This window comes from Streptomyces sp. NPDC050732 (genome assembly GCF_040654255.1).
Classification (GTDB): domain Bacteria; phylum Actinomycetota; class Actinomycetes; order Streptomycetales; family Streptomycetaceae; genus Streptomyces.
Genome location: NZ_JBFAHP010000006.1, coordinates 171,075 through 226,958, shown reverse-complemented (window position 1 = coordinate 226,958; position 55,884 = coordinate 171,075). Strand labels below are relative to the sequence as shown.

Genomic DNA, 55,884 nt, shown 5'->3' with positions numbered 1-55,884 from the left:
AGGCGTGGAAGGCGTGGAAGGCGTGGAAGGCGTGGAAGGTGCGGGAGGCGTGGAAGGTGCGGGAGGTGAGGCGCGGTGAAGGCGACCCTCACGCAGTTCCGCTCCTACGACCGGAGCGTCCGGCTGCTCCTGACCAACCAGTTCACCATCAACCTCGGCTTCTACATGCTGATGCCGTACCTCGCCCAGCACCTGTCCGGCACGCTCGGCCTCGCCGGCTGGCTCGTCGGGCTCGTCCTGGGCGTACGCAACTTCAGCCAGCAGGGCATGTTCCTCGTCGGCGGGACCCTCGCCGACCGGTTCGGCTACAAGCCGCTGATCGTCGCCGGATGCGTCCTGCGCACCGTCGGCTTCGCCACGCTCGGCCTCGTCGACTCGGTGCCGGCGCTGCTCGTCGCCTCCGCGGCCACCGGGTTCGCCGGGGCACTGTTCAACCCCGCGGTGCGGGCCTATCTCGCCGCCGACGCGGGAGAGCGCCGCGTCGAGGCCTTCGCGCTGTTCAACGTCTTCTACCAGGCGGGCATCCTGCTGGGCCCGCTCGTCGGAATGCTGCTGACCGGCGTCGACTTCAGGGTCACCTGCCTGGTCTCGGCGGCGGTCTTCGCTCTCCTCAGCGTCGTCCAGATCCGCGCGCTGCCCGCCCGCAGGGGCGACGACGCGGTGGACCGCGGGGCGGCCGCCGGGGGCGGGATCGTCGCGCAGTGGCGCGGTGTCGTGCGCAACCGTGCCTTCCTGCTCTTCTCGACCGCGATGATCGGTTCGTACGTCCTGACCTTCCAGGTCTATCTGGCACTTCCCCTGGAGGTGCGGCGGGTCAGCGGCGACGGCGAGTCCGGCACCGTCGCCGTCGCGCTGCTCTTCGCGGTGTCCGGCCTCACCACCATCCTCGGGCAGACGCGCGTCACGGCCCGGTGCAAGGAGCGGCTGGCGCCCGGACAGGCCCTGGTGGGCGGGCTGTTGTGCATGGGGTGCGCCTTCGTGCCGCTCCTCGCCGCGACGGCGCTGCCGGTGCCCGGCGGGGGAGCCGGCCGCTGGCTGCTCGCCGCCGTACCGCCGATGCTGGCGGCGCTGCTGCTCGCGCTCGGCACGATGATCGCGTACCCCTTCGAGATGGACACCATCGTCCAGTTGTCGGGGGACCGGCTCGTCGCCACCCACTACGGCCTCTACAACACCATCTGCGGTGTCGGCATCACCGTGGGGAATCTGCTGACGGGGGCCGTCCTCGACGCCGCCCGGGAGGCGGGGATGTCGGCCCTTCCCTGGCTGGCGCTGCTCGTCCTCGGCCTAGGCTGCGCGGGCTCCCTCCACGGGCTGCACCGGGCGGGTCGGCTGACCCGCCCGGCCGCCGACGCGCAGCCGGCCGCGACCTGACACCTGACTGACCCGGCCGGGGCCGGGGCCGGGGCCGGGTCAGTCAGGTCACGCGGAGTCGACGCCTCCGGTGCACGCGGCGCCCGGTTCGGGAGTCTGCGGGCCCTGCACGTACTTGCTGAAGAACTCCTTGACCCGCGGGTCCGCGGCGCTGTCGACGGTCAGCTGGTGCCCCCAGGCCGACAGCATGATCGGGCTCCGCTGCTTGGCGACGGGACTCATCAGGCTGTACGGCGTCTTGGACACCTTGTCGCCCAGCTTCTTGACGTCGGCGGCGGGGGCCTTGTCGTTGTACGTGACCCAGACCGCGCCGTGTTCGAGCGAGTGCACGGCGTTCTCGTTCGGTATCGCCTTTTCGTAGACGGTGGCGTCGCAGGTCATCCAGGCCTGGTGGTGGTCGCCGCCGACCGGCGGCGTCATCGGGTAGTCGACCGACTTGGCGACGTGGTCACGGCCCAGCTTCTTCGCGTCCCACGTCTTCTCGCCCCGCACGGGCTTCTTGGCCGCGGCGGAGTTCTGCTCCTCCTTGTCGTTCGCACGGTTGATGGCGTACGCGCCGAAGCCGATGAGCGAGGCCACGATCACCGTGCTCACGGTGACGGTGATGATGCGGTTCCGGCGCTCGCGCGCCTGTTCCGCGCGGCGCATCTCCTCCAGGCGGGCTCTGCGCTCGGCGGCGGCCGCCTTCTTGTTCGGCTTGTGGGCCTTGGCCTTGGCCATGGGTGTTCCTTGTCCCCGCCGGAGCACTGAGGCGCGGCGGTGTGGCGGTGTCGGGGGATGCCTGTGCGGGGCAGGCCGAAGACACGGGCCGCCCTGCCGGGATCCGCCTAGGTCCGCTGCACCTGGAGCATGTGGAGATCGGGAGAGCCGCGGTCCGAGGGCTGCTCGACCGCGGGTCCTGGCACCGAAAGCGCCTGGGGGTAGGGAGCCGGACGGTCGAAGGCCGGCAGCGACGGACCGCCCGGGCTGAGCACCGCCCGTACGTCGTGGGCGGCGGGCGCGCAATGCCGTTCGTCCGGCGGGCAGTCGGCGTCCTTCACACGCGGCACACGGTCGTCGAAGGACGGCACCCCAGCGACGGTTGACGTCTCGGTGACGTCCGTCGCCTCGGTGATGGCTGTCGTGTGTCCGGCTCCCCGGTGGCCGCCACCGTCGGGCGCGACGGGGCCGAGACACATGAACAACGCGGCCACGAGGGAGACGAGCGCAGCGGCCGACGCGACGCGGCACAAGGTGTGCCGGGCGGCTCCGGTCCACAGCGTCAGTCTCATCGCAGCGCATCGTAGCGAGGACCCGCCCCGGGATCGACGGCACCCCGCACCGTGCTGCCTCCCGTAAGTCCCCCCGTAGGGCTGCTCGTTCGGCGTGCCGCACGCGACGGCGCCGGTCTCCCTATCCCCGTACCGCCGTCACCAGCAGCGCTGCGCTGCGGAGGCGCAGAGTGTTGTCCTTCTCGTGGGGGCGCAGGGTCTCGGTCAGGCGGTGGTGGGCGCGGGTGCGGGTCTCGGGTGTGGCCCGGCTTGCCAGATGGCGGCCCGGGCCGGAGTCGAGGAGGAAGGTGGCGGCGTCTGCGGCGTCCCTGCCCCAAGTCCCGTACGTCTCCACGCGTGTTGCTCTCACGTCTTGGAACCCGGCGGCGGAGAGGATCTCGCAGGTTCTGTCGGCGTCAGCCAGGGAGAACATGCCCGGCCCGCCGGGCTTGCCGAAGCCTCCGACGGGGAGGAGGTCGCGCAGTTCGGCGAAGGCCTGGAGCCATTCGTTCTCCTCGGGGTACGCGCCACAGATGAACGCCGCGCGTCCTCCGGGGCGCAGCGCCCGCCCGATGTTGCGGAAGCCCGCCACCGGATCCGCGAAGAACAGCACGCCGTAGCGGCTGATCGCGGCGTCGTACGCGGCGGGTGCCAGTGCGTGGACCTGGGCGTCGCCGTGCTCGAAGGAGATGTTGGTGATGCCCTCCTGCCGGGCGGTGGCGCGGGCCCGCGCCAGCATCGGTGCCGACAGGTCGAGCCCCAGCGCGTGGCCGCCGCTCGCCCGGTGTGCGGCCAGCCTGGTCGTCTGCCCGGCGCCGCAGCCGATGTCCAGGACGCGGTCGTTCCGGCCGAGGGAAGCGGCGTCCAGGAGAGGGGAGTTCAGGCCTTCGTTCACCGCATCCCAGCGGTCCTGGTTGCGGGCCCAGTGGTCCCCCTCGTAACCGTTCCATGCCTGTGCCTGTTCGGTGTTGACGATGTTCCGCACTCGTTGCCTCCTGGTGTGTGTTGGTGTGGCGGTGTGTCGGCGTGTCGCGGTGTGTGGGCACCTGCGAAGTGGGGTGTCCGTCCGCGTTAGTATGGGCGCTCGCCCAAACAGTATGGGCGTTCGCCCATACTGGCAATGGGGGTGGCCGGAGTCAGGAATCCTGAGGAGAAGTCATGTCACCGCGTGGAGTAGCGATCCCCGACCTTCGTGAGCGGCTCTTCGACGCCGCGGAGCGGATCGTCGCCCGTGAGGGGGCGGCGGGGCTCACCAGCCGGGCCGTCACCGCCGAGGCGGGCTGCGCCAAAGGGGTGCTGCACACGCACTTCGGCGGGGTGGACGCGTTCGTCGCCGAGCTGGTGCTCGACCGGTTCGCGCGCACCGCGGCGGCGGTTCAGGGGCTTCCCGGGCGGGCGGGCCGGGACACCGTGGCCGCGAACCTGAACGGAGTGGCGCTCGGGCTCCTGGACTCCCTCGACCCCAGGGTCGTCGGCCTCGCCATGACCAGCAACACCACCTCCCAGCAGATCCGGGAGGCGCTGGCCGAGGGCGCACCGGGCTTCGCCGCGATCCAGGAGTCGCTCGCCGCCTATCTGGACGCCGAACTCCGGCTCGGCCGCCTCCCGGCGGGCACCGACACCGCCACGACGGCGCTCGCCCTCGTCGGAACCGTCCACCACCTCCTCATGACCGGCTGGGCCGGCACCCCGGACCCCCGTGAACAGACCGAGCGGCTGGTCGCCCTGCTCCTCTCGCGGTGAGCACGCTCAGTCGTCGCAGCACGCCGCCACGGACTTCGTGAGCCGGGGGCCCGCGAACCAGGTGCCGCTGACGAAGCGCATCGCCGGCCCGAAGCTCGCGGCCGCCGGCGGCCCGGTGAAGTGCAGGCCCGGCACGCTGGAGGCGAACCCCTTGTCCAGGACGGGGAACCCTCCGGTCCGCCGGAGATCCGCGCGGATCTCGGGGGAGAGGAAGTCCAGCGCCTCGACGTGGACGCGGTAGCCGGTGGCGGCCAGGACGTGGTCGGACGTGACGGTGTGCGTACCGCCGTCCGGCGTCGTGGTGTGGAGGGTGACGCTGCCCCCGTCCGCGTCCGCCGCCGTGATCCGCCGCTCCGTGAGGACGGGCACCTTCCCCTCGAACCGCTCCTTGAGCCACCACGCCCCGCCCGGCCGCAGCCCCCGCTCGGCCAGCCGGAGCCGGGCGCCCGCGGGCAGCCCGCGGAACGCCGCCGGGTGGCGGGTCAGGCCGTACCGCCCCCACGACCGGCCCGCCGAGCTGTCGGGCTGCCACCGCAAGCCGGATGCCGGCGGCGCGTCGAACCGTATGCGCGCGCCGCGGGCGAGGACCTGGACGGCGGCGCCCGCCTCGTGGAGCAGGGCCGCACTCTCCAGAGCGGACTGCCCGGCCCCGACGACGGTCACGCTGCGCCCGGCGAACGTGCGCGGATCGGTCTGCTGGGAGCTGTGCGAGATCCGGCCGAGGGCCGACGGCCCCCCGGACACGGCTGCCGCGAGGGGCGCGGGCAGCCGGGCGAAGCCGGTGAGACCGGTGGCCACCACCACCGCGCAGGCCCGCAGCACCTCACCCGACGACAGCTTGACGCGGAAGCCGTCCGCGCCCCGGTCGACCGCCGCCACCCGCTCGTCCTCGACGCGGGGCACCAGCCGCTCCCTGAACCACGCGCCGTACCGGATGAAGAGGCCCACGGGCACCGGGTCGTGCTCGTCCGGCCTGCGCTCGCCGGCCTCGCGGCAGTAGTCGTGGAGGGTGAAGCCCTCGCGCGGGGTGGCGAGCGCGGAGGCGGCGGGCGGCGTCCTCAGCAGCATGCCCGCGGGCATGCGCCGGGCCCAGTTCGCCCCGGGGGCGCCGAAGGTCCGGACGGTCAGGCCGCGCGCCCGCAGATGTGCGGCGGCGGACAGGCCGTACGGGCCCGAGCCGATGACGACGACGGTCTTGGACATGGAGGTCCCTCCTGGCGCCGCCGCGGCGCGTGTTCTCGCGTGTTCTCGCGTGTTCTACGGGCGGGGCTCGGGCGGCGGCACCGGAATCAGCTGTGGAAGGTACGGAGTCGGGGGGCATGCCGGGGCCGCTCCCGCCCGTCCGCGTGCGCGGCCGGCGCGGGTGACGCGCCTCGGCACCGGTCAGACGGCGGCGAGCGGCGGCCGGGCAGGCGGACCTCGCCGTACGACCGCGTCCGCGAGGAGGAGGGGGAGAGCGGGCACGCGGACCGGCCGCACCGCGCGGGGAGCCGGGACCGGCCGCAGCAGCGCGACGGGCAGCGGCGCGCGGAGGGGGCGCAGCAGCCGTGCGAGGAGGGCCCACAGGAGACGCAGCATCGGCGCCAGGCGGGCGTGGGGCGGGGCGGACCGGAGCCGGGTGCCATGCCCGGCCTCGCGCCGGGCGAAGTGTGCGGCCTCGCGCCCACCGTCGCGCCGAGCGACGCGCAGGATGCCGCCGGACAGGCCGTCCGCGCCGTGCGCCGGTTCGGACCACCGTGAGGCGGCGGAGGCGGCGGCCTGACCGGCGCAGAACAGGACAGTGGCGGCCACCGCCCGAACGTCCCAGGAGGCCGTCGAACCGAAGGCGAAGTGGTATCCGGCCACGGCGAGGAGAGCGCTCGCCACGGAGAAGACCATGGACCGCGTCAATTCCCCCGGACGCGCGCCCTCCGTCAGTCGCGCGGTCGGCCCACGGCCGCCGTGCGACCGAGAGCGAGGCGCCGGTCCCGAGGTCTCCATGACTCACCCATCATGCGGCGTCAGCTCCCCGCTGTCACGTGGCGCGGGCCGTCCGGGGCGACAACTCTGCCTGTACGCAAGGGGGTTGACGCTTCACATTCGCTCTACGGATCCGGTTCGACCCGGGGCCGGGAGGAGAGCGCCAGTGGTCGACTGACCCGCTCGGGTCACCAGAACGCGCCGTCACCCCGTATCTCCGCCTTGAATGGACGGGTGACCGTGCCTCCCGACGACTGCCTCGCGCGCAACGAGTGGATCTGCGGCGAATACCTGAGCACCCGCCGCCAGATCCTGCTCGACGCGGTCGTCCAGCACCTGCAGCTGACCGGCCTCTCCATCCTGATCGCGCTCGTCGTCGCCGTGCCGCTGGCCGTGCTCGCCCGCCGCTGGGGGTGGGCCGCGGGACCGGTCCTCGCGCTCACCACCGTCCTCTACACCATCCCCTCGCTCGCGATGTTCTCCCTGCTGCTCCCGGTGTACGGACTCTCCGCGTCGCTCGTCGTCGCCGGTCTCGTCCTCTACTCCCTCACCCTGCTCGTGCGAAACATCCTCGCCGGCCTGCGTGCCGTCCCCGAGGACACCCGGCAGGCCGCCCGCGGCATGGGATACGGCCCGATCCGCCTCCTGCTCACCGTCGAACTCCCGCTCGCACTGCCCGCCGCCATGGCCGGGCTCCGCATCGCCACGGTCTCCGCGGTCTCCCTCGTCACCATCGGCGCGATCGTCGGCTTCGGCGGGCTCGGCAACCTCATCTACACGGGCATGAACACGTACTTCAAGGCACAGGTCCTCACCGCGTCCGTGCTGTGCGTCGCCATCGCCATCGCCGCCGATGTGCTGCTGCTCGGCGTGCAGCGCGTCCTCACCCCGTGGGAGCGGGCGCGGGCGGTCCGCTCATGAAGACACTCGGCGACGCCTGGGCGTGGCTCGGCGACTCCGCGCACTGGGCCGGTGACGACGGCATCTGGCACCGGCTCGCCCAGCACCTCGCCCTCACCGTCGTCTGTCTGCTGCTCAGCTGCCTCATCGCTCTGCCGATCGCCCTCGTCCTCGGCCACCTCGGCAGGGGCGGCGCGCTCGCCGTCAACATCTCCAACGTCGGACGCGCCGTGCCGACCTTCGCGGTCCTCGTCCTGCTCCTCCTCACCCCGCTGGGCAAGTGGGGCGACGGGCCGACCGTCGTCGCGCTCGTGCTGTTCGCCGTACCGCCGCTGCTCACCAACGCGTACGTCGGCATGCGCGGCGTCGACCGCAGCGTCGTGCAGGCGGCGCGCGGCATGGGGATGACCGGGCGGCAGATGCTGTGGCGCGTCGAACTGCCGCTCGCGCTGCCCCTGGTGCTCAGCGGAGTCCGCATCGCCGCCGTGCAGCTCGTGGCCACCGCCACCATCGCCGCTCTCGCGGGCGGCGGCGGGCTCGGCCGGATCATCACGGCGGGCTTCAACCTGGCGAGCACCCCGCAGGTCGTGGCGGGCGCCGTCCTCGTGGCCGCCTTCGCGCTGCTCGTCGAAGGGCTCTTCGAAGTGGCCGAGCGGCTCGCGCCGGGCTGGACGCGTGGGCGCGGGAGAGCCGGATGAAGCGGGGCGCGTGGGCGGGGGAGCGCCGGATGAAGCGGCGTACAGGGCTCGCCGCGGTCCTCCTCGTTCTCGTGGTCCTCGTGAGCGGCTGCGCGACCGGACCTTCGCTGGAGAACCGGGGTGAGGTCACCGCGCCGCCGGGCGACAGCAAGAACCTCGTCGTCGGCTCGGCGGGCTTCACCGAGTCCGACCTCCTCGCCCAGATGTACGCGCTGCTCCTGAAGAAGGCGGGATACGGCACCCGCATCCTGTCCGTCGCCAACCGCGAGCTCTACGAACCCGCCCTTGAGTCCGGCCAGATCGACGTCGTCCCCGAATACGCGGCGACCTTCGCGGACTGGCTCAACGCCAAGAAGAACGGTGCCGACGCGCCGCCCGTGGGCTCACCCGACCTCGACACGACCATGCGCGCCCTGCGGCGCCTCGCCACCCCGCGCGGCCTGACCGTCCTCGACCCCGGCAAGGCCGTCGACCAGAACGCCTTCGCCGTCGCCTCCTCCTACGCCGAGCGGCACAAGCTCAGGACGCTCAGCGACCTGGGCAGGTCCGGCCTGAAGGTCCGCCTCGCCGCGGGCGACGAATGCGTGCAACGCCCGTACTGCGCACCCGGGTTGAAGAAGGTGTACGGCATCGACATCACCCGGGTCGACCCCAAGGGCGTCGGCACCACCCAGGCCAAGAAGGCCGTGCAGGGCGGCCAGGACCAGATGGTGCTCACCACGTCGACGGACGCGACCCTCGACGACTTCGGCCTGGTGCTCCTCAAGGACGACAAGCACCTCCAGAACGCCGACTACCTCGTGCCCGTGGTCAACCGCTCCCGCGCGGGCAGCGAGGGGGTCGCGGCCGCGCTCGCCCGCCTCAACCCGGTCCTGACGACGGAGGATCTCGCCTCCATGAACGAACAGGTGGACAGCTGGCGACGCCTGCCACAGGACGTGGCAAGGGCGTACTTGGAGGACAAGGGCCTGCTCTGAGCGCCCCTTCAGGGGCGCGGGGAACTGCGCGCCCAGCCACAACTGGCCCGCAGACGAAGAACCGCCCCACCAGCGGAGCGTTCACGCGTCGGCGACCGAGTCGAACTCCACCTCGTCCCGCGCCACCCCTTGCGCGTCCGCGTCCACCGAGCGCCGCAGCGCCTCGTGCAGCTTCGCCGGGGTCAGGACACCGAGGAAGCGGGCGCCGTCCAGAACGGCGACCCAGCCCGCGTCGTGCTGCAGCATCACGCCGAACGCCTGCTTGAGCGGGGCGCCGACCGGCACCCACGAGTTCATCCGGTGCGCCAGGTCACCGACCGTGCCGCCGGTGCCGGCCAGCGCGACCTCGTCGAGGCCGACCCAGCCGTGCAGATCGCCGGCCGCGTCCAGGACGACGGCCCAGCGCGCCTCCTCCGCGCGCAGCCGGGCGGCGGCCTGCGCGGCGGGCTCGTCGAGGCGGGCGACCGGCGGCTCCTCCAGGTCGTCCGTCTGGATCTCGGTGACGGAGAGCCGCTTGAGGCCCCGGTCGGCGCCCACGAACTCGGCGACGTACGGCGTCCCGGGCGCCCCGAGCACCGCCCCCGGCGTGTCGAACTGCTCGATGCGCCCCTGCCCGTACACCGCGATGCGGTCGCCGAGCCGGACGGCCTCCTCGATGTCGTGCGTGACCAGCAGCACCGTCTTGCGGACGGCCGCCTGCATCCGCAGGAACTCGTCCTGCAACTGCTCGCGCACCACCGGGTCGACGGCGCCGAACGGCTCGTCCATCAGGAGCACGGGCGGGTCGGCTGCCAGCGCCCTGGCCACACCGACGCGCTGCCGCTGGCCGCCCGACAGCTGCTCGGGATAGCGGGAGCCGTACGTCTTCGGGTCCAGGCCCACCAGGTCGAGCAGCTCCGCCGCACGGGCCCGCGCCTTCGCCTTCTTCCAGCCGACCAGGGCCGGGACGGTCGCCGTGTTGTCGAGGATCGTGCGGTGCGGGAAGAGGCCGACCTGCTGGATGACATAGCCGATGCGGCGGCGCAGGCGCACCGGGTCGACGTCGGCGATGTTCTCCCCGTTCACGAAGATCCGGCCCGACGTCGGCTCGATGAGCCGGTTCACCATCATCATCGTGGTGGTCTTGCCGCAGCCGGAGGGGCCGACCAGGGTGACCAGTTCGCCCTCGGCGACCTCGAAGGAGAGGTCGTCCACGGCCGTCGTGCCGTCCGGATAGCGCTTGGTCACCTGCTCGAACCGGATCATGTCCTCACGCTAGCCGCGCGCGTCACTCACCGCTCATCAGCATCACCTCCAGGGTGCATCAGCACCACTTCCAGGGTGCGCGGGCCGTGCACTCCCTCGACCCGGTCGAGCTCGATGTCACTGGTCGCTGAGGGCCCGGAGATCCAGGTGAGCGGGCGGGCCGGAGCCAGCCGTTCGAGCGCCTGCGGCACGGAGGCGACGACCTGGTCGGGCACCCGCACGACACAGATGTGATGGTCCGGCACCAGGGTGATGCGGCGGCGGCCCTGGTCCGGGGAGCCGTCGAGCACGATCGTGCCGGTCTCGGCGACGGCCACCGCGCAGCCGGTCACGACGCTGTCGACCCGGTCGAGCTCCTGGGGCGTGCTCGCGGCCCGGTCGTGGACCCGGACCGGGTCCGCTTCGGCCAGCCAGCCGGGCGGCAGCCCCGGCGGCACAAGCACGGCCCGCGCGCCGCGCTCGGCGAGCAGCCGCATGAGCGTCGTCGGGAGCTCCGCGCGGGTGGTGCGGTGCACGACCGCGCGGTAGTCCGCGAGGTTCTCGGCGAGCAGGTCGACGGTCTCCGCGACGCTGCGGCTGCCGTGCTCGCGGAGGTAGCCGCGCCCGACCGCGTCCTCGTACGCGACGGGGGCGTCCTTCGGCACGTCGGCCAGGGCGCGGCGCACCCGGCCCAGGATCCGGTCCCTGCTGCTCATTTCGCCGCTCCTCCGTTCGTCCGCCGCCACCAGTCGCGGAACGGCTCCGCCGGAACCTTCGGCAGGTCCCTGGTCGCGCTCCAGGCCCGCCCCGGCCCCGGAAGCGTGCGCGGATGGAGCCGCCGGGTGCGCGACGCGAGGCGCTGGCCCGCGCGCAGCGCGCCGGGTCGGGCGAACGCCAGGCCCGCCGCGCGCATCGCCGCCCGCTCCGCCGCGTGCCCCTTGGCGGGCTTCAGCGTCACCTTGTTGCCGCGCCGTGTCGCCTCACCGCCCTGCACGACCCGCTCCCTCAGGTGCACGAGGACCTCGGGAATGTCGATGGCGACCGGACACACCTCGTAGCAGGCGCCGCAGAGCGAGGAGGCGTACGGCAAGGAGGCGTCGATCTCGCTTCCGGTGCCCCGGAGCTGAGGGCTGAGGATCGCGCCGATCGGGCCGGGGTAGACCGATCCGTACGCGTGCCCGCCCGCCCGCTCGTACACCGGGCACACGTTGAGACACGCCGAGCAGCGGATGCAGCGCAGGGCCTGGCGGCCCACCTCGTCGGCGAGGGTGTCGGTCCGGCCGTTGTCGAGGAGGACCAGGTGGAAGGTGCTGGGGCCGTCCTGATCGGCGGTGCCGGTCCACATCGAGGTGTACGGGTTCATGCGCTCGGCCGTCGAGGAGCGGGGGAGCGTCTGCAGGAAGACCTCCAGGTCGCGCCAGGCGGGCACGGTCTTCTCGATGCCGACGACGGAGATCAGCGTCTCGGGGAGGGTCAGGCACATCCGGCCGTTGCCCTCGGACTCCACGACGACCATGGTGCCGGTCTCGGCGACCATGAAGTTCGCCCCGGAGATGCCGACCTTGGCGCGCAGGAACTTCTCGCGCAGGTGGAGGCGGGCCGCCTCGGCGAGCTCGGCCGGGGTGTCGGTCAGTCCTTCCGGGGCCGGGCGGCCCCAACGGCCCATCTGCCGGGCGAAGATGTCGCGGATCTCGCCGCGGTTGCGGTGGATGGCGGGGACCAGGATGTGCGAGGGGCGGTCGTCGCCGAGCTGCACGATGAGTTCGGCGAGGTCGGTTTCGTAGGCGTGGATGCCCTCGGCCGCCAGGGCTTCGTTGAGGCCGATCTCCTGCGTGGCCATCGACTTGACCTTGACGACCTCGGACTCGCCCGTCTCCCGGACGAGCCGGGTCACGATGCGGTTGGCCTCTTCGGCGTCGGCCGCCCAGTGGACGGTGCCGCCCGCCGCCGTCACCGACTCCTCCAGCCGGACCAGGTAGTGGTCCAGGTGACGCAGCGTGTGGTCCTTGATCTGCCGGCCCGCCTCGCGCAGCTCGGCCCAGTCGTCCAGCTCGGCGACGGCGCGGGCCCGCTTGTCGCGGATGGTGTGGGTGGCGTGCCGGAGATTGGCGCGCAGGGTCGTGTTCCCCACCGCCTCGCGCGCGGCCGCCGGGAAGGCCGGCATCCCGAGATACGTGCCGGGCGTACCGCTCATGACAGGGGCTCCTCTTCCGTGCTCGCCAGGATCTCCGCGATGTGGACGGGGCGCACGGCGGTGCGCAGCCGGGTCATCGTGCCGCCGATGTGCATCAGGCACGAGTTGTCCGCCGCGCACAGCACCTCGGCTCCGGTCGACTCGGCGTGGCGCACCTTGTCGGCGCCCATCGCCGCCGAGACATCGGAGTTCTTCACGGCGAAGGTGCCGCCGAAGCCGCAGCACTCCTCGGCGCCGGGCAGCTCCACCAGCTCAAGCCCTCTGACCGCCCGCAGGAGCCGCGTGGGTCGGTCGCCGAGACCGAGGGAACGCAGCCCGTGACAGGTCGGGTGGTACGTGACCTTGTGCGGGTAGTACGCGCCGACGTCGGTGACTCCGAGGACGTCCACCAGAAACTCCGTCAGCTCGTACGTCTTGGGGACGACGGGGGCGAGCGTGCGCGCGAGCCCTTCGCCACGGCCCTCGGCGCGGGCCCGCGCGCCCATGCGCGGATACAACTCCCGCACCATCGCCCCGCACGATGCCGACGGCGTCACGACCGCGTCGTACGCATCGGACCCGAATACATCGGAGAAATGCCGGGCGAGCGGCTCTGCCTGATGGCGGTAGCCGGTGTTGTAGTGCGCCTGCCCGCAGCAGGTCTGCGCCATCGGGAAGTCGACGTCGACTCCCAGCCTGGTCAGCAGCTTCACGACGGAGCGACCCGTGTCTGGATACAGCGTGTCGTTGACACAGGTCAGGAACAGGGCGACACGCATCGCGGGTTCCTCCTAGTCGATCATCGGATGGGCGCAGCGTACGCGGACGCGGACCGCGGGGGTATCCGCAGACGCTCCTCGGCGGCCTGCCACTGTGTGGTGCCGCCGCGCGGTTCGTAGCGCGTCGGTGGCCGGCTGCGGGCGACCAGGGCGCGGGCCTCCGCTCGGTCCGCGAGGACGCCGCGGGCGCGGGCCTGTACCAGGATGTTGCCGAGCGCGGAGGCCTCCGCCGGGCCTGCGAGGAGCGGCAGGCCGCAGGCGTCCGCGGTCAGTTGGCACAGGAGCGCGTTCCGCGCGCCGCCGCCGACGAGGTGGATGACGTCGACCGTGCGCCCTGTCAACTGCTGGGCGTCCGCCAGGGCCCGCCGGTGCGCGAGTGCGAGCGAGTCCAGGACGCAGCGGACCGTCTCGGCGGGGGAGGCGGGCATGGGCTGACCCGAGGCGCGACAGGCCTCCCCCAGCCGTTCCGGCATCCGGCCGGGCGCAAGGAACTCGGGGGAGCCCGCGTCCACGACCGAACGCAGCGGCTCGGCCTCGGCCGCCGCGGCGAGCAGCGCGCCGGGGTCGGTCGTGCGCCAGGCGCGCAGGCACTCCTGCAGCAGCCAGAGCCCCATGATGTTGCGCAGATAGCGGATGGTGCCGTCGATGCCCAGCTCGTTGGTGAAGTTGGCCTTCCGGCTCTCCTCCGTGAGGACGGGCGCGTCCAGTTCGAGCCCGGCGAGCGACCAGGTGCCGGTGCAGAGGTACGCGAAGCGGGTGCCGTCGGTCGCGGGCACGGCGGCCACGGCGGACGCGGTGTCGTGCGAGGCGACGGCCGTCACGGGGACGTCGCCCGCCAGACCGGTCTCCGCCAGGACGTGGGGCAGCAGCAGGCCCGCCGGGTCCCCGGGCCGCCGCAGGGGCGGGAACAGGCCGAGGTCGATGCCGAGGCGGCCGGCGACCTCGTACGACCAGTCGCGGGTGCGCGGGTCGACGAGCTGTGTGGTGGAGGCGTTGGTCAGCTCGGTGCCGAGCCGCCCGGTGAGCCAGTACGCGATCAGGTCCGGGATGAGCAACGCATGGCGTGCCGCCGCCAGTTGGGGTGTGCCGTGGGCGGCCGTGAGTTGGTACAGGGTGTTGAACGGTGCGTACTGCAGCCCCGTCGCCCCGTACAGCTCGGCGGCCGGGACGCGCGCCCACACCCGTTCGGCGATGCCCTCCGTGCGGCGGTCGCGGTAGTGCACCGGGTTGCCGAGGAGGGCGCCGTCGGCGTCCAGCAGGCCGTAGTCGACGGCCCAGCTGTCGATGCCGACGGACGCCACTTGTCCGGCGGCGCGCAGTCCGTCGAGCACGCCTGCGTAGAGCGCGAGGATGTCCCAGTGCAGGGTGGGGCCCGTGCGCACGGGGGTGTTCGGGAAGCGGTGCACCTCCTCCACTTCGAGGCTGCCGGGCCCGACCCGGCCGACCATGACGCGCCCGCTGGACGCGCCCAGGTCGACCGCGGCGAAGCGGGGGAACGGGCTGGGGGTCATGACGGCTCACAGGGTCGGTGGGCGGGGACGGGAGGGAGGGGGAGGGGTCGGGCGAACGGTGGGCTCAGCGCAGGAAGGCCGCCGCCACGCCCGCGTCCACCGGTATGTGCAGACCCGTCGTGTGCGAGAGGTCCCCGCCCGTCAGGACGAACACCGCGTTCGCCACGTGTTCCGGCAGGACCTCGCGCTTGAGGAGGGTCCGCTGCGCGTAGAACGCGCCGAGCTCGTCCTCCGGCACGCCGTACACCGCCGCACGCTGTGCTCCCCAGCCGCCGGCGAAGATGCCCGAACCGCGCACCACACCGTCCGGGTTCACGCCGTTGACCCGGATCCCGTCGGCACCCAACTCCGCTGCCAGCAGCCGGACCTGATGGGCCTGGTCCGCCTTGGTCGCGGAATAGGCGACGTTGTCCGGGCCGGCGAACACCGCGTTCTTGGAAGCGATGTACACGACGTCGCCGCCCATGCCCTGCGCCCGCATCACGCGGGCCGCCTCCCGCGAGACCAGGAAGGAGCCGCGCGCCATCACGGAGTGCTGGACGTCCCAGTCGTCGGCCGTGGTCTCCAGGAGCGGCTTGGACAGGGAGATGCCCGCGTTGTTGACGACGAGGTCCACACCGCCGAAGGCGAGGGCCGCCGCTTCGAACGCCGCGGCGATCTGCGCCTCGCTGGTCACGTCCATGGTGACGGCGAGCGCCGTGTCCCGCCCGCCCAGTTCGTCGGCCACGGCGGTCGCGCTCCGCGCGTCCAGGTCGGCGACGACCACGCAGGCACCTTCGGTGGCGAGTCGGTGCGCGATCGCCCTGCCGATGCCGCTGCCCGCACCCGTCACGAGGGCCACCCGGGTCGCCAGGGGCTTCGGTGCCGGCCTGCGGCGCAGCTTCGCCTCCTCCAGCTCCCAGTACTCGATGCGGAACTTCTCGGACTCCTCGATCGGCGTGTATGAGGAAACGGCCTCCGCGCCCCGCATGACGTTGATCGCGTTGACATAGAACTCGCCCGCCACGCGCGCGGTCTGCTTGTCCTTGCCGAAGCTGAACATGCCGACGCCCGGCACCAGGACGATCGCCGGGTCGGCGCCCCGCATCGCGGGCGAGCCGGGCTCCGCGTGCCGGGCGTAGTACGCGGCGTACTCCGTGCGGTATGCGGCGTGGAGCTCCCGGAGACGGTCGGCCGCCTCGTCCAGGGGCGCTGTCGGCGGCAGGTCGAGGAGCAGCGGCCGGACCTTCGTGCGCAGGAAGTGGTCGGGGCAGGAGGTGCCGAGGGCGGCGAGCCGCGGGTGTTCGGCGCGGGAGAGGAAGTCCAGGACCGGTGCCGTGTCGGTGAAGTGGCCCACCTGTCGGTGGTCCTGGGAGGCCAGGCCCCGGATGACGGGGGCCAGCGCGGCCGCGCGCGCGTGGCGCTCGGCGGTGGGCAACGGACCGTACCCCGCGAGCTCCGCGCCGAACGGGTCCGGCCTGCCGCGCTCGGCGAGGAAGCGCTCCGCGGTGCGGATCATGTGCAGCGAGTTGCGCGCGCACTCCTCGGAGGTGTCCCCCCACGCGGTGATGCCGTGCCCGCCCAGGACGCAGCCGATCGCCTCCGGGCGCTCCGCCCGCACGGCCGCGATGTCCAGGCCCAGCTGGAACCCCGGGCGGCGCCACGGCACCCACGCCACCGTGTCACCGAAGCACTCGGCGGTCAGCTTCTCGCCGTCGGCCGCGCAGGCGAGCGCGATACCGGAGTCGGGGTGCAGGTGGTCGACGTGCGCCGCCTCGACCAGGGCGTGCATCGCCGTGTCGATGGACGGCGCGGCACCGCCCTTGCCGTGCAAGCAGTAGTCGAACGCGGCGACCATCTCGTCCTCGTGCTCGACGCCCGCGTACACCTCCGTGAGGGCGCGCAGCCGGTCCAGCCGCAGCACCGCGAGGCCGGACTCCCGCAGCGTGCCGAGATCGCCGCCGGAGCCCTTGACCCACATGAGGTCGACGGTGTCCCCGGTCACCGGGTCGGGCGCGGTGCCCTTCGCCGACGCGTTCCCCCCGGCGTAATTGGTGTTGCGCGGGTCCGCGCCCAACGTGTGGGCGCGGTCCAGCAGTTCCGTGACGCACGTGTGCCGCTCCATGCCGCTCATGCCCCCCAACCGGCCTGCACGCCACCGACGCGCTCCTTGACGATCTGCTCCTGCCAGCCTGACCGCTCGTAGGCCCCCAGCGGATCAGGGGCGAGCCCCGACTCCTCCCTGACTTCCGCCAGTAAGGGGCGCACGTCGGTGTTGTACGCGTCCATCAGCACGCCGTTCGCCGCGAGCACGTCGCCCGCGCGCTGCGCGGCGGCCAGCGCCTCGGCGTCCACGAGCAGCGCCTTCGCCGTGGCCTCCTGCACGTTCATCACCGAGCGGATGATCGCGGGGATCTTCGCCTCGATGTTGTGGCACTGGTCGAGCATGAACGCGACACCCGGCCCGTCGGGGCTGCTTGCCCCGAACGCGCCGCCGCGCACCACCTCGTACATGATGCGGAAGAGCTGGAAGGGATCGGCCGCGCCGACCATCAGGTCGTCGTCGGCGTAGAAGCGGGAGTTGAAGTCGAAGCCGCCGAGCCTGCCCTCGCGCAGCAGCGTCGCCACGATGAACTCGATGTTGGTGCCCGGCGCGTGGTGGCCGGTGTCGACGACGACCTGCGCCTTGGGGCCCAGCTTGAGGCAGTGCGCGTACGCGGTGCCCCAGTCGGGGACGTCGGTGGCGTAGAAGGCCGGCTCGAACAGCTTGTACTCCAGGAGCATCCGCTGGTCGTCGCCGAGCCGGTCGTAGACCGTGCGCAGCGCCTCCGCCAGGCGTTCCTGCCGGTCGCGCAGGTCGTCCTGGCCGGGGTAGTTGGTGCCGTCGGAGAACCAGAGCTTGAGGTCCTTCGAGCCGGTCGCGTCCATGACGTCGACGCACTCCAGGAGGTGGGCGACAGCCTTGCGCCGGACGGCCGGGTCGGGGTTGGTGACCGAGCCGAGCCGGTAGTCGTCGTCCTGGAAGACGTTGGCGTTGATCGCGCCGAGGCGCAGCCCGCGCTCACGGGCGTACTCGGCGAGCGCGCCGTAGTCGTCGACGCGGTCCCACGGGATGTGCAGGGCGACGGCCGGCGCCACACCGGTGTGCGCGTGCACGCGTGCGGCGTCGTCGAGCTTCTCGCGAGTCGTGCGGGGGACGCCTGGCTGCGCGAAGACCTTGAAGCGCGTGCCGGAGTTGCCGTACCCCCAGGACGGTGTCTCCAAGGCCTGGGTGGTGAGTGCCGCTTTCACGGCGTCCTTGCTGGGTCCGGCGGTCATCGCGCAGCCCTTCCGAAAGATGGTTCCAGCGGGTCAGTCAGCGTGAGTGGGCCCGCCCCGGCGGTGGTGCCCGCGACGGCCGTGCTCAGGGCGATGGTGCCGGTGGTGCCGGTGGTGTCGAGCAGACGTCTGCTGCTGATCACAGCGGGCTCCATGACGACTCGGTGATGAATCGTTTCACGGCGGCGAAGCTAGGCACAGGGGTGACGGCTGTCAAGGGGTCGCACAGGAGGGCGGCGCCGACAACCCGACGAAACATGTGCACGCTTGGGCAAAGAGCTGTGCGCTCGCGGGATTCTCAAGGCCGGTTATTGACGGTGCAGTTGGCGCGGGTCTAGCTTCCCTGTCTACTGGTTGAAACCTTTCATGCCACGTCGACAAGTCCAGGTTCTGAGGCCCCGGCCTTCGAGCCGCGGTGTCTCAGTACGCTGGGCCGCACGGCCGGCGACGGTCGAACAGCAGGATGGAGCACCTGGAACGCATGGTCGGCATCAAAGACGTGGCGAAGCACGCCGGAGTGTCGGTGGGCACCGTGTCGAACGTGATCAACCGCCCGGACATGGTCTCCGAAGAGACCCGGCACCGGGTGCTCGCGGTCATCGACCGGCTCGGCTACGTGCGCAGCGAATCGGCACGCCAACTGCGCGCGGGCCGCAGCCGCATCATGGCGCTGCTCGTCCTCGACATGGGCAACCCCTTCTTCGTGGACGTCGCCCGCGGCGCCGAACGGACCGCTCGTGAGGCGGGACTGCGCGTCATGGTGTGCAACAGCGGACAGAGCCCCTCCGAAGAGGCCGAATACCTCGCGCTCTTCGCCGAGCAGCGCGTGCACGGCGTCCTGCTGACGCCCGCGGACGCGACCGGACGGAACATCGAGGCCTTCCGCAGGCACGGCATTCCGTTCGTCCTCGTCGACCGGGTCGCCGAGGGCGCCACCGAGTGCTCCGTCTCCGTGGACGACGTGCTGGGCGGCGCGCTCGCCGTCCGCCACCTCGTGGACGCGGGGCACCGCGGCATCGCGTACGTGAGCGGCCCGCCCGGACTCAACCAGGTCGAGGACCGCCGCGACGGCGCGCTCCAGGCGCTCGCCGAGGCGGGCCTGGACGCGTCGGCGCTGCGGGAGCTGCCCACCGAACGTCTCGACGTGGCCGCGGGACGCGACGCGGGGGCCCGCATCCTCGGTCTCGCCGAGCGGCCCACCGCCGTCTTCTGCGCCAACGACCTGCTGGCGCTCGGGGTCCTCCAGGCGATGTACGCGGCGGGCGTGCGCGTCCCCGAGGACATCGCGATCGTCGGCTACGACGACATCGAGTTCGCGGCGGCCGCGGTGGTGCCTCTCACCTCGGTGCGCCAGCCCGCCGTCACCATGGGCGCGATGGCGGCGGAACTGCTCCTGGAGGAGACCGGTCGGACGGCGGACAAGAGCGATACGAGCGAGAAGGCGGCGGCGGGGGAGGGCGAGGGGCCCGTCGGCGTGCACGAGCACCGGCGCGTGGTGCTCAGGCCCGAGCTGGTCGTGCGCCGCTCCAGCCTGCCGCCTCGCTGACCGGCCGTGGCCGCGGGTGGCGGCCCCGAGGCCCGCCGACCCGGCCCATGTGCTGGACTGGGCACCGAACACGCGTACCCGCCACGTCGTCCAGGAGCAGCCTTGACCGCCACGTACCGCCAGCCCGGAGTCGTCCTCACCGACCGCCGCTTCAGCGTGCCGCTCGACCACGACGACCCGGCGGGGGAGCGGATCGAGGTCTTCGCGCGCGAAGTGGTGTCGGCGTCCCAGGGCGGCGCGGAGCTGCCCTGGCTGGTGTATCTGACGGGCGGCCCCGGCTTCGGGGCGACCCGCTTCAACGGCAGGGAGTCGTGGCTCGGCCGCGCTCTCGACGACTTCCGCGTCCTCCTCCTCGACCAGCGTGGCACCGGCAGCTCCACGCCCGCCAACCGCCAGACGCTCCCCCTGCGCGGCGGCCCGCGCGAACAGGCGGACTACCTCGCCCACTTCCGCGCCGACTCCATCGTCCGCGACTGCGAGGCGATCCGCGCCGAGGTGACCGGCGGCGCCCCCTGGACGGTCCTCGGCCAGAGCTTCGGCGGCTTCTGCGCCACCCACTACCTGTCGGCGGCGCCCGAGGGCCTGTCCACCGCGCTGATCACCGGCGGCCTGCCGACGCTCGACGGCCACGCCGACGACGTGTACCGCGCCGCCTACCCGCGCATGGAGCGCAAGACCGCCGCGCACTACGCCCGGTACCCGCAGGACGTCGAGCGGGCCCGCCGCATCGCCGCCCACCTCGCCGAGCACGAACCGGTCCTGAACGGCGGCTACAAGCTGACCGTCCAGGCCTTCCAGTCCCTCGGCATCCTGCTCGGCGCCGGCGACGGCAGCCACCGCCTGCACTACCTCCTCGAAGACGCCTTCGTGCGCACACCGGCCGGGTTCGCCCTCTCCGACGCCTTCCAGGAGAACGTCCAGGCCGCCCTCTCGTACGCGGGCAACCCGCTCTTCGCCGTCCTGCACGAGGCGATCTACGGCCAGGGCGAGCGGCCCACCGCCTGGTCGGCCGAGCGGACGCGCACCGAGTTCCCGCAGTTCGACGCGGAGAAGGCGCTGGCGGGCGACGCGCCGCTGCTGTTCACCGGGGAGGCTGTGCAGCGCTGGATGTTCGACACCGACCCCGCGCTGCGCCCGCTGCGCGAGACCGCCGACCTGCTCGCCGAGCGCACCGGCTGGCCGCGCCTGTACGACACGGAACGCCTCGCCGCGAACGAGGTACCGGTGGCGGCGGTGATCTACCACGACGACATGTACGTCGACACGGAGCACTCCCTGCGCACCGCCCGCGCCATCCGGGGCCTGCGCACCTGGGTCACCGACGAGTTCGAGCACGACGGGCTGCGGGTGAGCGGCCCGCGCGTGCTCGACCGGCTGCTCGCGCTGACGCGCGGCGAGGCCTGAACCCCGGCCGGACCGGTCCTGCCACCGACGCCCAATGCGTTGTCAGACCCCGGGGCTACGCTGACAATCATGACCGAGCCACAGCATGCAGCCGCCCTCGCCGACCAGCTCACTCCCATGCCCGAGGACTGGCGGCGCGCGCTCGCCGTCGTCGCCCACCCGGACGACCTGGAGTACGGGTGCGCGGCGGCGATCGCCGGCTGGACGGACGGCGGCCGCGAGGTCACGTACCTTCTGGCGACCCGCGGCGAGGCCGGCATCGACACGCTCGCCCCGGCCACCTGCGGCCCGCTCCGTGAGCGGGAGCAGCGGGCGAGCGCGGCCGTGGTCGGCGTGGACGCCGTGGAGTTCCTCGACCACAAGGACGGCGTCGTCGAGTACGGCATCGCGCTGCGCCGCGACATCGCCGCCGCGATCCGCAGGCACCGCCCCGAGCTGGTCATCACGCTCAACCACCGCGACACGTGGGGCGGCGTCGCCTGGAACACGCCGGACCACGTGGCGGTCGGCCGCGCCACCCTGGACGCCGCGGCGGACGCGGGCAACCGCTGGATCTTCCCGGAACTGATCGAGGAGCAGGGCCTGGAGCCCTGGGACGGCGTGCGGTGGGTCGCCGTCGCCGGCTCGTCGACACCCACGCACGCGGCGGACGCGACGGCGGGCCTCGACCGGTCGGTGGCCTCGCTCCTCGAACACCGCACCTACATCGAGGCGTTGACCGACGAGGACCCGGAGAAGTACTGCCGTACGTTCCTCACGGGCAACGCCCAGGCGCTGGCGCCGCGCTTCGGTGGAAGACCGGCGGTGGGGTTCGAGGTCTTCAGTCGGTGAGCCCACACCCTTAGCCTGACGGGCCATCAGGAAGAAGGCGGGCCAATAGGGGCGCGGATGATCGACACCATCGGCACGGACATCCCACGGGGCGAGGAGCGGCTGCGCCTCGACGTCGAGGACGGGCTCGGCATCCTCACCCTCTGCCGCCCCCGCAAGCTCAACGCGTGGAGCTGGGAGTCCACGCGCCAACTGGGCCTGTTCGCCGACCGCATCCGGTTCGACGACTCCATCCGGGCGGTGCTGCTGCGCGCCGAGGGCCGGGCCTTCTGCGCCGGCATCGACACCACGGCGCCGGGCGGCGCGATCACCGGCCGCTCCGGCGCGGAGCGCGTCCGCAACTACTACGAGGCGATGCGCTGGGTCCACGAGCGCTTCCGCGTCTTCGCGGAGCTGCCGCAGCCGGTCGTCGCGGCCGTCCAGGGGTACTGTCTCGGCTTCGGCTTCGAACTGGCGCTGATGGCGGACGTGCGGGTCGCGGCGGACGACGCGGTGTTCGCGCTGCCCGAGGCGCGACTCGGCGTCGCGGTGGACGCGGGCGGCGACCTGCGCATCGCCCGCGAGGCGGGTGCCGGCTGGGCGAAGCTGCTCGCACTCACCGGACGCCGGATCGACGCGGCCACCGCCGAGCGGCTCCGGCTGCTCCAACAGGTCGTACCGGTGGATGAGTTGGCGGGCACCGCCCATGCGCTGGCGGCCGAGATCGCCGCGAACGCGCCGCTCGCCGTCCAGGGCATCAAGCGCGGTATCGACGCGTACGCCGACGCGGGGATGGCGGGGGCGCTCGACCGCGTCGCGATGAACGCGGCGATCACGCTCACATCGGAGGACTCGCGCGAGGGGTACGGCGCGAAGGCGGCCAAGCGGGTGGCGTCGTTCGAGGGGAAGTAGGGGAAGTAGGGGGTGTGCGGGATGCAGGGGGCGTAGGGGAACTGGGGGAGCTGCGGGGAGGACGGGATGCAGGGGGAGTGGGAGGGGTGGGGGAAGCGGGGAGGCCCAGTTGTTCCCGCACCGTCACCATCGGTGGGCTCACCAGCGCCCTGCGCTGCCAGTTCGCGCCGTCGACCACCAGCGTGTGGCCCGTGATGAAGCGGGCGTACGGGGAGGCGAGGAAGGTGGCCGCCCAGCCCAGTTCGCGGGGCAGGCCGACGCGGAGGGCGGGCTGGCGGACGGCCTTGTCCCGGGCCCGGTCGAGGTTGCCGCGGATGTCGTCGGTCATGTCGTCGTGCGGCATCAGGCCCGGCACCAGACCGTTGACCTGGATGCCGTACGGACCCCACTCCACGGCCAGGGTCTCCACCAGGCTCTTCACCCCTGCCTTGGCCGCCGCGCTGTGGGCGAAGCCGGGGCCGCCCGTCCAGGCGTACGACGCCCCCACGTCGATGACCGAACCGGGAGTGCCCGCGGCCAGGTGGCGGCGGCCGAACTCGCGCGTCATCAGGAAGGTGCCGGTGAGCGTGATGTCGATGACCGAGCGCCAGGCGTTCGGTGACATGTCTTCCGCGGGAACGGGGAAGTTGGCGGCGGCGTTGTTCACCAGGACGTCGGGCAGGCCGTACGCCTCCTGCGCCGCGTCGAAGACGTCCGCGACGCGCTCGGCGTCCCGGATGTCGCACACCGCGGGCGTCACGCGGCCGCCCAGCGCCGCGAGTTCGTCCCTTGCCGCCTTGAGCCGGTCCTCCTTGCGGCTCGCGATCACCAGGTCGGCGCCGAGCCGTGCGAACTCGGCGGCGATGGCCTTGCCGAGGCCCGTTCCGCCGCCGGTGACGAGGACGACGGTTCCGGCGTAGGTGCCGGGCGGCAGGGCGGTCGCCCCTGTCGGGGGAGGCGGGGGGAGCCCGGGCAGCGCGCCGCCCGGCCCGGCCTCGCCGCCGTCCTTCTCTTGGCTCGCCCTGTTGTTCCCGCCGTGGTTCGTCATGCGCGCATCGATACCTCGTACCGGGTGAAACCTCCATGCCTCGCGTCTGGCTCCGTGCACCGGTGGCGGCCGCACGACTCCACCCTTGGCGGGCCCTGGGGGGAGGCGGTGCCGTCGTCGACGCCCTGCGGCGCGCCAGCCGCGGCCCTGCTGCGCGCGGATGCCTGTTCTCTGCGGGTGCGCTGTGGCGGGTCGCGCAGTTCCCCGCGCCCCTGGTGGGGCTCCCTCAGTTCGCCATGCCGGGGGCGTGCTCGCGCGTCGTTACCCGTGCTACCGCCGCCTCCGTCTCCGGGGTGAAGACCCCCGCCCTGCGGCGGGAGACCGTCGCGTCGATGTCCGTCATGACCAGCTCGGCGTTGATCGTCACGCCGGCGCGGTAGCCGGCGCTCGCTGCGTTGATCACCTGTTCCATCGGGGCCGCGGCGTTGCCGACCGCCCAGACGCCCGGGACCGTGGTGCGGAAGGTCTCGTCCACGGCCGGGTACGGGCCGAACGGGGTCTCCCTGAACTCCGCGCCGAGTGCGCTCAGGAGGCCCTCCCTGGGCACCGGCTTCGCCGCGACGAAGAGCACCGAGCGCGGGAACACCCGGCCGTCGGCGAGCCGCACGCCCGCCAGCCGGTCGTCCTCGACCTCCAGGCCCGCGACCTCGCCCTCCACGACCCGGACGCCGGCGGCCGCGAGCCGCTCCCACTCCGCGTCCGGCAGGTCCCGCACGGTGTGCAGGAACAGCGTCACGTCCTTGGACCACTGGGTGACGAGCAGCGCCTGGTGGCTGTTGAAGGGGTCCCCGGCGAGCACGCCGAAGGGCTGGTCCCGCACCTCCCAGCCGTGGCAGTACGGGCAGTGCAGCACGTCGCGGCCCCAGCGCTCGGCCACGCCCGGCACGGCGGGCAGTTCGTCCACGAGGCCCGTCGCCATGACGACCCGGCGCGCGTGCACCGTCCCGCCACCGTCCGCCAGCGCGACGTCGAACTCGCCGGCGCCGTCCGGCGTCACGGCGGACACGCGGCCCCGCAAGACCTCCACCCCGTAGCGCTCCAGCTCCCGTCGCCCCTCGGCGAGGAACTCGGCGGGCGGCATGCCGTCCCGCGACAGGTAGCCCTGCATGTGCGCGGCGGGCGCGTTGCGCGGCTCGCCCGCGTCGACCACGAGGACCCGCCGGCGGGACCGGCCGAGCACGAGCGCCGCGCTCAGCCCCGCCGTGCCGCCGCCGACGACCACCACGTCGTAGCTCTGGTTCCGCATCGCGCTCGGCATCGCGCTCGGCATGGCGTTCCGCCTCTCGTCCGTCTTGTCGGTCACGGTGACCACCTCCACTGAAACCATCGCCCGTGCAGTGCGATATCGACAAGCCTCTTTGCTGGTTCCGCAAAGGGAGGCATGATGATCCTCATGAGCGAAGAGGAAGAGACAGTGGAGTCCGAAGCCGTGGACCAGGTCCTCACCGAGGTCGGCCCCCGGCTGCGCCGCATCCGCAAGGAGCGCGGCGCCACCCTCGCGGGTCTGTCCGCCGCCACCGGCATCTCGGTCAGCACCCTGTCCCGCCTGGAGTCCGGCCACCGCAAGCCCAGCCTCGAACTGCTGCTGCCGATCGCCCGTGCCCATCAGGTCCCCCTGGACGAGCTGGTCGGCGCACCGCCCGTGGGCGACCCGCGCGTGCGGGCCAAGCCGATCGTCCGGCACGGCCGCACCATGCTGCCGCTGACCCGGCAGCCCGGCGGCCTCCAGGCCTACAAGGTGGTCGAGCCCGCCCGTACCGCGCCCGCCCCGGACCCGCAGACCCACGAGGGGTACGAGTGGCTGTACGTGCTGTCGGGGAAGCTGCGCCTGATCCTCGGTGACCACGACGTGGTGCTCGGTCCGGGGGAGGCCGCCGAATTCGACACCCGGGTTCCGCACTGGTTCGGGGCCACGAGCGAAGGGGGCGCCGAGTTCATCAGCCTCTTCGGGCCGCAGGGGGAGCGCATGCACGTACGGGCCAGGCCCACCCGTAAAGGCGACGCGGACTGAGAGTGCTTCGGGCTGTTCCCATCGGGGCAAGCGACCGCTTAGTATGCGGACGAGCACGGTCTACGACAGCCCCGTGGAGGCCCCGCATGCAGGCATGGCAAGTGCACGAGAACGGCGAGCCGGGCGAGGTGATGCGCCTCGCCGAGGCGGACCGCCCGCCGCTCGACGAGGGGCAGGTGCTGCTGAAGGTCCGCGCCGCGAACATCAACTTCCCGGACGCGCTGCTCTGCCGGGGCCACTACCAGGTCAGGCCCGCGATGCCGTTCACGCCGGGCATGGAGATCTGCGGCGAGACCGAGGACGGCCGGCGTGTGATCGCCAACTCCGTTCTGCCGTACGGCGGTTTCGCCGAGTACGCCGTCGCGGACGCGGCCGCCCTGCTGTCCGCCCCGGACGCGCTGGACGACGCGGAGGCCGCCGCGCTCCACATCGGCTACCAGACCGGCTGGTTCGCCCTGCACCGCCGCGCGCACCTCCAGGCGGGCGAGACCCTCCTGGTGCACGCGGCGGCGGGCGGCGTCGGCAGCGCCGCGGTGCAGCTCGGCAAGGCCGCGGGCGCCAGGGTCATCGGAGTCGTCGGCGGCGAGGACAAGGCGGAGGTCGCGCGGGAGCTCGGCTGCGACCTCGTCCTCGACCGGCGTGCGGACGACGTGATCGGTGCCGTCAAGGAGGCCACCGGCGGCCGCGGCGCCGACGTGATCTACGACCCCGTGGGCGGCGACGCCTACGCCAAGTCGGCGAAGTGCGTGGCCTTCGAGGGCCGCATCGTCGTCATCGGCTTCGCCAGCGGCTCCATCCCGACGCCCGCGCTCAACCACGCCCTCGTGAAGAACTACTCGATCGTGGGCCTGCACTGGGGCCTGTACAAGACGAAGGACCCGGGCCTGATCCAGCGCTGCCACGAGGAGCTGTCCGAGCTCGCGGCCAAGGGCGCCATCAAGCCGCTGGTGAGTGAGCGGGTGCCGATGGCCGACGCCGCGTCCGCCGTGCAGCGCGTCGCCGACGGCGTCACGACCGGCCGGGTCGTCGTCCTGCCGCACGGAGGTGCCGCATGACCGACGCCGCCGAACTGCGCACCCGTACGCAGGAATTGCTCACCGCACACCCGCCCGCCACGACGGAACGCGCCGACTTCCTCAAGGCTCGCTTCGACGCCGGCCTCGCTTGGGTGCACTATCCCGAGGGCCTCGGCGGGCTCGGCGCGCCCCGCTCCCTGCAAGCCGTCGTGGACGCCGAGCTGGAGGCCGCGGGCGCGCCCGACAACGAGCCGCGCCGCATCGGCATCGGCCTCGGCATGGCCGCGCCGACCGTGCTCGGCTTCGGCACCGAGGAGCAGAAGCGCCGCTTCCTGCGCCCGCTGTGGACCGGCGAGGAGGTGTGGTGCCAGCTCTTCAGCGAGCCGGGCGCCGGCTCCGACCTCGCCGCGCTCGGCACGCGCGCCGTCCGCGACGAGGCGACCGGCGACTGGGTGGTCAACGGCCAGAAGGTGTGGACGTCCAGCGCCCACACCGCCCGCTGGGCCATCCTGATCGCCCGCACCGACCCGGACGTGCCCAAGCACCGGGGCATCACGTACTTCGTGTGCGACATGACCGACCCCGGCGTCGAGGTGCGGCCGCTGCGCCAGATCACCGGCGAGGCCGAGTTCAACGAGGTGTTCCTCACCGACGTGCGCATCCCGGACGCGCACCGCCTCGGCCCGGTCGGCGACGGCTGGAAGGTCGCCCAGACCACGCTCATGAACGAGCGCGTCTCCATCGGCGGCATGCGCATCCCGCGCGAGGGCGGCATGATCGGCCCGGTCGCCAAGGCCTGGCGCGAGCGCCCCGAACTGCGCACGCACGACCTCCACCAGCGCCTGCTCAAGCTCTGGGTGGACGCGGAGGTGGCCAGGATCACCGGGGAGCGGCTGCGCCAGCAGCTCGTCGCGGGACAGCCGGGACCCGAGGGCTCCGGCATGAAGCTCGGCTTCGCCCGCCTCAACCAGGAGATCAGCGGCCTGGAGGTCGAACTCCTCGGCGAGGAGGGGCTGCTGTACGAGGACTGGACGATGCGCCGGCCCGAGATCGTCGACTTCACCGGCCGCGACGCGGGCTACCGCTATCTGCGCTCCAAGGGCAACAGCATCGAGGGCGGGACCAGCGAGGTCCTGCTGAACATCGTCGCCGAGCGCGTCCTCGGCCTGCCCGCCGAGCCGCGCACCGACAAGGACGTCGCCTGGAAGGACCTCGCGCGATGAGCGACCTGCTGTACTCCGAAGAGGAAGAGGCGCTGCGCTCCGCCGTGCGGGCCCTGCTCGCCGACCGGTGCGACGCCGCGACCGTCATCGCCCGCGCCGAGAGCGACGAACCGCTCGACCGAGAGCTGTGGAAGGCGCTCACCGACGGCATGGGCCTGGCCGGGCTCCTCATCCCCGAGGATCTCGGCGGCCAGGGCGCCACACACCGCGAAGCGGCCGTCGTGCTGGAGGAGCTGGGCCGCTCGGTGGCGCCCGTGCCCTACCTCACCAGCGCCGTCGTCGCCACGGAGACGCTGCTCGGCTGCGCCGGGAGTGAGGCCACCGAGCTGCTCGGTGCGCTCGCCGCGGGGCGCACGGTGGGCGCGCTCGCCGTGGGTCTCGCCGTCGCTCCCGGCTCCCCCGTCAAGGGCGTACGCCATGAGGAGGGCGCCCTGCACGGGCAGCTGACCGGCATCGCGGACGCGGTCGGCGCCGATGTGCTGCTCGTCCCCGCCGACGGCGGGCTCTACGCGGTCCACACGGCGCAGGACGGCGTCACCGTCACCCCGCGGACCTCCCTCGACCTCACCCGGCCGCTCGCCACGGTCACCTTCGACGGGGCACGCGCGCGTGAGCTGTCCCGGGACGCGGACGCGGAAGCGGCCGTACGGCGAGGCCTGCGGGCCGGGGCCGCCCTGCTCGCCTCGGAACAGCTGGGCATCGCCGAATGGTGCCTGACGGAGACGGTCCGTCACACGAAGGAGCGGCACCAGTTCAACCGCCCTGTCGGCTCCTTCCAGGCGCTCAAGCACCGGCTCGCCCAGCTGTGGACCGAGGTCGTCAACACCCGCGCCGCCGCCCGCAACGCCGCCGACGCCCTCGCCACGGGCAGCGCCGACGCGGACGTGGCGGCCGCCCTCGCCCACGCCTACGCCGCCCCCGTGGCGGTGCGCGCCGCCGAGGAGGCGCTCCAGCTGCACGGCGGCATCGGCATGACGTGGGAGCACCCCGTCCACCTCTACCTGAAGCGCGCCAAGGCGGACGCGACCGCCTACGGCACGGCGGGACGGCACCGCGAGGCACTCGCCGCCCTGGTCGACCTCCAGGCCCCCTGACCCGCCGACCTCATTTTGATGCAGCCCGCACCTACCAGGTGCGGGCTGCGCGTTTTACGCACCTATTACGTGGTGCATAATTGCGAGCTGTTCGCAATAACAGCTGATCTTCAGTAGGGGTGTGGAGCATGAGGGCCCGATCGATACGGGGCGCAGGCGCGGTGGCGACGGCGGCCGTGACAGCGGTCGTCGCCTCCGCCTGCTCGGCGCCGGGCGACGGCGGCGGCGCGGGCGGCGCGAAGAACGCCGGGAACACAGCGGTCGTCGGCATCGCGTACGAGCCCGAGACCCTCAGCCCACTCCTCGGCTACGGCAAGGACGGCAACTCGAAGATCTTCGACGGGCTGCTCACACACGACGCCGACATGAAGCTGAAGCCCGCCCTCGCGGCCGAGCTGCCCAAGGTCACCGACGACGGCAAGACCTACACGTACAAGCTCCGCAAGGGCGTCAAGTTCAGCGACGGGAAGCCGTTCTCGGCCAAGGACGTCGTCTTCACGTACGAGACGATCCTCGACAAGAAGACGAACAACGCGTCCAAGACCGAGCTGGACGCCGTCAAGAGCGTCGAGGCGAAGGGCGCGGACACCGTCGTCTTCCACCTCAAGTACCCCTACGCGCCGTTCGCCGAGCGGACCGTCCTGCCCATCGCGCCCGAGCACATCGCGGCCAAGCAGGACGTGAACACCGGCGCCTTCACCACCAAGCCGGTCGGCACGGGCCCGTACGAGCTGGTCAAGTGGTCCAAGGGCGAGAAGCTGACTTTCAAGGCCAACCCCGACTACTGGGGCGGCGCGCCGAAGGTCAAGAACTTCACCATGGCGATCATCAAGGACGACGACATCCGCGCCACCCGGCTCGACGCCGGTGAGCTCGACGGCGCGATCCTGCCGCCCAACCTCGCGAAGAAGTACAAGAGCGACAGCAACAAGAACACCTACGCCGCCAAGACCTTCGACTACCGCGTCGTGACCCTGCCCACCGGCAACAAGGTCGCCGGCGACACCGCCGTCCGCCGCGCCCTCGACGTCGGCGTGAACCGCAAGGCCATGGTCGACTCGATCCTGTACGGCGAGGGCAAGGAGGCCTACGGGCCCGTCCCGACGGACAGCCCCTGGTTCACCAAGGGCACCGAGCGCAAGTTCGACGCCGCCAAGGCGAAGAAGATCCTCGACGACGCCGGGTGGAAGCCGGGCAAGGACGGCATCCGTGAGAAGGACGGCGTCCAGGCGAAGTTCCCGCTCTGGTACCTCTCCGGCGACAAGCTCCGCCAGGACCACGCCCTCGCCTACGCCTCCGACGCCAAGAAGCTCGGCATCAAGGTCGAGGTGCAGTCCGGCACGTGGGAGGTCATCGAGCCCCGCATGCCCAAGGACGCGGTCCTCGCCGGCGGCGGCTCCCCGGCCGACCCGGACTTCGACCAGTACACGCTCCTGAAGTCCTCCCTCGCGGGCGACGGCTTCAACAACATGGCGCACTACGACAACCCCAAGGTCGACAAGGCCCTGGAGGACGCCCGCAAGAGCGGCGACCACGCCGAGCGCCAGGCCGCGTACGACACCATCCAGCGCGAGCTGGTGAAGGACCCGGGCTACACCTTCCTCACCCACATCGACCACCTCTACGTGGTCGACAAGAAGTTCGGCGACCTCACCACCCAGGTCGAGCCGCACGACCACGGCCTGGCCTCCGGTCCCTGGTGGAACGTCGAGGACTGGCAGCCGAAGAAGTGACGCCGGCAATATCCGAGGCACCGGCTCCGGCTCCGGCTTCAGGGAAGGCGGCGCGGCGTCGCCTTCCCTGGGGGCCCATGGCACGCCTCGCGGCGCGGCGGCTGCTGTTCGCCGTCCCCGTGCTGCTCGTCGTCACCTTCGGCGTCTTCGCCATCGCCGCCGCCTCGCCCTTCGACCCCGTCAAGGCGTACGCGGGCACGGCCGGGCTCACCGCATCGCAGGAGAACCTCGACCAGCTGCGCGCCAACCTCGGCGTCGACAAGCCGCTGGCCGCCCGCTGGTGGGACTGGCTGACCTCGGCGCTCACCGGTGACCTCGGCGACTCCAGCACGCTGCGGCAGCCCGTCGCGGACGCCATCGGCGAACGCATCGGCTGGTCCGTGCTGCTCGCCGCCACCGCGTTCCTCGTCGCCATCCTGCTCGGCACCGCCCTCGGCGTCCTCGCCGCCCGCCGCCCCGGCGGCTGGGTCGACCGCGCCGTGACCTCCCTCGCGTACACCCTCGAAGCTGCGCCGCCGTTCTGGCTCGGCCTGCTCGCCGTCTGGCTGTTCGCCCTGAAACTGGGCGTGCTGCCCTCGGGCGGCCTGACCGACACGGCCAGCTCGACCGTGACCGCGGGACAGGTCGCGAGCCACCTGGTGCTGCCCGCGGGCGTCCTCGCGGTCTCACAGCTTCCCTGGTTCGTCCTTTACGTGCGCCAAGGCGTCGGCGACGCGCTCGGCGACGACCCCGTGCGCGGGGCACGCGCGCGTGGCCTCGCCGAACGGACCGTCCTGCTCGGCCACGCGCTGCGCTCCGGCATGCTGCCCGTGCTCACGCTCATCGGCTCCCGCGTACCCGAACTGATCACCGGGGCGCTCCTGGTGGAGACCGTCTTCAGCTGGCCCGGCATCGCCGCGGCCACCGTGCAGGCGGCCACCTCCGTGGACTTCCCGCTGCTCGCCGCCCTGACCGCGCTCGCCACCGCCGCGGTCCTCCTGGGCAACCTCGTGGCCGACCTCCTGTACGGCCTCGCCGACCCGAGGGTGGGATTCGATGGCTGACCTGACCGACGTCGTATGGCGCGCCAAGGGCGGCGTGCGCCGCTCCACGCGCGCGTGGCGGGTGCGCACCTCCGCGGTGATCGTCGCCGCGGTCGTCCTCGCCGTCCTCGTCGTACCACCGCTCGTGAACCTCGACGAGCAGGCCGTCGACCTCGCCGCCAAGCTGCGGCCGCCGTCGCTCGCGCACCCCTTCGGCACCGACGACGTCGGCCGCGACCTGCTGCTGCGCTGCGTCTACGGCCTGCGGGTCTCGCTCCTGGTGGGCGTCGTCGCGGCGGTCGTCGCCACCGTCATCGGCACGGCGGTCGGCGCCCTCGCGGCCGCCTCCGGAGGCTGGGTCGACCGGATCGTGATGCGGCTCGTGGACGTCTTCTCGTCCGTGCCGCACCTGCTGCTCGGCATCTTCATCGTCGCGATGTTCCGGCCCGGCGTCTGGCCGGTCGTCGTCTCCGTGGCGCTCACCCACTGGCTGTCCACCGCCCGCATCGTGCGCGCCGAGGTCCTTTCGCTGCGCTCGCGGCCCTACGTCGACGCGGCGATCTCCGGCGGCGCCTCACGGCTGCGCGTCGCGGTGCGCCACCTGCTGCCCGGCGTCCTGCCGCAGGCCGGACTCGCCGCCGTCCTGATGGTGCCGCACGCCATCTGGCACGAGTCCGCGCTGTCCTTCCTCGGCCTCGGCCTCCCCTCCCACCAGGCGAGCCTCGGCACGCTCGTGCAGAGCGCGCGCGGTTCGCTCCTGGCGGGCGACTGGTGGCCGACCCTCTTCCCCGGCCTGTTCATCATCGTGCCCACCCTGGCGATCGCGGGCCTCGCGGGCGCCTGGCGGGAACGGATCAACCCCCGGCGCCGATCGGAGCTCATGCTGTGAAGGACCCCGTCCTCTCCGTACAGGGTCTCTCCGTACGGTTCCGCATGCGCGGCGGCAGCCACGTCTCCGCCGTCACCGACGCCACCTTCGACCTCGCGGCGGGGGAGTGCCTCGCCCTGGTCGGCGAGAGCGGCTGCGGCAAGTCCGTGCTCGCCTCCGCGCTGCTGGGCCTGCTCCCCGAGAACGCCGAGACCGCGGGGTCCGCGCTGATCGGCGGCCTGGATCTCCTCACCGCCGACGAGCGCACGCTGGCCCGTACCGTGCGGGGGCGGCGCGTCGGCCTCGTACCGCAGAGCCCCGCCGCCCATCTGACGCCGGTCCGTACCGTGCGCTCCCAGCTGGAGGAGACCCTGCGCGAGCTCGCCGGGGTGCGCAAGCCGCAGCTGCGGGCCGCCGCCGAAGCGGCCGCCCAGCGCGCCGCGTTCCCCTCAGGACACCTCGACCGTTATCCCCACGAGCTGTCCGGCGGCCTCGCCCAGCGCGCCGCCACCGCGCTCGCCCTCATCGGCGACGCGCCGCTGCTGCTCGCCGACGAGCCCACGACCGGCCTCGACCGTGACCTCGTGGACCGCACCGTCGACGAACTGCGCCGGCACGTCGGCGACGACCGCGCGCTGCTCCTGATCACCCACGACCTGGCCGCCGCCGAACGGATCGCCGACCGGGTCGCCGTGATGTACGCCAGCCGTGTCGTCGAAATCGCCGACGCCACCGACTTCTTCGGCACGCCGGGGCCCCGGCACCCCTACGCCCGCGGGCTCCTGAACGCCCTGCCGGAGCGCGCCTTCACCCCCGTCCCCGGCATGCCGCCCGAACTGACCGCGCTCCCCGCGGGGTGCGCGTTCGCGGCCCGCTGCGACCGGGCCGACGAGGCGTGCGGCGCGCTGCCGGCGCTCACGGACGGGGCGGCCTGCCACCATCCCCACGCGGACGTGCTGGAGGCTCCCCGTGCTTGAACTGCGCGCCATCACCGCCGGCTACGACCGGCGCGCCCCCGTCGTCCGGGGCGTCGACCTCACCATCGCCCCCGGCGAATCCGTGGGTCTGCTCGGCCCCAGCGGCTGCGGCAAGTCCACCCTCGCGCGGGTCGCCGCACTGCTGCACCGCCCCGACGCCGGCCAGGTCGTCATCGACGGCGAGCCGGCCCGCGGCTGGCGCCACCGCGCCCCCCGTGAGCAGCGCACGGCCTTCGGCGTCGTCTTCCAGCAGCCGCGGCTCTCCGCCGACCCCCGACTCGCCCTGGCCGACCTGATCGCGGAACCACTGCGGGCGGTGGGCCGCGGCTCCGAGGCGGCCGCCGAGGTCCCGGAGCTCGCGGCCCGCGTCGGCCTGGGCAAGGACCTGCTGGGCCGCCGCCCGCACGAGGTCAGCGACGGCCAGCTGCAACGGGCCTGCCTGGCGCGCGCGTTGATCCTGCGCCCTCGCCATCTGATCTGCGACGAGATGACGGCGATGCTCGACGCCTCGACGACGGCGGCCCTGGTCCACGTCGTGGAGGAGTACCGCGCCGAACGCGGCGCCGGACTGCTGGCCGTCGGCCACGACCGCGTCCTCCTGGAACGCTGGTGCGACCGCACCACGCACTGGGACGAACTGGCGGACAGGGCGCCTGCCGCACGGTAGGAGGCCCGCTCAGGCGGGCAGCCGGGTGTCGATCACGCAGCTGATCTCGACGACCTGACCCGGAAAGGTCAGTTCGGTGACACCGACGACCGTGCTGACCGGGCGGTGGTCACCGAAGTACGCCAGGTTGCCCGCCGCCACCGCCCCGGCGTTCTGCCGCAGGTTCACCATGTACACGGTCTGCGAGACGATCTGGGCGCGGGTCGCGCCGTAGTGGCTCAGGACCTTGTCGAAGTTGGCGTACGTCAGGTCGAGTTGGGCGGCGAAGTCGTCCGCGTGCAGGAAGTCACCGGCCTCGTCGATCGCGAGCTGTCCGGAGACATGGACCAGATCGCCGGACCTGATCGCCTGCGCATAACCGAAGTCGCTCTCGGCCGGCACGTCGTGGTTGAAGACATCGTTCGTAGGCATGCTGTCCACTCTCCTGTCACGAGGGCTCTCGCTCTCCTGTGGTTACTCAGGAACCGTAAGAGAGCAGCCGCTGACTTGGAAGGACGCACTTTCCGGGAACTGAGGAACCGGACGGTGACCGAGCAGGTCACGGCCTCACAGGACACCGCGACCCTTCCCCTGGCCACACCGGCCGGGCCCCGCGCCGGACCGGAGGCCAATCCGCCCCGCCGTGAACGCCCGGCGTCGATAGCGCCAACTCACGGAAGGGCGGGGTTTCCTGGCCCGGGGCGGGCCGCATACTCACTGAGGTTCCGCTCACCGTCGTATCCGCGCGTCGTGTCCCCGGCGCGTCCCGACCCGTCCCTCCGGGAGGCAGACATGGCCCTCACCACCCGTCGCAGAGCCCTCACCACCTTCGGCGCGGCCCTCGTGGGAGGCGTCGCGATACCCGCCCAGGCGTACGCGAGCGGGGGCGGGCGCCACCCCCGGCCCCGCCCGCTGGTCCGCGCCCACGCCCACAACGACTACGAACACCCCCGGCCCCTCCTCGACGCCCTCGACCACCGGTTCGGCAGCGTCGAGGCCGACATCTTCCTCGTCGAGGGGCAGCTTCTCGTCGCCCACGACCCGGTCGATCTGGACCCCGCCCGCACCCTCGAATCGCTCTACCTGAGGCCCCTGGCGGCGCGCGTGCGGGCCCACCACGGCTCCGTGTACCGGGGGTACCACCGCACCCCCTTCCAGCTGCTCATCGACATCAAGACCGAGGGCGCGTCGACGTACGCCGCACTCCACCGCCAACTGCGGCCCTACCGGCACCTGTTCACGTCGTACGCCCACGGCAAGGTGCGCCGTGGTGCGGTCACGGCCGTCGTGTCCGGGGATCGCGCCGCCCGTGCGCCCATGGAGGCGCAGCGCGTCCGGCACGCCTTCTACGACGGTCGTCTCGCCGACCTGGGAAGCGCCGCGCCCGCCTCGCTCATCCCGCTGATCAGCGACAACTGGTCCCTCAACTTCGGCTGGCAGGGCACGGGCCCGATGCCCGCCGCCGAGCGGGACAAGCTGCGCGGCATCGTCTCCGCCGCCCACGCGCGCGGGCAGCGCGTCCGCTTCTGGGCGACGCCCGACCTGCCGGGCCCGCAGCGCGACGCGGTCTGGGGCGAGCTGCTCGCCGCCGGTGTCGACCACCTCAACACCGATGACCTCGCGGGCCTTGAGGCCTTCCTCGACGCGCACGGCCGATGATCCGACCGGATCAACCTTCGCGCGAGTAACACCCGTTCGGAGCACAGGTCAGACGCCCGAACGCCTCCTCCGCTGCGCGACACTGACGGCCGGAAGCCGCGGTTCCGCGTGGCGGAGGAGGTACTTCGCATGGCTGTCTCGATCTCTGTCGTGCTGCTGCTCGTGATCCTTGCGGCGGTCTTTCTGCGCAACGGAGCGCTGAAGCTGTCGCACGCCGTCGTCTGCCTGCTGCTGGGCTTCTACCTGGCCGGCACGAGCATGGCCCCGACCATCCAGGACGGCCTGACGGCCACCGCCCACATCGTCAGCGGCATCCGGCCGTGACCGGTTCGCACGCAGGCCCGCGGGCCGTTCCTTTCGGGTTCATGAACAACTGACGCTGTTTCATGGACACTTCAAGGGTCGCGCTCTAGCTTCGGCGCATGTCCAGCAGACTGCGCCGCCTCGTTCCCGCCGGTGCCATGGCCCTGACCGTGTCCCTCGCGGTCCCCGCGTACGCCGACGACATACCCAGAGCCCCCGGGCACCGGCTCGTCGAGCAGTACGAGGGCGCGCCCGCCGACGCCCGCCCGCTGCCCGGCACCCCGCCGCCCCAGCACCCGTACCTCGCCGCCAACGGCCGCAGCGGCATGCACGCCGACGCGGCGGGCAGCGGCACGTACCCCTGGAGCGGGCCGCTCGGGAAGCGGCCCGCGGTCGACAGCGAGAAGATGGCGGCGCTGGGCGGCGAGTGCGCGACCGTCACCTTCGACCGCGACGGACGCATCGTCACCGTGTGCGGCACGTTCACCGGCTTCCTGGTCAAGCTGCTCGACCCGAGGACGCTGGACACGCTCGCCGAGTACAAGCTGCCGCAGCGGCCCTCGACCGTCGAGGCCATCACCCGGCTCGACTTCTCGAAGATCTTCAAGGACACGTCGGGCGGCGCCTATTCGTACCTCGACAACGAGGACAGGCTCGTCCTCGCCGACTCCCGCCAGCACATCGTCCGGCTCGCCCACGAGCGCACGCCCGACGGCGGATGGCGCTTCGTCGTCGACAAGGAGTGGGACCTGACGGACCACGTCCCGCACGACTGCGTGAGCTGGACCAACCTCTACCCGAGCGGTGAGTGCGACCCGGTCACGTCGGTGATGCCGGACTGGGACGGGCGCATCTGGTGGGTGACGCGGCAGGGGCGGGTCGGGACCGTCGATCCGAAGTCCGGCGACATCCGCTCCGTCCGCCTCGCCGGCGAGGAGATCCAGAACTCGTTCTCCGTCGCCGAGGACGGCGTCTCCATCGTCTCCGACCACGCCCTCTACAGCTTCCGGGCCGCCGCGGACGGCACACCGAAGGCCGTCTGGCGCCAGACGTACGACCGCGGCACCGGCACCAAACCCGGCTCGGTCAACCAGGGTTCGGGCACCACCCCCGACCTCTTCGGCGAGCACGACGACTATGTCGCCATCACCGACAACGCCGACGACCGAATGAACGTCCTCGTCTACCGGCGCGGCGCCGACGTGCCGGCCGACGAGCGGCTCGTCTGCAAGGTCCCCGTCTTCCGCTCCGGCGCCTCCACCACCGACAACTCGCTGATCACCTGGGGCGACAGCCTCGTCGTCGAGAACAACTACGGCTACGAGAACATCACCTCGCTCACCCTCGGCCGCAGCGTCGTCGGCGGCGTCAGCCGGATCGACGTGCGCGAGGACGGCAGCGGCTGCGACACGGCCTGGGAGAGCGCGGTGCGCGCCCCGTCCACCGTGCCCAAACTCTCCACCGCCAACGGCCTGCTGTACTTCTACACGAAGGAACCCAACAGCCTGGGCATCGACGCCTGGTACCTCACCGCGGTCGACTTCCGCACCGGCGACACCCGCTGGAAGCGGCTCGCCGGCACGGGCGTCGCCTACGACAACAACTGGGCGCCCGTGACGCTCGGACCCGACGGGACGGCCTATGTGGGCGTCTTCAACGGGCTCGTGGCGGTACGCGACACGGAGTGAAGGACCGTCACTTCCCGGAGAACACGCCGATGCCGTTCGGAACCGGCCGCTCGATCCCGCCGCTGGGGTTGTTGCGGACCGTCACGGCATCGGCGCCCGGGGCGCGCGCGACCAGCGTGGACGTCGCGGAGACCAGGGTGGAGGAGCCGCCGCCGTCCAGGCTGAAGCCGTCCCGCGCGCCGAGACCCCGCAGCGCCTCGGCCACCTCGGCGATCGTCAGCCCCGCACGGAACTCCGGGGAGCCGTCGAGCGAGAGCAGCAGCAGTCGACGGCCGTCGGCGGAGATCCCCGCCACCGTCCGCACCGCCGACGTCGTGGCGTCGAGGCCGGGCAGCGGCACCCCGTTGCGCAGCACGGGATAGCCGCCGATCGCGAAGCGCAACGGGGTGCGCGACTCGGCCGCCACCAGGCGGTGCCTCACGTGCACCCGGTCGCCCGCCGACAGCTTCCGCAGCTCCTGCGCGCCCGCCTCACGGCCGACCAGGACCGTCTCGTCCTGCGCGATCGGACCGCTGCCCGGCGTGTCGGCCGAGGCCACGACACGCCCGTCGCGCACCGTCACCTCGTGCGTGTCGGTGCTGCAGGGCGCGCCGCGGTTCGTGTCGGTGCCGCAGGTCGCACGCACGCGCGAGACGGTGCCCCAGTCGCCGGTGAAGGCGCCGACGGAACCCACCGGCAGCGCGTACTGGTTGAGGCCGCCCAGCGGGAGGCGCGAGCCACGGGTGCGGATCTGCCCGTCCAGGGCGAGGCTGTCCAGACGGGCCCTGCGGTCGGTGCCCACGCCGAGGACGGCCTCGGTGGTCACGCCCGGCGGCATCGCGGGACCGAAGCGCTGTCCGTTCGGCACGGCGGCCTTGAGCGCGCGGCCGCTCGCGACCGCCGGGCCGACGGGCGCGCCGGTCGCCGCGACACCCGGGTGCTGCGTCTCGGTGATGTTGAAGAAGTCGCCGTTGATGCCACCGACGGCACCGGACCCGTCCGCGAGCGCCGACACGGGCGCACGCGCGGCGACCTTGCCCGGATACAGCAGGCCGACGCTCGTGCGCCGATCCCGCAGGTCCACGTCGAGGACGTGCGCGCGGGCCGTGCCGCGGGAGCCCTCCACGTCGAAGTACCGGTACGCCACGCCCGGCGCGATCCTGCCGCCGGCGCGCTCCGCGACGCCGGAAGCACCGCCGGCCGGTGCCGCTCCCGCGAGAGCCGCACCGGCCAGCATGCCGAGCGTCGTGAAGAAGGTGCAGGCCGTTCTGAACCGTCCACCGCGTTGCTTCTGGCGTGCCACAGATCCCCCTGGTTCCTGATGTCGGCCGGGCGGCGAAGTGAGCGAAGTAACTGTCGCAGCAGCCAGGGGAGTTCACCAGACGCGGGTTGCTACGTTCCGGCCAGCCGGGAACGGATGAGGAAACGTACGCCCTCCGGTGCCTCCAGTGAGAAGCCGCTGCCTCTCCCCGGCACCACGTCCACGATCAGCCGGGTGTGGCTCCACACCTCGTACTGGCTCTTCGACATCCAGAACGCTACGGGCTCGGCCACCCCCTCGACCATCAACGACGCGAGGCATACGTCGGAATCACCGGTGCGGAAGTCGCCGTCCGGGAAGCACATGGGTGCGCTGCCGTCACAGCAGCCGCCCGACTGGTGGAACATCAGCGGCCCGTGCAGCTCCCGCAGCCGCCGTACGAGCCGTGCGGCGGCAGGGGTCAGCTCCACCCGGGGAGTGCTGCCATCGGCGTCCTTCGATGCTTGCGTCTCCTGACGGTCCATGGAGCGACTCTGTCCCGCGGCACGTTGCAACAGGGTTGCGAGGAGCGGCCGACCGGCCCCTGTTCGGAGCAATTGTGGGATGGTCGGGTCGTGTCGCGGAGGGAGCGGCGGCGGACCGGCCGAAGCTGGTGCGATGCGCTGGTTCCTCTCGCCGATCGCCGCTCTGTCGCTGGCCGTACCCGCTTCGCACGGGGCGGCCGCCGCTCCCGCGCCCGCCGCCCTCGTCGAACCGGCGTGCCGCGCGGGCACCGCCCCCTACCAGCGCGAGCTGGAACGCGAGCTGGGGCTGCCGGTCGACGGGCGCCAGTCCGCCGCCGACTGCGCGGCCATCCGGCGGCTCCAGCAGCGGCTCGGCATCCGCCCCGCGGACGGCAGCGCCAACCTGCGGACGTACCGCTTCGTCGTCGCCGACTCCATCCGGCGGAACCCCGCGCAACGGCGGGCCTGCCCCGCGAAGCCGTACCGGGTCACGTGTGTGGATCTGACCCGGCAGGTCCTGTGGGCGCAGTCGGGCCGCAGGCTGGTCTTCGATCCGGTGCCGATCCGCAGCGGCCGGGACGGCCTGGAGACCCGCCGCGGCTGGCAGCGCGTCTACCTGAAGAAGAGCTACCACTACTCGACGATCTACCACGTGCCCATGCCGTACGCGCAGTTCTTCAACGGCGGGCAGGCCCTGCACGGCACCCGTTCGGACCTCTTCTCGTCCGGCTCGGGCGGCTGCGTGAACCTGGCCCTGGGCGACGCGAAGCGGCTCTACGACCTGCTGCTCAAGGGTGACCGCCTCTACATCTGGGGCACGAAGCCGGGCACGGGCGGCTGACGCCACCCGTGCCCGGCGGGGGTCACTTGCGCTTCTTGCCTCCGCCCCGCTCGTTGGTGAGCGTCACCGTGACGCCCTTGGCCGCGTTGCCCGCCGTCACCCTGTGCGGGCCGCTGACCCTCTTCGACGGCAGGACGTATCCGTCGGGAACGGCGGTCTCCCGCAGGTAGTACGAGCCGAGGTCGAGGCCCTGGAACGCGCACCGGCCGCGGCCGTCCGTGGCACAGCCCCCGTCGGCGAGCGTGTCCCGGCCCGCGCCCGAGGTCTGCAGACCGGGCCTGCCGTTGGTCTCGCGCCACAGCTGGAAGACCGCGCCCGGCAGCGGTCTGCCCGTCTTCTTGTCCTTCTTGACGACCGTGATCGAGCCGACGTCCTCCGGTTCGTCACGCACACTGTTCAGCGCCACCACGGAGACTCCCCGCGCGGCGTCGGCCGCGGTGAGGACGAGGGGCCCGAAGACCGCCGGGTCCGGCAGCTCGTACCCGTCGGGGGCCTTCGTCTCGACCCAGTAGTACGTGCCGACGGAGACCTCCCTCTCGCAGGTGCCGGCGGCGTCCGTCGTGCAGGGCGAGCCCGACGGGGTGTCGGGGGTTGACCCCGTCCGCTGCAGGCCGGGCCTGCCGTTGGTCTCGCGCCACAGCTGGAAGACCGCGCCCGGCAGCGGCCTGCCCGTGTCCTTGTCCTTCTTGACGACGCCGACCTCGCCCTCCACGACGGTGGGCTTCTTCTCGTTGGTGGCCGTCACCGACACGCCCGCGGAGGCGTTGGCCTCGGTCAGCTCCAGCGGCCCGAAGACGTTCGGCGAGGGCAGGTCGTAGTCGCGCGGGGCCTTGGTCTCGCGCCAGTAGTACGTGCCGAGCGGCACCGTCCTGGAGCACTCGCCCGGCGCCTCGGTGACGCAGGAACCACCGACCTTGGTGTCCGGGTCGTCGCCGCGGGTCTGCAGCCCGTCGACGCCGTTGGTCTCCTCCCACAGCTCGAACTCGGCGCCCGCGAGCGGCTCCCCGTCGTCCTCGTCCGTCTTGACGACCTTCACCTCGCCGGAGGTGGGCGCGTCGGAGCAGTCGGGCAGGTCGCCGTCGAAGGGGTAGTTGTGGAACTCCTGGCCGCCCCCGCCCGACGCCGAGCTGGTGTGGGTGAGCGAGCCCGTGGTGAAGAAGCGGCCGTTGACGCCCGGCACACTGATGGTGGACGTCGAGCCCTGGTCGCCGATCAGGACACTGCCCTGGAACTGTCCGGTGCCCTTGATCTCCACCGAGGTGGCATCAGGGAAATTCCACAGCAGGCGGCCGCGCAGCTTGTTGAACGGGCTGCTGTCGTCGATCGTCCCGCTGTACGTGTTGATGGTGCGCCTGGTACCGAGGATGTTGACCAGCACCGTGGCGCCGTCCGGGATGCCCTCGAAGCGGATGCCCTCCTGGCCGCCGCTGCCGCCCATCAGGTCGAAGTCCACATTGAAGACCTGGAGCATGGAGGTGTTGTCGCCGCGGAACAGGGTCTCGCCGCCCGCGTGCGTGGCCGTTCCCGTGGGCGTGCGCGTGCCGCCCTCGGGGTGGGCGTAACACTGGCTGGCCGCGGTGAGTTCGTCCCGCAGCGGACGGTAGGGGTCGGCTGCGTCGGGGTCCTTGCGCAGGGTGCCGACGATCCTGCCGGTGGTGTCACCGGCGTGGCGCACCACACCGTCCTCGGCGAGCAGCCGCTCGCCGTCGGCGACCCTGACGTCGCCGCCCGTGGTGAGCCAGTCCGCGCCGACGGGCGGCGCCACCCGGGAGCCGACGCCGGCCTCGCCGATGTTGTAGACGCTGCTGGCGCCGGCGACCTTGTCCTGGTCGAAGTCGCCGAGGACGACGACGCGCCCTTCGGCCTCAGCGGCCCTCCCGCGGACGAGGAAGTCACCGCCCACGTACATGTTGATGCCGTTGTCGCGGTACCGGATCCCACCGTTGTTGACCGGCGGATAGCCGTCGCTGGGGCAGTTGCCCGGCACACACGGGCCGAGCCCGCCGGGCAGCGGTTTCGCCGCGGCGCCCGCGGCGGAGTGCGCGGCGGCAGGCATGGCCGGCAGGCCGCTTCCCGCCACGACGGCGAGGAGACAGAGGTACCTCATTCCGGACCGGAAGAGGGAGGGAACGGTCACGTGCACATCAGCTCCTCACAGGGACACAACGACGTGGAGGAGGCTTGCACGATTGCCCTCCGCGACCGATCAACCGATCCGTGCCTTCATACGAAGAGCACCGCAAAGGCCGAGTGTCAGCCTCTGCAGGTGTGTTCGCGGGGCCACGATCCGCACGGCCGAGCGACGTGATCACTCGATCGTGAGTTGTGCCGCCCCCGGGCCCGCTCGGGCGCGATGCTCGCCAGGACGGAGGGCGGCCGGCGCCGCCCGGACGCGCGAGGGGATGGGGGAGACGGCATGACTCGGGAAGCGGAACGGCCCGAAGGCCCGGACGGGCAGGCGCTGCTCCTGGTGGCCGGACTGGCCGATCTGGCGGTGAGCACGTTGAGTTCGGCGCTGGGGGCGGCGCGGGGGCTGCTGCGCCGCTCCGACACCGCCGAGCTGGCGGCGGAGGCAGAGCGCGAGCTCACGGCCCGCGGGCGCCTGGCGCTTGACCGGTACGCGACGGTGCCCCCGGCCCACCTGGAGATCCTGGCCCGGCGCGCCCTGGCCAGGCGGGCCGCCGATGACGTCTGACCGGTGGGAGCCGACCGGCTTCAAGACCCGCGTCGACGACGTCCTGCACCGCTTCGTCGCCGAGGAGGCGGACCGGTTCGCGGCGGTCGACCCGCTCCTCGCCCCGGTGGCCGAGCAGGTGGAGGCGTCGGTCGCGGACGGCAAGCGGCTGCGGGCCGCGTTCTGCTACTGGGGCTGGCGCGCCGTGGGCCAGCCCGACAGCGACGCGCTGGTACGGGCGGCGGCCGCCATGGAACTGGTGCACGCCGCGGCGGTCGTGCACGACGACCTCATCGACGACAGCCCGCTGCGGCACGGGCGGCCCACCACGCACCTGGCCCTGCGCGGCGCGGTACGGGGCAGGCCCCGCCGCGACGCCGCCGCCAGGTCACTGGCGATGCTGGTGGGAGACCTGCTGATGGCCCTGGCCGGGGAGCTCTTCGCCGCCAGCGGTCTGCCCGCCGCCTACCTGGCCCGGGCCAGACCGCTGTGGACGGTGATGGCCAGGGAGCTGATCGCGGGGGAGTGCCTGGAGATCCTGCGCACCGGAGCCGTCCCGGACACCGAGGCGTCGCTGAAGGTGATCCGCTACAAGACCGCCAAGTACACCGTCGAGCAGCCCCTGCTCATCGGCGGGTCCCTGGCCGGTGCCGGGACGCGGCTGCGCGACGGCTTGCGCGCGTACGGGCTGCCGCTGGGCGAGGCGTTCCAGCTGCGGGACGACCTGCTCGGCCTGTTCGGGGACCCGGAGGTCACCGGCAAGGCCAACGCCGACGACGTGCGCGCTCACCGGCCCACGGCCCTCCTCGCGGAGACCTGGCGCCTCGCGGGCGACGGCGAGCGGGAGCGGCTGCGCGGTCTCCTCGGCCGGCGTGACCCGCGCGGCGAGAGCCTCGAAGAGGTGCGCGAGGTGATGCGCGGGCTCGGGGCGCCGGCCCGCATCGAGGACATGATCGGCGCGCGGGTCGAGGAAGCCCTCGACGCCCTGCACGAGCTGGCCGTGCCCCCGCACGCGGACACCGCGCTGACCGCGCTGGCGCGTTCGGCCGCGCTCCGCCCGTCCTGACCCGCACCCGTCCTGACCCGCAACGGAAGACGAGGAACCCTGCCATGACCCGCACCGAGGCATCGATGGACGGCCTGCGCCGGGCCGGGGACGAACTCGCCGACGCCACCGTCGCCGCGCTCTTCGAACGTGGGCAGGTCGGCACCTTCAACACCCTGATGCGTTACGTCTCCACCGTCGGCGCCCCGCTGCCGGACGGGCTGCCCGACGTGGCGCGGGAGTACTTGGAGGCCACCCGCGTCCCGCCGCCCTGGGTGGACTGGGGGGAGATGGAGAAGGCCCGGCTGTTCTTCATCGACAACAACGTGCACATCTCCACCGCCCTCTCCTTCGCCGCCATGCCCGCCTGCTACGTCGTCCCGCACGTGGCGAAGCTCCTCTCGGCCACGCACGGACTGAAGTACCCCTCCAAACGCATGGCGGAGACCGGGCAGTTCACCGTGTACCTGATGCAGCCCGGCGCCTTCGAGAGCGGCAGCCGCTTCATCCCCGCGGCCCAGAAGGTGCGCCTCCTGCACGCGTCGATCCGCCACCACCTGAAGCGCGAGAACCTGTGGGACACCGCCGCCCTCGGCACGCCGATCTGCCAGGAGGACCTGATCGGCGGGCAGATGTTCTTCTCGCTGCTCGTGCTGGACAGCCTGCACCGCCTCGGCATCCACATGTCGACGGAGGGCGCGGAGGCCTACTACTACGCCTGGCGCGTGGTCGGCGCGATGCTCGGCGTCGACCAGGACGCGGTCCCCAAGACGCTCGACGAGGCCCGCCGGTTCCTCGATCTGTACATGCTCCGCCACATGGGCCCCTCCGAGGAGGGCGCCCACCTGACCCGGCAGCTCATCGACCTCTACGAGGAAGTGGTGCCGGGGACCCTGGTGGACCCCATCGTCTCCGCCCTCATCCGCTTCCTCGTCGGAGACACCTGCGCCGACTGGCTCGCGGTGCCGCGCACGCCGTGGGACACCGCCGTCAGGGCAGTGCCCCGCCTCCTCGGCGTCCTGGAGAGCATCGAGGACCGCTCACCGTACGGCGCCTGGGCGCTGGACCGCCTCGGCCACCTCGTCAGCGTCTTCGAGCTCTCCTCCCTCACCCGTGGACGCGTGATGCACTACGCCATCCCGGAACAGCTCAAGAAGGAGTACGGCGTCTCCACCACGGTGGCGCCCGGCCGACGGTGGACTCCGCCGCCCGCCTCGGCCCTTTGAGGGCCGCCGCGGCTCTGGCGGTGCGTCGCGCGCTGCACGAGGATGGCCCCTCCTCGGGGGTGTCCGCGGAGCGGAGGCAGCGCGATGGGGCGACACGCGGCGGCGGGACGGCGGCGCAGGCGGCCGGTCGTGTCCGGCGCGCTCGGCTTGGTGTCGCTCGGCGCCCTGCTGTGCGTCCCGAACGCCGGGGGAGCACCGCTGTCGGCCGACGCCTGCCGCACCGCGGGCAGCACGCTGCCGCGCGGGGACTGCGGGCCGTTCTGGCAGGTCCTCGCCGAGGACTTCAACGGCGACCGGGTGCCGCTCGGCGCGTTCAGCGACTGCGACCACCACGCCGACACCTCCGCCGCGTACTGCGCCGGGCTCGACGGCTCCTACCGCGACAACTGGTGGGCGTACCCGACGGGCTGGCGCGACACGGCGAACGACCGGGACCGTGACGTTGTCGGCGTCTACCACCCGGAGGACACCGTCAGCGTGGGTCCTGCGGCCGACGGCGACGGCCGCATGCGCATCCGCATGTGGCGGCCCGCCGACGGCGGGCCCGTCCACGCGTCGGCGGTGGTACCACGCGCCGTCATGCAGATGAAGTACGGCAAGTACAGCGCCCGCATCAAGGTCACCAAGCAGGCTCCCGGCTACAAGTCGGCCTGGCTGCACTACGGCGGCGGCTGCGAGATGGACCACCCCGAAGGCGAGTGGACCGGCTCCCTGAGCGCCTTCCACCACCCCTGCGGCGGAGGCGAACAGGGCTCGTACCCGGGCGCGGCCGACTGGACCGAGTGGCACACCGTCTCCACCGAGTGGACCCCCGGCCACGTGCGGTTCTTCGTCGACGGGCGCGAGACGGGACACGACACCAGAGGCGTGCCGGACGAGCCGCTCTCCTGGATCCTGCAGAACGAGAGCGCCCTGGAAGGACCGGGAGCGGCGCCCGGCAGCAGCGCCCAGCTGGAGATCACGTGGGTGGCCGCGTACGCGTACGGCTGGAAGTGACGCGCGGGCGCCGCGAGTTCATCCGCTCGTACCGGAATCGTCACCTCGTACAACCCTTCTGCCGCATCCCCTGTCGAACAGGGCGCCGGACAAGGAACGGGCCCTTTCCGGACACCCCCGCGCCTGCCCGGCCACCTTCCTTCACAGGAGCCGCTCGTGCGCAAGAACCGTTCGGCCGCCCTCGCCGCGGCATCGTTCCTTCTGCTGACCGGGGCCGGTATCGCCGCCGCCCCCTCCGCCTATGCCGGCACCCCTGGGGGTACCCGCGCCGACGACCGCAACAGCGACTTCAACGGCGACGGATACGAGGACGTGCTGGTCGGCGCCCCGGGCGCCACGGTGAGCGGGGCCAAGGGAGCCGGTCTCGTCACGGTCCAGTACGGCTCGACGAGAGGCATCGGCACCACGAACGTCGCCCGGTTCAGCCAGTCGACGGCAGGTGTCTCCGGCGCCGCCGAGGCGGGTGACAACTTCGGCAAGGCCGTCGCCACCGGTGACCTGGACGGCGACGGCTACGACGACGCGGTCGTCGGCATCCCCGGAGAGGACCTCGACGAGGGGGCGGACGCCGGTGGCGTCGCCGTCCTCTGGGGCTCGAAGTCGGGACTCACCGGCTCCGCGAGCAGCTGGCTGCAGAGCGGGGAGGCCGCCGCGGGCCAGCAGTTCGGCCTCGGTCTCGCCGCGGCGCGCTTCACCGCGGACACGCCCGGCGACCTCCTCGCCGTGCTCGACCGGGACAACGTGGACCTCTTCGTGTACGACCCCGCGCCGCAGGCCCGGGGCGAGGCGCCGCTGCGCCGGCAGGCCACCGAGCGGCTCGGCAGGTCGGCCGACGCGAGCCAGATCGTCGCCAAGGCGCTGACCACCGGTGACTACGACAAGAACGGCTACGCCGACCTCGTCGCCTCCGGTACGACCGAGGGGGACGAACCCGGTCACGGCTGGTCCGTGCAGTTCGCGGGCGGCGCCGACGGCCTCACATACAAGAACGACCTGCGCGGCGGTCCCGCGGCGGCCTCCGGCGACATCAACAACGACGGCTACGACGACCTCGTGACCGGCGAGCCCAACTCGCCCGACGACGGCGGCGAGACGATGACCGGCGGTCTGGTCGGCGTGCGCTACGGAACCGAGGACGGCCTCAAGGAGGAGGCCAAGTGGTGGACGCAGGACGCCGAGGGCGTGCCGGGTGTCGCCGAGCGCGGTGACGGCTGGGGCGCCGACCTGTCCGTCGCGGACACGAACGGCGACGGCTACGCGGACGTCGCGATCGGCGCGCCGGGCGAGGACATCGGCACGGTCGCCGACGCGGGCGCCGTCTGGGTGCTGCGCGGCTCGGACAACGGGCTGACGGCGAGCGGCGCGAAATCCTTCGACCAGGACTCCGCCGACGTCCCCGGCGAGCCCGAGAAGGGCGACAAGTGGGGCGCGCAGGTGCGCCTCTCGGACCCCAACCGTGACGGCCGCTTCGGTCTCCTCGCGGCCGCGCCCGGCGAGAACGCCGGGGACGGCGTGGTGTGGGTCCTGTCCGCGGGCTCGGGCGGCGTCACCGGCGCCGGATCCTGGACGTACGGTGCGGGCTCCCTCGGAGCACCCGCCACGGGAGCGGCGTTCGGCGCGGCGATCGACGAGTAACCGCCGCTCCCGGCGGCAGCCGGACACGCCCTATCCGAAGCGCTCCACGCGGAGCTGGGCCGGTGGGTACGGCGAGAAGGAGGTCGTGCCCACCGACCAGTGGCCGTCGCCCGTTCCCGGGATACGGGTGAGGGCCTCCGGCAGGTAGGCGCCGGGCGTCCCGGGGCCGCGTTCGCTCGCCCAGGTCGTGCCGTTCCAGCGCAGGTAGTGGGCGCGTTTCTGGTCCCAGAAGTCCCAGCCGGAGATCAGGTCGGGGCGGCCTTGGTCGTCGCCCGAGATGCCGCTCAGCAGGCCGACGCCGAACGGTGCCCCGGGGTTGGCCCACTCGGTGCCGTCCCAGTGCTGCAAGGTGATGCCGGGGGGTTTGCCGGGAGGTCCGCCCGGGCCGTACGCGTAGCCGGTCAGCCAGATGTCGTCGTGGGCGACCGGCAGCAGTCCCGTCACCGAGCCGCGGATGCCGAGCAGGCGCGGCACGACCGTCCAGGCGCCGTCCCAGCGGGCGATGACGTCGCCGAACACCCACACCTCGCCGCCGGGCGTCACGGTCACGCCGGTGGGCGTCGGTGCCGCCGCGTCCGGCAGGGGCACGCACCAGCGCCACGTCGTGCCGTCGCCGCGCAGCAGCCCGGCACGGTCCTGGTGCCGCCCCGACACCCAGAACCGGCCGTCGGGCCCGGCCGCGACGTCCGTCAGCCGCGTCCCCGCCGCGCCGCGCCCGGGGAAGCCGGCCTCGCGCCAGGTCGTGCCGTCCCAGGTGAGGAGCTGGTCATGGCCCGCGGTGTCGGTGCCGATGGCCCAGGCCGCGCCGCCCGCGGGGTCGGCGGCGACGGCGCGCAGGGCGCCCGTGTACGTCAGGTGGGACAGGTCGTCCAGTGACCAGGCGGTGCCGTTCCAGCTGAGGGAGACGGGGGTGCCGAGGGTTCCGCCGTACCGGCCGTGCTCGCCCACGGCCCAGGCGAGTCCCGGCCCGGCGGCGGCCACGGAGACGAGGTGGGCGGCGGGCTGTCCGGCGGGCGCGGTGACCTCCCGCCAGGTGCCGGAAGCGGCCGCGGGGCGGGCGGTGGCGGTCCCGGACAGGGGCACGGACAGGGCGGCCCCCGTGCCGGTCGCCGTCAGACCACAGGCAAGACCACGGACAAAGACGCGTCTTCGCATGAGAAGAGCCTTCCTCTGCTGGGAGGGGTTCACGGTGCGTGAGATTCGGGGCGCGCTGAGGTGTGCAACACCCTGAACCGGGTGCCGTGCGGCGTCAATGCGCACGGGCGCGTCTTTTCGTCCTGGTCCGGACCAACTACCGCTCAGTAGGGGCGAGTTGGGTAGCGCTTTCTTTGCCGAATCCTCATATGGCGGGCGCGTGAACTGGGGGTAAATGTCGCTCTTTTGGCTGTCAAGGCGCCCAATTCAATTGTTGACACGGAGAGTTGGTCTAGTCCATTTTGGTGATCCGGCGTGGAGACCTGCCGCCGGAAGAACCGATCCTTGGAGCACCACATGCCAGCGAGCGACCGCTACCTCCATCGCGCCCCCTCCGACGTCCCGTACTTCAGCTCGGACGGTGAGACGTACCTGGCGCAGACCCAGTTGCGCGACCTCCGCAAGACCCGGCCCCTGCGCGTGCTCTCCGAGGAGGACTTCGCCTTCTGGCAGACGTACGGCTACGTCGTCGTGAAGCAGGCGATCCCCACCGAGGCCGCGAAGGACCTGCTCGACTTCGCCTGGGAGTTCCAAGGGCTGGACCGCGGCCGCCCGGAGACCTGGTACGAGGAGCGCGAGTTCCGCTCGGACCTGGACCGTGAGCTGCACGTCTACGGCTTCGTCGAGGCCTACCACCACCAGCTGATCTGGGACAGCCGCCAGACCCGGCGGGTCTACGACGCGTTCGTCGACGTCTGGGACTGCGAAGAGCTCTGGGTGACCCTGGACCGGCTCAACCTCAACCCGCCCAACGTCAAGAACCGCTCCCGCTCACTGATCGCGCCCACCGAGCGCGGCTTCGACATCAATCTCCACTGGGACGTCGACACCACCCTCGGCGTGCTGCCCCAGCGCGTGCAGGGCATCATCGCCCTGGACGACACCCGCCAGGACCACGGCGGCTTCCAGTGCTGCCCCGAGCTGTTCCGGCAGTTCGACCGGTGGAAGGCCCTCCAGCCCGACGACCGCGACCCCATACGCCCCGCGATCGACCGCGACAAGATGCCCGTCGTACGACCGGAGCTCGAAGCCGGCGACCTGCTGATCTGGAACGGTCTGCTGGCGCACGGCGTGGCCCCCAACACCTCGAAGGACGGCGTCCGGGCGGTCCAGTACCTCTCGATGATGCCCGCCCTGGAGACCCACGACGAACTCCGCCGCTCCCGCGTCGACTCCTGGAGCAACCTCTCCACACCGGACTGGAACGCCACGCTCCTCGGCGACGCCCACAAGCACGAGTCGCTGCGGTACGGCACCGCCGCGCTCAACGACCTGGGCGCCAAGCTGCTCGGCCTCAAGTCATGGAACGGGGAAGCAGCATGCGCCGAATCTGCCTGACGCTCCCCACCAACCGGGCCTGCCCCGAGACCATCGCGGCGATCGGCGAGGAAGCGGCGTATGCCGCCGCGCACTTCGACGTCGAGGCGCACCTGCTGATCCTTGACTCCTCCGACCCGGCCACGTTCGCCGAACACACCCGGGCCGTGCGCGCCCTGCCGGACGTGCCGCGCGTCGTCGTGCACCACCTGGACGAGGCGGCACAGCGCGACTTCCTGCGCCGGGTGATCGGCGAGGCCGACGTCGCCAAGCCGGAGCTGCTCCTCGACCTGATGCTCCCGGCCGGCCTCTCCTACGGCGCCTGCACCAACCGCGCCTTCCTCATCGCGGCCGCGCTCGGCTGCGAGTCCGTCCACCGCAGGGACTCCGACAGCCGCTACCAGACCGTCGAAGGCGAACCCGTCTTCCCCGTCCACCACGAGCTCATGTCGCTGGGCAAGCCCGCCACGGAGGCGGCGCACGGCGTCACCGAGAGCGCTCTCGAACCCCGCCACGCGGACAAGCGCGTGGCCATGGTCGGCAGCTCCTTCGTGGGAGAACTCTCCGTCGACATCGGCGAGATCCACCGCCTCGACCCCGACGTGTACTACGACGTGGTCAGCCTCTGGGCGCCCGACCACTGGACCGAGGCCGAGAAGCGGGACCTGGTCGACGACTCCTTCCGGGGCGCGGGCTCCGAGACGTTCGAGCGCGACCACGCGCTGCTCACCCTGGTCGACCCGATGCGCGTCGACATGTGCAACATCAGCTTCCACGACGTGCACGAGCGCGTGCCGCTGCCGCCCGCCACCGACACCATCGGCAGCGACTACTTCCTCATCCACCTGGTCCACGACGCCGCGCTCCCCGGCGTCCTGCACAACCGCAACATCGTCAACTACTACACCGCGGAACGCAGGACCGACGCCGGTTTCCTCGCGTACCAGACGCGCTTCGCCAAGTTCTTCCTGTCGATGCTCTACTTCAACCACATCTACGACCGGATGGCCGCGGCCGGCGACGCGCTGCTCGACGACCGCGGACACGTCCGCGCCTCCGTCATCGCCGGGTTCGCCCGCGAGAGCACCGGGCTCGACCAGGCCGGGAACATCCGGCGGCTCGACCGCCTCGACACCGCCTACCGCAGGCTCGGCGGCCGGTACGAGGAGTTCGCCGGCCACCTGACCACGCGCCGCGAACGCCTGCTGGACGAGGCGCGCGGCGACATCGAGGACTTCGCCCTGCTGACCGAGGCATGGGAAGCCCTCGTGCGCGCGAGCAAGGCCACCGGGCCGCTCCTGACGGCGGGACACCCCGCGTGAGCGCGACGACGACGTACCCGGCCCAGGAGGCGTACGGCGCGGTGCCGGGGCACGACAGCGGCCCGCTCCTCGACGCCCTCGCGGCCGCCGCCGAGGACCAGATCGTCTTCGACCTTCCCGGCATCGAGGAACGCTACGACACCCTGTGCCGCGAACTCCCGGGCGTGGCCGTCCGCTTCGCGATGAAGGCCTGCCCGGTGGACGAGGTCCTCGCCCGCCTGGCACGGCGCGGCTCCGGAGTCGACGCGGCGAGCCCCAGGGAGGTGGAGCAGGCGCTGGCGGCGGGCGTGCCGATCGGCAGGATGCACTACGGCAACACCGTCAAATCCGACAGAAACATCGCCGACGCGTTCCGGCTGGGCATCAGGGACTTCGCCACCGACAGCCTGGAGGACGTGCGGGCGGTCGCCGAACACGCCCCGGGCAGCCGGGTGTTCTGCAGGCTCGCCACCACCGGCGAAGGCGCGCTCTGGGGGCTCAGCAACAAGTACGGCTGCTCGCCCGAGGACGCCCTCACCATCCTCGGGGCGGCGCGCGAGCTGGGCCTCACGCCCGCCGGTCTGTCCGTGCACGTCGGCTCGCAGCAGATGACGGCCGACGCCTGGCACGGCGCCTTCGACCGCATCGCCGACGTGCTCGCGGCCCTCGCCGGGCGCGGGATCTCCCTGGACCACGTCAACCTCGGCGGCGGGCTGCCCGCCCTCGGATACCGCGACAAGCACGGCAGGCCCCTCGACCCGCCGCTGGACAAGATCTTCGCTGTCATCCGCGAGGGCATGGCGCGCCTGGCCCGGATACCCGGCCACCGGCTCGGCTTCGTCATCGAACCGGGGCGCCATCTCACCGCCGACCACGGCGCCATCCGCGCGCACGTCTCCCGGCTCTCCGCGCGCCGCACACCCGACGGAGAGCGCCAGTACTGGCTGTACCTGAGCTGCGGCAAGTTCAACGGCCTCTACGAGATGGACCAGTTGCAGTACCGCATGGTCTTTCCCTCGCACCCCGACGCCGAGTCCGTCCCCGCCGTGATCGCGGGCCCCACCTGCGACAGCGACGACGCCTACTCCCACGAGGACGGCCTTGTCCCGGTGCCCAGGGAGCTCGCCTCCGGCGACCCGGTCTGGGTCCTCTCCTGCGGCGCGTACGCCACCAGCTACATGACGCAGGGCTTCAACGGCTTCAGCCCGCTCCCGTACACCTGGATCGACGGAGAGGCCGCATGACCGAGGAGATACGGGTACGCCGCATCGCCGACGGCGACTGGGACGGCATCGTGGCGCTGGAGTCCCGCGCCTACGCGCCCCTCGGCCTGTCGGAGGGCCGCGCCGCCCTGGAGTCCCGGATGCGGGCGTCACCGGGCACGTGCTTCGCGCTGGACCTGGAACAAAGCCTCGCGGGCTACCTGCTGGCCCTGCCCTACCCGGAGTCCGCCTACCCCGAGCTGCGCGGAACCGAGCCGACGACGACGCTCCGCTCGCGCAACCTGCACCTGCACGACATCGTCGTCGCGGAGCACCTGCGCCACCGGGGCCTGGCCAGGCACCTCCTGGAGCACCTCACCGCGACCGCCCGCTCGCACGGGTACGAGCAGATCTCCCTGGTCGCCGTCGGCGGCAGCGAGACGTTCTGGGCGGGCCGCGGCTTCACCGCCCGCCGAGGGGGCCCGCCCCCGGCCGGCTACGGCCCGACAGCCGTGTACATGTCCAAGGCGGTGCCGGTCGACGTGCCGGCGCCGGAAGAAACAGAAATGTGGGCCGAGACGGGTGCTGCGCGTGCGTGATCCCTTCCACCGAAGTCAGTTGGCGATCGCGGCGCTGTTCTGCTCGCTCGGCTTCCAGTACGCGACATGGGCGGCGCGGATCCCCGCCATCAAGGCGGACCTCGGCCTGACCGCCGCGGAGGTCGGCGTGCTCCTGATGGCCGCGGGCATCGGCGCGGCCGTGTCGTTCCCCATCGTGGCCGTCCTGATGCGGCGCCTCGGCTCGCGGCGCCTCGCGCTCCTGTCCGCGCTCTGCCTCGCCCTGCTGCTCCTCGCCCTGGCCGCGGCGCCCAACTATCCGGTGGCCCTGCTCGTCATGTGCGTCGACGGCGTCCTCGTCGGCTGCCTCAACGTCGCCATGAACGCCCAGGGCGCCGAGCTGGAGAACCGGTACGAGCGCAACGCCATGGCCCGGCTGCACGCGACGTTCAGCGGCGGCTCCCTGCTCGCCGCGCTGCTCGCCTCCGGCATGAACGCGGTGACCTCGACGGTCGCCGTGCACTTCGGAGCGGCCGCGGCGCTCCTGCTCCTGCTGGTGGCGCTGTCCCGAGCAGGCCTCCTGACCGATGAACAGCCCGCCGTACAGGAGGCTGCGAAGAAGGAGAAGGGGGAGAAGGAGGCAGAGAAGGAGCCGGTCGGGAAGAGGAGCGGCAAGTGGTCCGTCCCGTCCCGCATGACGCTGTGGATGTGCGCCGCCATGGCGTTCGGCACCGTGACCGAGGGCGCCATGAACGACTGGTCGGCCCTCTACCTGGAGGACGTCGCCGAGGCCTCCGCCGAACTCGCACCCCTCGGCATCGCCGTCGTCTCCGGAATGATGGTCGTCGCCCGCCTCTTCGCCGACGGCTGGCGCAGCCGCTGGGGTGACGGCCGCATCGTCCTGACCGGCAGCGTGCTGGCCGGGGCGGGCCTGGCGCTCGCGCTGCTCAGCGGCGGCCTGGTGCCCGCCCTGCTGGGCTTCGCCTGTGTCGGCCTCGGCATCGCGGCCGTCACCCCGTGCGTCTATGTGGCCGCGGCGGGGCAGGGTTCGGACTCGCTGACCCTGGTCGCGGCCATGGGGACGACGGGCCTGCTCGCGGGGCCGCCGCTCATCGGGTTCATCGCGAACGCGAGCGGTCTCGTGTGGGGTTTCGCCGCCGTCGCCGCGTCCGCGCTGGTCGTCTCCGCGTGCAGCACACGGATCAGCTGGCCCGCGGCGACCGGCTGACCTGCGCCGCTGCGGGGCGGACCGGCTCCGTCCGATCTCCTGCGTACCGGAGGGTAGGCGCACCCGACCCCCTTGTTATACATTCCGTCTAACAACGGGGTCGCGGCCTGCCGTGCGACGGGGCGCCGCGCCCGCAGCCCGGACGTCCGAGTCAAGGAGCCGCAGCATGGCAAGCAGCACTGTTCGGCCGAGCACACAGGACCACTCCCCGGAGGGCGATGTCGCCCGGCGGCTGCTGGACTCGGCCGCCGTGCTGGCGTACGACCCGGCCACGGAGGTGGACTGGGAGACACCGCTGGACCGGAACTGCCACGGCGCGAGCCCGGAGTGGAGCACGCTCTACGGCACCGCCTACTGGCGGGAGATGACCGAGGAGCAGCGCAAGGAGCTGACCCGGCAGGAGGCCGCCTCGGTGGCCAGCACGGGCATCTGGTTCGAGATGATCCTGCAGCAGATGGTGCTGCGCGACGTCTACGCCAAGGACCCGACGAGCACCGAGGTGCAGTGGGCGCTCACGGAGATCGCCGAGGAGTGCCGGCACTCCATCATGTTCGCCCGCGGCGCCGAGAAGCTCGGCGCTCCCGCCTACCGGCCGCGCCGCTGGGCCACCGAACTCGGCAGGGTCTTCAAGTCCGTTGCCTTCGGCGAGGCCGCGTACGCCGCGATCCTCGTCGCCGAAGAGGTCCTCGACGTCATGCAGCGCGACTGGATGCGGGACGAGCGGGTCGTGCCGTTCGTCCGCACCATCAACAACATCCATGTCGTCGAGGAGTCGCGGCACATGAAGTTCGCCCGCGACCAGACGCGCAAGCGGCTCGCGGGCGCGGGCCGGGTGCGCCGGGAGTTCAACGCCCTGGTGATCGCCATCGCGTCGTACGTGATCGTCACCAGCATGGTGAACCGCGAGGTGTACGCGAACGCCGGGCTCGACGCGGAGCGGGCGATCGCCGAGGCGAAGGCCAACGAACACCACAAGTCCATGATGCGGTCCAGCTGTTCGGGCCTCATGGAGTTCCTGGCCTCCTGCGGCCTGCTCACCAAGCCGGCCCTGGTGTTCTACAAGCGCGCCCACCTCATCTGAGCCGACCCGACCCACCTGAG

The 55,884-nt window shown here is 72.4% G+C and carries 53 protein-coding genes (1 of these 53 cut by a window edge); 34 read left to right on the top strand and 19 right to left on the bottom strand.

Translation table 11 applies throughout. The features are described 5' to 3' along the window. Window positions 1-79 carry the 3' portion of a PLP-dependent cysteine synthase family protein gene (locus tag AB0H82_RS07980; RefSeq protein ID WP_362990008.1) on the top strand. Its footprint begins 1,118 nt before the window's first position, so only the last 79 of its 1,197 coding nucleotides appear in the window; its start codon lies beyond the left edge, outside the window; the stop codon is at window positions 77-79. Beyond that, complete coding sequence (locus AB0H82_RS07975; RefSeq protein ID WP_362990006.1) at window positions 76-1,374, top strand: MFS transporter; 1,299 nt, start codon at window positions 76-78, stop codon at window positions 1,372-1,374. The genes AB0H82_RS07980 and AB0H82_RS07975 overlap by 4 nt, the downstream gene beginning before the upstream one ends. A 48-nt stretch (window positions 1,375-1,422) precedes the next feature. Here the strand turns inward: AB0H82_RS07975 and AB0H82_RS07970 are convergent, their stop codons facing one another. The 3 genes from AB0H82_RS07970 to AB0H82_RS07960 form a co-directional block, all read right to left on the bottom strand. Then, window positions 1,423-2,094 (bottom strand): DUF3105 domain-containing protein, encoded by a 672-nt coding sequence (locus AB0H82_RS07970; RefSeq protein ID WP_362990004.1) that lies wholly within the window; start codon window positions 2,092-2,094, stop codon window positions 1,423-1,425. A 107-nt stretch (window positions 2,095-2,201) separates the two neighbouring features. Then, the gene (locus AB0H82_RS07965; RefSeq protein WP_362990002.1) at window positions 2,202-2,645 is read right to left on the bottom strand and encodes a hypothetical protein; all 444 of its coding nucleotides are present in this window, start codon (window positions 2,643-2,645) and stop codon (window positions 2,202-2,204) included. 121 nt (window positions 2,646-2,766) lie between these two features. After that, window positions 2,767-3,609, bottom strand: coding sequence for a class I SAM-dependent methyltransferase (locus AB0H82_RS07960; RefSeq protein WP_362990000.1), 843 nt, complete (start codon window positions 3,607-3,609; stop codon window positions 2,767-2,769). Between the two features lie 173 nt (window positions 3,610-3,782). On the opposite strand from AB0H82_RS07960, the gene AB0H82_RS07955 reads away from it, so the two are divergent. Next, entirely contained in the window at window positions 3,783-4,367 is a 585-nt protein-coding gene (locus AB0H82_RS07955; RefSeq protein ID WP_362989998.1) for a TetR/AcrR family transcriptional regulator, read from the top strand. A gap of 6 nt (window positions 4,368-4,373) precedes the next feature. On the opposite strand, the gene AB0H82_RS07950 is transcribed toward AB0H82_RS07955, so the two are convergent. Both AB0H82_RS07950 and AB0H82_RS07945 read right to left on the bottom strand, forming a co-directional pair. Next, window positions 4,374-5,570 carry an FAD-dependent oxidoreductase gene (locus tag AB0H82_RS07950; RefSeq protein WP_362989996.1) on the bottom strand — a complete coding sequence of 399 codons (1,197 nt, stop codon included), beginning with the start codon at window positions 5,568-5,570 and terminating at the stop codon, window positions 4,374-4,376. A 180-nt stretch (window positions 5,571-5,750) separates the two neighbouring features. Beyond that, complete coding sequence (locus AB0H82_RS07945) at window positions 5,751-6,233, bottom strand: hypothetical protein (RefSeq protein ID WP_362989994.1); 483 nt, start codon at window positions 6,231-6,233, stop codon at window positions 5,751-5,753. A gap of 327 nt (window positions 6,234-6,560) precedes the next feature. Between AB0H82_RS07945 and AB0H82_RS07940 the strand changes: the two genes are divergently transcribed. From AB0H82_RS07940 to AB0H82_RS07930, 3 genes are read left to right on the top strand one after another with little or no spacing between them, the layout of a single operon-like run. Beyond that, window positions 6,561-7,247, top strand: a complete 687-nt coding sequence (locus AB0H82_RS07940; protein ID WP_362989992.1) for an ABC transporter permease — start codon at window positions 6,561-6,563, stop codon at window positions 7,245-7,247. Next, the gene (locus AB0H82_RS07935) at window positions 7,244-7,924 is read left to right on the top strand and encodes an ABC transporter permease (RefSeq protein WP_362989991.1); all 681 of its coding nucleotides are present in this window, start codon (window positions 7,244-7,246) and stop codon (window positions 7,922-7,924) included. Before AB0H82_RS07940 ends, AB0H82_RS07935 begins: the two co-directional genes overlap by 4 nt. A 29-nt stretch (window positions 7,925-7,953) precedes the next feature. After that, window positions 7,954-8,901 (top strand): ABC transporter substrate-binding protein, encoded by a 948-nt coding sequence (locus AB0H82_RS07930; protein ID WP_362989989.1) that lies wholly within the window; start codon window positions 7,954-7,956, stop codon window positions 8,899-8,901. 81 nt (window positions 8,902-8,982) lie between these two features. Here AB0H82_RS07930 and AB0H82_RS07925 read toward each other — a convergent pair whose 3' ends face one another. The 7 genes from AB0H82_RS07925 to rhaI all read right to left on the bottom strand — a co-directional run bounded on the left by AB0H82_RS07925 (window position 8,983) and on the right by rhaI (window position 17,885). Then, entirely contained in the window at window positions 8,983-10,146 is a 1,164-nt protein-coding gene (locus tag AB0H82_RS07925; protein ID WP_362989987.1) for a betaine/proline/choline family ABC transporter ATP-binding protein, read from the bottom strand. A 26-nt stretch (window positions 10,147-10,172) separates the two neighbouring features. Next, a complete protein-coding gene (locus tag AB0H82_RS07920; protein ID WP_362989985.1) occupies window positions 10,173-10,841 on the bottom strand; it encodes an LUD domain-containing protein in 669 nt (222 codons plus the stop codon). After that, a complete protein-coding gene (locus AB0H82_RS07915) occupies window positions 10,838-12,319 on the bottom strand; it encodes a LutB/LldF family L-lactate oxidation iron-sulfur protein (protein WP_362989983.1) in 1,482 nt (493 codons plus the stop codon). The genes AB0H82_RS07920 and AB0H82_RS07915 overlap by 4 nt, the downstream gene beginning before the upstream one ends. Beyond that, a complete protein-coding gene (locus tag AB0H82_RS07910; protein ID WP_362989981.1) occupies window positions 12,316-13,077 on the bottom strand; it encodes a (Fe-S)-binding protein in 762 nt (253 codons plus the stop codon). Before AB0H82_RS07910 ends, AB0H82_RS07915 begins: the two co-directional genes overlap by 4 nt. Before the next feature lie 20 nt (window positions 13,078-13,097). Then, window positions 13,098-14,588: a rhamnulokinase family protein gene (locus AB0H82_RS07905; RefSeq protein WP_362989979.1), complete on the bottom strand. Its 1,491-nt coding sequence runs from the start codon at window positions 14,586-14,588 to the stop codon at window positions 13,098-13,100. A 64-nt stretch (window positions 14,589-14,652) separates the two neighbouring features. Continuing rightward, entirely contained in the window at window positions 14,653-16,692 is a 2,040-nt protein-coding gene (locus tag AB0H82_RS07900) for a bifunctional aldolase/short-chain dehydrogenase (protein WP_362990076.1), read from the bottom strand. 5 nt (window positions 16,693-16,697) lie between these two features. After that, the gene (gene rhaI / locus AB0H82_RS07895; protein ID WP_362989977.1) at window positions 16,698-17,885 is read right to left on the bottom strand and encodes an L-rhamnose isomerase; all 1,188 of its coding nucleotides are present in this window, start codon (window positions 17,883-17,885) and stop codon (window positions 16,698-16,700) included. A 472-nt stretch (window positions 17,886-18,357) separates the two neighbouring features. Here rhaI and AB0H82_RS07890 point away from each other — a divergent pair, with 472 nt between their 5' ends. The 4 genes from AB0H82_RS07890 (at window position 18,358) to AB0H82_RS07875 (ending at window position 22,557) form a co-directional block, all read left to right on the top strand. Beyond that, on the top strand, window positions 18,358-19,431 hold the full coding sequence (locus AB0H82_RS07890; RefSeq protein WP_362990074.1) for a LacI family DNA-binding transcriptional regulator: 1,074 nt from the start codon (window positions 18,358-18,360) through the stop codon (window positions 19,429-19,431). A 102-nt stretch (window positions 19,432-19,533) separates the two neighbouring features. Beyond that, on the top strand, window positions 19,534-20,835 hold the full coding sequence (locus AB0H82_RS07885) for an alpha/beta fold hydrolase (RefSeq protein ID WP_362989975.1): 1,302 nt from the start codon (window positions 19,534-19,536) through the stop codon (window positions 20,833-20,835). A 69-nt stretch (window positions 20,836-20,904) separates the two neighbouring features. Further along, a complete protein-coding gene (locus AB0H82_RS07880) occupies window positions 20,905-21,666 on the top strand; it encodes a PIG-L deacetylase family protein (protein WP_362989973.1) in 762 nt (253 codons plus the stop codon). 57 nt (window positions 21,667-21,723) lie between these two features. Further along, window positions 21,724-22,557 (top strand): enoyl-CoA hydratase/isomerase family protein, encoded by an 834-nt coding sequence (locus tag AB0H82_RS07875; protein ID WP_362989971.1) that lies wholly within the window; start codon window positions 21,724-21,726, stop codon window positions 22,555-22,557. On the opposite strand, the gene AB0H82_RS07870 is transcribed toward AB0H82_RS07875, so the two are convergent. Further along, on the bottom strand, window positions 22,484-23,584 hold the full coding sequence (locus tag AB0H82_RS07870; RefSeq protein WP_362989969.1) for an SDR family oxidoreductase: 1,101 nt from the start codon (window positions 23,582-23,584) through the stop codon (window positions 22,484-22,486). The two genes, AB0H82_RS07875 and AB0H82_RS07870, sit on opposite strands and share 74 nt — an antisense overlap. Before the next feature lie 226 nt (window positions 23,585-23,810). Beyond that, window positions 23,811-24,842: an NAD(P)/FAD-dependent oxidoreductase gene (locus AB0H82_RS07865; protein WP_362990072.1), complete on the bottom strand. Its 1,032-nt coding sequence runs from the start codon at window positions 24,840-24,842 to the stop codon at window positions 23,811-23,813. Between the two features lie 135 nt (window positions 24,843-24,977). Between AB0H82_RS07865 and AB0H82_RS07860 the strand changes: the two genes are divergently transcribed. The 9 genes from AB0H82_RS07860 to AB0H82_RS07820 all read left to right on the top strand — a co-directional run bounded on the left by AB0H82_RS07860 (window position 24,978) and on the right by AB0H82_RS07820 (window position 34,195). After that, window positions 24,978-25,595, top strand: a complete 618-nt coding sequence (locus tag AB0H82_RS07860; RefSeq protein WP_362989967.1) for an XRE family transcriptional regulator — start codon at window positions 24,978-24,980, stop codon at window positions 25,593-25,595. Window positions 25,596-25,681: 86 nt separating this feature from the next. Then, window positions 25,682-26,650, top strand: a complete 969-nt coding sequence (locus AB0H82_RS07855; RefSeq protein ID WP_362989965.1) for an NADPH:quinone oxidoreductase family protein — start codon at window positions 25,682-25,684, stop codon at window positions 26,648-26,650. Continuing rightward, window positions 26,647-27,834: an acyl-CoA dehydrogenase family protein gene (locus AB0H82_RS07850; protein ID WP_362989963.1), complete on the top strand. Its 1,188-nt coding sequence runs from the start codon at window positions 26,647-26,649 to the stop codon at window positions 27,832-27,834. The genes AB0H82_RS07855 and AB0H82_RS07850 overlap by 4 nt, the downstream gene beginning before the upstream one ends. Then, window positions 27,831-28,928: an acyl-CoA dehydrogenase family protein gene (locus AB0H82_RS07845; RefSeq protein ID WP_362989961.1), complete on the top strand. Its 1,098-nt coding sequence runs from the start codon at window positions 27,831-27,833 to the stop codon at window positions 28,926-28,928. Before AB0H82_RS07850 ends, AB0H82_RS07845 begins: the two co-directional genes overlap by 4 nt. Window positions 28,929-29,056: 128 nt before the next feature. Continuing rightward, window positions 29,057-30,661, top strand: coding sequence for an ABC transporter substrate-binding protein (locus AB0H82_RS07840; protein ID WP_362989959.1), 1,605 nt, complete (start codon window positions 29,057-29,059; stop codon window positions 30,659-30,661). 77 nt (window positions 30,662-30,738) lie between these two features. Further along, on the top strand, window positions 30,739-31,704 hold the full coding sequence (locus AB0H82_RS07835; RefSeq protein WP_362989957.1) for an ABC transporter permease: 966 nt from the start codon (window positions 30,739-30,741) through the stop codon (window positions 31,702-31,704). Continuing rightward, entirely contained in the window at window positions 31,697-32,572 is an 876-nt protein-coding gene (locus tag AB0H82_RS07830; protein WP_362989955.1) for an ABC transporter permease, read from the top strand. The genes AB0H82_RS07835 and AB0H82_RS07830 overlap by 8 nt, the downstream gene beginning before the upstream one ends. Before the next feature lie 44 nt (window positions 32,573-32,616). Next, complete coding sequence (locus AB0H82_RS07825; protein ID WP_362990070.1) at window positions 32,617-33,528, top strand: ABC transporter ATP-binding protein; 912 nt, start codon at window positions 32,617-32,619, stop codon at window positions 33,526-33,528. Then, on the top strand, window positions 33,521-34,195 hold the full coding sequence (locus AB0H82_RS07820; protein WP_362989953.1) for an ATP-binding cassette domain-containing protein: 675 nt from the start codon (window positions 33,521-33,523) through the stop codon (window positions 34,193-34,195). Before AB0H82_RS07825 ends, AB0H82_RS07820 begins: the two co-directional genes overlap by 8 nt. A gap of 9 nt (window positions 34,196-34,204) precedes the next feature. Here AB0H82_RS07820 and AB0H82_RS07815 read toward each other — a convergent pair whose 3' ends face one another. Then, window positions 34,205-34,606, bottom strand: coding sequence for a RidA family protein (locus tag AB0H82_RS07815; protein ID WP_362989951.1), 402 nt, complete (start codon window positions 34,604-34,606; stop codon window positions 34,205-34,207). 360 nt (window positions 34,607-34,966) lie between these two features. On the opposite strand from AB0H82_RS07815, the gene AB0H82_RS07810 reads away from it, so the two are divergent. From AB0H82_RS07810 to AB0H82_RS07800, 3 genes are all read left to right on the top strand, one after another. Next, window positions 34,967-35,833, top strand: coding sequence for a phosphatidylinositol-specific phospholipase C/glycerophosphodiester phosphodiesterase family protein (locus AB0H82_RS07810; protein ID WP_362989949.1), 867 nt, complete (start codon window positions 34,967-34,969; stop codon window positions 35,831-35,833). Window positions 35,834-35,962: 129 nt separating this feature from the next. Further along, entirely contained in the window at window positions 35,963-36,157 is a 195-nt protein-coding gene (locus AB0H82_RS07805) for a hypothetical protein (protein WP_362989947.1), read from the top strand. Window positions 36,158-36,294: 137 nt separating this feature from the next. After that, complete coding sequence (locus AB0H82_RS07800) at window positions 36,295-37,824, top strand: hypothetical protein (protein ID WP_362990068.1); 1,530 nt, start codon at window positions 36,295-36,297, stop codon at window positions 37,822-37,824. A 7-nt stretch (window positions 37,825-37,831) separates the two neighbouring features. Here the strand turns inward: AB0H82_RS07800 and AB0H82_RS07795 are convergent, their stop codons facing one another. Both AB0H82_RS07795 and AB0H82_RS07790 read right to left on the bottom strand, forming a co-directional pair. Then, entirely contained in the window at window positions 37,832-39,040 is a 1,209-nt protein-coding gene (locus tag AB0H82_RS07795; protein WP_362990066.1) for a phosphodiester glycosidase family protein, read from the bottom strand. Window positions 39,041-39,195: 155 nt separating this feature from the next. Then, entirely contained in the window at window positions 39,196-39,588 is a 393-nt protein-coding gene (locus tag AB0H82_RS07790) for a DUF779 domain-containing protein (RefSeq protein ID WP_362989945.1), read from the bottom strand. A gap of 133 nt (window positions 39,589-39,721) precedes the next feature. Here AB0H82_RS07790 and AB0H82_RS07785 point away from each other — a divergent pair, with 133 nt between their 5' ends. Continuing rightward, on the top strand, window positions 39,722-40,408 hold the full coding sequence (locus AB0H82_RS07785) for a L,D-transpeptidase (RefSeq protein ID WP_362989943.1): 687 nt from the start codon (window positions 39,722-39,724) through the stop codon (window positions 40,406-40,408). Between the two features lie 22 nt (window positions 40,409-40,430). On the opposite strand, the gene AB0H82_RS07780 is transcribed toward AB0H82_RS07785, so the two are convergent. Next, entirely contained in the window at window positions 40,431-42,545 is a 2,115-nt protein-coding gene (locus tag AB0H82_RS07780; protein ID WP_362989941.1) for a choice-of-anchor A family protein, read from the bottom strand. A 279-nt stretch (window positions 42,546-42,824) separates the two neighbouring features. Here AB0H82_RS07780 and AB0H82_RS07775 point away from each other — a divergent pair, with 279 nt between their 5' ends. The 5 genes from AB0H82_RS07775 (at window position 42,825) to AB0H82_RS07755 (ending at window position 47,984) form a co-directional block, all read left to right on the top strand. Beyond that, window positions 42,825-43,103, top strand: coding sequence for a polyprenyl synthetase (locus AB0H82_RS07775; protein ID WP_362989939.1), 279 nt, complete (start codon window positions 42,825-42,827; stop codon window positions 43,101-43,103). Further along, window positions 43,093-44,148 (top strand): polyprenyl synthetase family protein, encoded by a 1,056-nt coding sequence (locus tag AB0H82_RS07770; protein WP_362989937.1) that lies wholly within the window; start codon window positions 43,093-43,095, stop codon window positions 44,146-44,148. Before AB0H82_RS07775 ends, AB0H82_RS07770 begins: the two co-directional genes overlap by 11 nt. Before the next feature lie 44 nt (window positions 44,149-44,192). Next, window positions 44,193-45,353 (top strand): oxygenase MpaB family protein, encoded by a 1,161-nt coding sequence (locus AB0H82_RS07765; protein ID WP_362989935.1) that lies wholly within the window; start codon window positions 44,193-44,195, stop codon window positions 45,351-45,353. Window positions 45,354-45,437: 84 nt separating this feature from the next. Next, window positions 45,438-46,349 carry a glycoside hydrolase family 16 protein gene (locus tag AB0H82_RS07760; RefSeq protein ID WP_362989933.1) on the top strand — a complete coding sequence of 304 codons (912 nt, stop codon included), beginning with the start codon at window positions 45,438-45,440 and terminating at the stop codon, window positions 46,347-46,349. A gap of 156 nt (window positions 46,350-46,505) precedes the next feature. Next, on the top strand, window positions 46,506-47,984 hold the full coding sequence (locus AB0H82_RS07755; RefSeq protein ID WP_362989931.1) for an esterase: 1,479 nt from the start codon (window positions 46,506-46,508) through the stop codon (window positions 47,982-47,984). Window positions 47,985-48,014: 30 nt separating this feature from the next. Here AB0H82_RS07755 and AB0H82_RS07750 read toward each other — a convergent pair whose 3' ends face one another. After that, window positions 48,015-49,139, bottom strand: coding sequence for a hypothetical protein (locus AB0H82_RS07750; protein ID WP_362989929.1), 1,125 nt, complete (start codon window positions 49,137-49,139; stop codon window positions 48,015-48,017). Window positions 49,140-49,475: 336 nt separating this feature from the next. On the opposite strand from AB0H82_RS07750, the gene AB0H82_RS07745 reads away from it, so the two are divergent. From AB0H82_RS07745 to AB0H82_RS07720, 6 genes are all read left to right on the top strand, one after another. Beyond that, a complete protein-coding gene (locus tag AB0H82_RS07745) occupies window positions 49,476-50,516 on the top strand; it encodes a phytanoyl-CoA dioxygenase family protein (protein ID WP_362989927.1) in 1,041 nt (346 codons plus the stop codon). After that, window positions 50,498-51,817 carry a DUF6271 family protein gene (locus AB0H82_RS07740; protein WP_362989925.1) on the top strand — a complete coding sequence of 440 codons (1,320 nt, stop codon included), beginning with the start codon at window positions 50,498-50,500 and terminating at the stop codon, window positions 51,815-51,817. The genes AB0H82_RS07745 and AB0H82_RS07740 overlap by 19 nt, the downstream gene beginning before the upstream one ends. 41 nt (window positions 51,818-51,858) lie before the next feature. Next, the gene (locus tag AB0H82_RS07735) at window positions 51,859-53,040 is read left to right on the top strand and encodes a type III PLP-dependent enzyme (protein ID WP_362990064.1); all 1,182 of its coding nucleotides are present in this window, start codon (window positions 51,859-51,861) and stop codon (window positions 53,038-53,040) included. Continuing rightward, on the top strand, window positions 53,037-53,597 hold the full coding sequence (locus AB0H82_RS07730; protein WP_362989923.1) for a GNAT family N-acetyltransferase: 561 nt from the start codon (window positions 53,037-53,039) through the stop codon (window positions 53,595-53,597). Before AB0H82_RS07735 ends, AB0H82_RS07730 begins: the two co-directional genes overlap by 4 nt. Continuing rightward, complete coding sequence (locus AB0H82_RS07725) at window positions 53,581-54,783, top strand: MFS transporter (RefSeq protein ID WP_362989921.1); 1,203 nt, start codon at window positions 53,581-53,583, stop codon at window positions 54,781-54,783. The genes AB0H82_RS07730 and AB0H82_RS07725 overlap by 17 nt, the downstream gene beginning before the upstream one ends. A 166-nt stretch (window positions 54,784-54,949) precedes the next feature. Further along, the gene (locus AB0H82_RS07720) at window positions 54,950-55,864 is read left to right on the top strand and encodes a diiron oxygenase (protein WP_362989919.1); all 915 of its coding nucleotides are present in this window, start codon (window positions 54,950-54,952) and stop codon (window positions 55,862-55,864) included. The last annotated feature ends 20 nt before the right edge of the window (window positions 55,865-55,884 follow it).

Coding starts and splice junctions, on each gene's coding strand:
- AB0H82_RS07970 (WP_362990004.1), bottom strand. CDS start 2,094: ATGGCCAAGGCCAAGGCCCACAAGCCGAACAAGAAGGCGGCCGCCGCC.
- AB0H82_RS07965 (WP_362990002.1), bottom strand. CDS start 2,645: ATGAGACTGACGCTGTGGACCGGAGCCGCCCGGCACACCTTGTGCCGC.
- AB0H82_RS07955 (WP_362989998.1), top strand. CDS start 3,783: ATGTCACCGCGTGGAGTAGCGATCCCCGACCTTCGTGAGCGGCTCTTC.
- AB0H82_RS07950 (WP_362989996.1), bottom strand. CDS start 5,570: ATGTCCAAGACCGTCGTCGTCATCGGCTCGGGCCCGTACGGCCTGTCC.
- AB0H82_RS07935 (WP_362989991.1), top strand. CDS start 7,244: ATGAAGACACTCGGCGACGCCTGGGCGTGGCTCGGCGACTCCGCGCAC.
- AB0H82_RS07930 (WP_362989989.1), top strand. CDS start 7,954: ATGAAGCGGCGTACAGGGCTCGCCGCGGTCCTCCTCGTTCTCGTGGTC.
- AB0H82_RS07925 (WP_362989987.1), bottom strand. CDS start 10,146: ATGATCCGGTTCGAGCAGGTGACCAAGCGCTATCCGGACGGCACGACG.
- AB0H82_RS07920 (WP_362989985.1), bottom strand. CDS start 10,841: ATGAGCAGCAGGGACCGGATCCTGGGCCGGGTGCGCCGCGCCCTGGCC.
- AB0H82_RS07915 (WP_362989983.1), bottom strand. CDS start 12,319: ATGAGCGGTACGCCCGGCACGTATCTCGGGATGCCGGCCTTCCCGGCG.
- AB0H82_RS07910 (WP_362989981.1), bottom strand. CDS start 13,077: ATGCGTGTCGCCCTGTTCCTGACCTGTGTCAACGACACGCTGTATCCA.
- AB0H82_RS07905 (WP_362989979.1), bottom strand. CDS start 14,588: ATGACCCCCAGCCCGTTCCCCCGCTTCGCCGCGGTCGACCTGGGCGCG.
- AB0H82_RS07900 (WP_362990076.1), bottom strand. CDS start 16,692: ATGGAGCGGCACACGTGCGTCACGGAACTGCTGGACCGCGCCCACACG.
- rhaI (WP_362989977.1), bottom strand. CDS start 17,885: ATGACCGCCGGACCCAGCAAGGACGCCGTGAAAGCGGCACTCACCACC.
- AB0H82_RS07880 (WP_362989973.1), top strand. CDS start 20,905: ATGACCGAGCCACAGCATGCAGCCGCCCTCGCCGACCAGCTCACTCCC.
- AB0H82_RS07875 (WP_362989971.1), top strand. CDS start 21,724: ATGATCGACACCATCGGCACGGACATCCCACGGGGCGAGGAGCGGCTG.
- AB0H82_RS07870 (WP_362989969.1), bottom strand. CDS start 23,584: ATGACGAACCACGGCGGGAACAACAGGGCGAGCCAAGAGAAGGACGGC.
- AB0H82_RS07865 (WP_362990072.1), bottom strand. CDS start 24,842: ATGCCGAGCGCGATGCGGAACCAGAGCTACGACGTGGTGGTCGTCGGC.
- AB0H82_RS07860 (WP_362989967.1), top strand. CDS start 24,978: ATGAGCGAAGAGGAAGAGACAGTGGAGTCCGAAGCCGTGGACCAGGTC.
- AB0H82_RS07855 (WP_362989965.1), top strand. CDS start 25,682: ATGCAGGCATGGCAAGTGCACGAGAACGGCGAGCCGGGCGAGGTGATG.
- AB0H82_RS07850 (WP_362989963.1), top strand. CDS start 26,647: ATGACCGACGCCGCCGAACTGCGCACCCGTACGCAGGAATTGCTCACC.
- AB0H82_RS07845 (WP_362989961.1), top strand. CDS start 27,831: ATGAGCGACCTGCTGTACTCCGAAGAGGAAGAGGCGCTGCGCTCCGCC.
- AB0H82_RS07840 (WP_362989959.1), top strand. CDS start 29,057: ATGAGGGCCCGATCGATACGGGGCGCAGGCGCGGTGGCGACGGCGGCC.
- AB0H82_RS07835 (WP_362989957.1), top strand. CDS start 30,739: ATGGCACGCCTCGCGGCGCGGCGGCTGCTGTTCGCCGTCCCCGTGCTG.
- AB0H82_RS07830 (WP_362989955.1), top strand. CDS start 31,697: ATGGCTGACCTGACCGACGTCGTATGGCGCGCCAAGGGCGGCGTGCGC.
- AB0H82_RS07825 (WP_362990070.1), top strand. CDS start 32,617: ATGCGCGGCGGCAGCCACGTCTCCGCCGTCACCGACGCCACCTTCGAC.
- AB0H82_RS07815 (WP_362989951.1), bottom strand. CDS start 34,606: ATGCCTACGAACGATGTCTTCAACCACGACGTGCCGGCCGAGAGCGAC.
- AB0H82_RS07810 (WP_362989949.1), top strand. CDS start 34,967: ATGGCCCTCACCACCCGTCGCAGAGCCCTCACCACCTTCGGCGCGGCC.
- AB0H82_RS07805 (WP_362989947.1), top strand. CDS start 35,963: ATGGCTGTCTCGATCTCTGTCGTGCTGCTGCTCGTGATCCTTGCGGCG.
- AB0H82_RS07800 (WP_362990068.1), top strand. CDS start 36,295: ATGGCCCTGACCGTGTCCCTCGCGGTCCCCGCGTACGCCGACGACATA.
- AB0H82_RS07795 (WP_362990066.1), bottom strand. CDS start 39,040: ATGCTGGCCGGTGCGGCTCTCGCGGGAGCGGCACCGGCCGGCGGTGCT.
- AB0H82_RS07790 (WP_362989945.1), bottom strand. CDS start 39,588: ATGGACCGTCAGGAGACGCAAGCATCGAAGGACGCCGATGGCAGCACT.
- AB0H82_RS07785 (WP_362989943.1), top strand. CDS start 39,722: ATGCGCTGGTTCCTCTCGCCGATCGCCGCTCTGTCGCTGGCCGTACCC.
- AB0H82_RS07775 (WP_362989939.1), top strand. CDS start 42,825: ATGACTCGGGAAGCGGAACGGCCCGAAGGCCCGGACGGGCAGGCGCTG.
- AB0H82_RS07770 (WP_362989937.1), top strand. CDS start 43,093: ATGACGTCTGACCGGTGGGAGCCGACCGGCTTCAAGACCCGCGTCGAC.
- AB0H82_RS07765 (WP_362989935.1), top strand. CDS start 44,193: ATGACCCGCACCGAGGCATCGATGGACGGCCTGCGCCGGGCCGGGGAC.
- AB0H82_RS07760 (WP_362989933.1), top strand. CDS start 45,438: ATGGGGCGACACGCGGCGGCGGGACGGCGGCGCAGGCGGCCGGTCGTG.
- AB0H82_RS07750 (WP_362989929.1), bottom strand. CDS start 49,139: ATGCGAAGACGCGTCTTTGTCCGTGGTCTTGCCTGTGGTCTGACGGCG.
- AB0H82_RS07745 (WP_362989927.1), top strand. CDS start 49,476: ATGCCAGCGAGCGACCGCTACCTCCATCGCGCCCCCTCCGACGTCCCG.
- AB0H82_RS07740 (WP_362989925.1), top strand. CDS start 50,498: ATGCGCCGAATCTGCCTGACGCTCCCCACCAACCGGGCCTGCCCCGAG.
- AB0H82_RS07730 (WP_362989923.1), top strand. CDS start 53,037: ATGACCGAGGAGATACGGGTACGCCGCATCGCCGACGGCGACTGGGAC.
- AB0H82_RS07720 (WP_362989919.1), top strand. CDS start 54,950: ATGGCAAGCAGCACTGTTCGGCCGAGCACACAGGACCACTCCCCGGAG.